Raw genomic sequence first — 45,734 nt, 5'->3', positions numbered from 1 at the left:
GTTCTCCGGAGGTTCTGAGGAGGGGGCGCTTCTCTGGCCGAGGGCCTCGGGCCTCGGGCCTCGGGTCGGCGCCTTGGTGGCGCCCTGGTTCAGTGCTGAGGGGGGTGCGGCTGACCGTAGGGGTTGTTCGGTTGGGCATACGGCTGGGGCTGGGCGTAGGGACCTGGGCCCGGCTGACTGCCGTACGGTCCGGGGGCGGGGGCCTGCGGCTGCGGCTGCGGCTGCGGCTGCGGCTGCGGGGCCGTGTACGTCTGCTGAGGTGCCTGCGGCTGCTGAGGCGCGTACGGGCCGGGGGCCGGCCCACCGCCCTGCGAGCCGCCGTACGGATTGCCGTGGCCGTGCGGATTGCCATGACCGAACTGCTGACCCGGCTGACCCGGCTGACCCGGCTGCTGGCCGGCGAACGGGTTCCCCTGCCCTGCAAACGGATTCCCCTGCCCCGGAAGCTGCGCAACCGGAAGCTGCCCGCCGGGCATCTGCCAGCCCGGAGGCAGATACCGCACCCTCCCCGTCTCATCAGCAACGGCCGCGAACCCGGCGGCCTGCAACCGCGCCGCGAACTTGGCGTTCCGCTTCCGCGTGACGACGAACCCGACACCCAGGATCGCGATGAGAAGCACCCACGTCCCGATGACGAAGAGCACCCCGTCCCCACTGGCCCGCGCGACCCCGATGGCCATACCGACCGTGAGCCCGACGGCCCCGATCCCCATCCGCTTCTCGGCACTCTTGCCGGTGAGATCGAAGTTGATCCGGGCCTTCAGCAACTCCAGCGCATCGGGCACGAAGGGCGGCAGAGACTTCCCGTCCCCGGCTTGCGGATACTGGGCCCAGTTCTGCGCGGCCCGAGTCTGAGCCTGCGGACTGGGATCCGGCACGATGAGCATCTTCAGCGCGTTGTTCTGCCCGCCCGACTGCCGCACATCCGCGTACTGATACCCGAACTGCTCCGCAACGAAGGCCAGCCGAGCAAGCTTCTTCACGGACGCCATGGCACTGGTGAGCTCAACGGGCTCCCCACTCGCCATGAGCCGAAACATCTTCTGCACCTGCCGCTGACTCACGCCACTCCGTCCCCGTAAGCATCTGTGGCCACTCATTTGCACTCGCACCCTATCGGCCACGGGAGTTGGGGCACAGGGGCTGCCGGGGCCTGCGCGGAAGGCTCACGCACGACGGTTCCGCTAGCCGGAATCCAGTTAGCCTAAATTCATTACGGCTAGCGGAGCGGCTGTCATCACACGGCCACTGAGTGCTACAGCCCGTCCCCTCCCACCTCAAACCAGAGCAGCTTCCCGGCACCGCGTCCGAGCAACTCGTCACCGAGTGGCCAGCCACCCCACGAACTCGCGTACTCCCGTACGAGGAGGAGCCCGCGCCCGCCTTCCGCGTCTGCCGGGGCGGGTGGGACGCGATCGCCAGGTGGCTTACCGAAGGGCGCGGGGACGTGCGGGCTGCTGTCCCACACACCGACCCGCAACCGCCCGTCCCCCAACGCGGTCAACCGCAGGGAGGCGGGCCCTTTGGTGTGCCGGTAGGCGTTGGTGACCAATTCGGACGTCAACAGCTCGACTGGGTCGAGGACTTCGGTCATGCCGTGCCCGTTGAGCGCGGCCCTCACGGTCATACGTGCGACGCGTGCGGCACGCGGGTCATGGGGCAGGCGAAGGGCGTACGACCAGGTGGCGGGCGGGGCTACGGTGACCATGGAGGGCTCCGGGAGGAAAGGGGACTTGAGCTCGCTCAACGCTGGCGCCACGCGGTGGCAATGCCTGGGAGGTGCGCTTCCGGCTTATAGGCGGGGGCAGTTGGGCGACGTGAGACTCACCATAGAGGACCCGATGTGATACTTAACATCGAACAAGGGCGACACCTCACAATTCCCTCCTGTGAGTGACCCACCCGACCTACGATGACGAGAGAGGGCTCAGTGCCACCCAGCACCACCCCGAGCCTGCGCCAGCAGCGCTTGGGTGCCGAACTACGCAAGCTCCGGGAGCACTCGGGCCTGACGTCCACCGCCGCCGCGCAGCTGCTAGGTCTCAAGCAGGCGCAGATCAGCAGCATCGAATCAGGCCGCTACGCCGTAGGTGCCGACCGTGTACGCACCTTCGCTCGTGCCTACAGCTGCGCTGACTCGGCACTGGTCGAAGCCTTGGCCGAGATGACCGGGGGCCGCACACGCGGTTGGTGGGACGAATACCGGGAGTACCTGCCCGCCGGGCTGGCCGACCTCGCCGAGCTGGAGCACCACGCGACCGGACTGAGGGTGGCCCTGTCTCTGCACATCCCCGCCCTACTGCAGACCACGGACCACGCACGAGCCATGCTCCAGCAGGCGGTCCCGCCCTTTCAGCCGTACGAGCTCGAGCACCGTCTCTCGTACCGCATCAAGAGGCAGGCAGTCCTCCACCGCACACCCCCTCTCCCGTACACGGCGCTCCTGCACGAGGCGGCGCTGCGCATGCAGTACGGCGGACCAGACATCGCCCGCGCCCAGTTGGCCCGACTGCTTGAGCTCAGCGAGCAGGACAACATCGCCGTGTGCGTCATCCCCTTCACGTCGGCAGGCTTCCCCGGCAACGGCCAGTCCTTCGACTACGCCGTCGGCCCGGTCCCCCAACTGGACACGGTTCAGCTGGACACGCACCACGGGGGCTGCGAATTCCTCGACGCTGAAGCACAGTTGGCGAAGTACCGCACCGTGCTTGATCGCATGGAGTCCTGCGCTCTCGACCCCAACGAGTCACGCAAGTTCATCGAGCACATCATGCAGAGCCTTTGAGAGGTACTGACGTGCACGCACTCACCTGGCAGAAGTCCACCTACAGCCCCGACGGGTCGAACTGCGTCTACGTGGCAGCCACCCCGACGGGCCAGGTCCACCTCCGCGAAAGCGACGAACCCGACGTCACCCTCATAACAACCCGCCCTCGCCTACGCGAGCTGATACGAACCCTGAAGGCACGCCCCTCTCCACGCGCCACCTGAGCGGCGGTGCCCCCCCAGATGTGGCGCTGCGGAGGCGGGCGTGGCGGTCTGGCAGCGGGCGCTGGAGTCAGCCCTAGGTGTGCTGGTCCCACGGCGTGAGCACTTCTCCCTGTCGTGTTCACGCATCGCTCGTTTGAGCACCTAAAGGGCATCCTCCCCCTGCGTGTTCACTCTCTGCGCGACAGGGGCCCATGAGCCCGTGATGTGTGTACGTCCTCGGAATTTGCGCGTCCGCGAGGGCTGTCCCGACAATCGCCCGCTGGGCGGTTCACCACTACCGCGGACGCGGCCACCTGAGGAATTGGCAACTTTGGGACACTCGGCCATGCCCCAGAAGCTGCTCCCGGTGTCCGAAAGCTTCCAATCACCGACGACGCCCTCGGCCCACGTCCGTTTCTCTCCCCGGTATAGGCCACTTGTAGCGCACGAGCCTGAACGGGTGCGCGCCTGCCGGCTCGGAGGCCACGGCATCCTGGTGCGGATGTCCGGCGCACCACAATTGAGTAAGCCGAGTGCTCACATATCGACGGTACGGCGCCGCCGTCAGTACCAGGTCATTGATCTGGAAGACAGCAGGCACCCGCACCTCCCGGCCGTCCCCATGGTCCACGATCTCCCTGAGCCGACCTCCATGCTTGGTGAGGGGAACTACCTCGCACTCCACGAGCCGCCATGAGTGCGTGCTGAGCACTCGATGCATGCGGAAGGCGGTGACTGCGAACCAGATGTTCAGCGGCAGCAGGACGGGCGCGAGGGCGCACATGACGATGCCGAGGAGGGGGATGAAGCGCTTGTCGCCGGAGGCCGCTCCCAGGAGCGGAATCAGGATGAGCGCGGGCCACACCGCCAGGAGGAGTACCCCCTGACGTAGGAGCCGTCGCCGGATCACACGGCGGGTGGGCGGATGCTTGATCGCTGGTTGTGAGGCCCATGGCAGGGGCGTGGGGATCACGGTCGGTGTCCTTGGGACTCAGCCTCGGCGAGCGGGTTGTCGAAGCTGACTGTTTCGGCGATCTGTTGGAGGATCGTTCGGTACTGCTCGCGGCGGGCAATGGCTGTGGTGCTCAGCGTGAGGACGACCAGCCGCTTGCAGTCCGGGTGCGGCAAGTGGGCATGGATCTGGAGGAGGGCCTGCGGTGAAAGACCACTGTCGGCTGAGGGCGTGCGTACGGACTCGCTGAACGTGGCGGGGCCACAGGGGAGTTCGAGGTACTCGATGTTCGCGAGCCCCTCGGCAGAAGTCACGGCACGGGCCGCGGTGGCCGCGCGTGACGCCGCGGCCGTGTCTCGCCAGGAGAGGGTCAGAACAGAGAACAGGGGCTGACCATTGCCGCTGACTGTGTCGTCGACGTCGTCGCGGTGCAAACCGATGGAGCAGTGGACGGTACCGACCTCACGCAGCGCCGCCAGCAACCGCTGCCCTTCCGCGACTTGAGCGACGAACCGCTGACGGGTCACTTCGTCAGGTGCCGCGTCGAGAAATGGGGCGAAGGCGGTACGCAGCTCGTGGGCGGCTGGGGAGTCAGGCGAGGCGAGCAGGATGTCGAGCGGGAGCGGGGTGAAGCCTGCGGGCTCGGCGAACCAGATGTCGGCGTCGGGGTCCTTGGCGGACTCGTCGAGGATGAAGTGGGGGGTGGTGGTCATTTGGGGTGGTGGTCCTGTCCCGTACGAGTTGCTCAGCGCCGGCGCTACTGCGGAGGCGCCGGGCTGGGCACATGAGCTCCGGCGCGGCGGGCGCGTTCGAGGGCGGCGGGGCTGGCGTTCCAATCGGTCGGGGCGATACCCCGGCGGCCTGTGGCCGTGCGCTGGTAGAGGAGGTGCAGCCGCTTGGGTGCCTTGCCTCCGCGGCCGGTGGCAGCGACAACGGCGATGAAGCGGGGATCGCCGGCGAACCAGAGGGGCTCGATCTGGGCTTTCAGCTCAGGCTTGGTACGGGAGGTACCGAAGCGTCGCATCCACCAGAAGGTGCGGATGTTCGAGAGGAACAGCAGGGGAATCTGTTCCTCGGGCTTCTCGGGGTTGGGGATCTCGAACCACATCTCGTCCTCTTGGGCCTGGGGGTGCTTGTTTCGGCCGCGTGGGACGTCGTTGAGGAACTGCCAGGGGTACTGCTGGAGGACACCCTTGATGTGGAGGGACGGACGGAAGTAGGCGATCTGGAGAACGGCGCGGTAGGTCGCATAGACGAGGAAAGGAAGGAAAATCCAAGCGATCCCGGGTGGTGTCGCCACAATGAGAAAGAGGGCGCCGAACCAGACGGCGATCCAACCGACCAGCCTCCCGGCGATCATGATCATGTGCTGGTTCCACGCCCGTCGGGTTGGTGAATGGTCCCAAGCTGTCGGGGAGTCGGTCGGGTGCATGGGGTGGGCTCTCTCTGTGTTCGGGACTCAGAAAACATGCCGGGCGAGGTCGACCAGCGCACCACCGTCAATGCCGAGCCGTGCTCCGTCGATGCCTGCCACGGAGCCATCCTTGATCCCGTCGTCGTCGGCATCGACGGCCTTCATGACCAGGCCGAAGCCTGCGGTGGCCACGCCGATTGAGGCTGAGGTGACCTCGACCGACCTAATGGTCCGTTCGGCCCGGGCACCCTGGATCGTGGCACTGAGTAGGGAGTTGTCCAGGGCTGAGATGGACTTCGCCTGTTCCATGGTGACGGTACCGAAACGGGCCACTCGCTGGCCGAGCGTAATGGCTGCCCCAGCCTCGCCAGTGGCTCGCACGCCAGCCATTACGCCTTTGCCCACCGCGCCGACTCCCGGAAGCGCGCCGAGGGCGTCGCCACCGACCGTGACGAGGTTGCTCCAGAAGTCCGAGTCCAATTCGCCCTTAGTGAATCCGTCCCAAAGCGAAGCACGCAGCTCTGGGTCGTCGAGCAGCCGCATCCCCAGGGCCGTGACACTCAACGCCCCCGCAACAAGGAGCAGCACCGCAGCTGCCGTCCCGCCCGACAGGACGAACAGCGCTGCCAATCCGACCACTGCAGCCACGCCGCTGAGAATGTCCGGCAGGTTCTCTCCCAGCCAGTCCATCGCCGACTCGAACGCCCCCGGCTCATGCGGCGCCAGCTTCTTCGTCGCGTCTTGGATCTTGCCCGCCCGGAACTGCGCCTGCTTCTCATGCTCCTCGGCAAGCCTCCGAGCCCTGCCCAGGATCTTCTCCAGGTCGGCTTCCGCCTCGTCCACAGCCGCGTTCGCGCGGGTCAGAGCCTTCTCCGCGTCGTCGTGCGCGGCGCCCTTCTTCTTGTCCAGAGCCGGATCGTCGCCCGCCGTGGCCGCTTTGCCCTTGGCGGTGTCGATCGCGTCACGCGCGTCCTTCGCCTCGTCGTCCAGCCGCTTGGCCCGCCGCTGAAAGTCGTCGAGTTCGCCCTCCCAGAGCTTCAACTGCTTGGCGGCCTTGCGAAGGGAGCGCGCGGCGTTCTTCAGGTTCAGCGGCAGCGGGCCACCGTCGATCTGCTCTCGGAAGGCGACGGCGGCGTCGCCCTTCCAGTAACTGCCGTCCATCAACTTGGTGACGAGGTCAAGCGTGTCTTCGAGGACCTTCGCACAGCCGGCGAGCTTCCTGTGCAGTCCACTTACGGTATCGGTGCTGCCCGGCACAGGGTTGAAACCCAAGTGGGGATACTCAGGGTTCGGAATGTGCGGGGCGGACTTGAGTCCTTGGGGCTTGCCGCGGTCAGCCACGTACTGGGGGTCGAGGGGCGCACCCGGCTGCGGTTCGAGACCGGGGGTGTTCGTCACTTCTTGCCCCCGCTCTTACCGTCCTTGGCCTTCTTCAGCGCCTCTTCAAGCGCCTTGTCGACCTCGCGGTAACTGTCCCGACTCTTGCCGATGATCTTCGCGAGGTCCTCGGTCTGTTTACCGATCTCCTCCGAGCCGTACTTCCAGTCCTCCTGGAACACTTCACACGCGGAGTCGAGGTTGTCCGTGCCCAGCCCGGTGATGGTCGCATCGGACAACGCCTTGCGAACGCCCTTGAGCGAATCGGTCGACTTGTTCAGCATCTTCATGAAACGCCCGAGCTCATCGCCGTCAACAGCTAACCGCTCCGCCACGCGCCCCGTCTCCCGCTCGCCTGCCGTTCCCGAACCGGAATGAGGCTATCCGCTCATTGCCCCGCCCGGCCAACCGTCCCCTCGGAGAGGACAGTTGGCCACGGCATGGACCCGTCACCGCGGTCAGCGATTGACGGCCTGGATCTCCTGCACGATCACGTCCTGCTCAGCACCGAACTCGCCGTTCGGGAGAGGCTGTTCCGCATCGACACCCGTGCCGACCCAGGAGATCTCCCACGTGACCGTGGCCGTGAGCGGGTACGAGCCATCGCCCGAAGAGCGCAGATACTTCACGCCGCAGGGAGGCGTCTCGTCGGACTTGCCCTTGGCGTACGGTTCGCCAATCTTGCCGTTGTTGATCTCGCACACGCCGGAGGCCGGGTAGGTCTCCGCATCCTCGGTACCCGGGTCGATCTTCAGGGAGACCGGCTCGGCGGTCGTGGTGGCCTGGATATCAAGCACCGGAACGGACGCGGTGACCGAGACCGGCTTGAAGTCGGCACCATCCAGCCAGGCCCAAGTCGGCAGATTGACCTTGGTCGTCCCCTCGGGCGCCAGTGTCACCTCAGTGCCGGGCACCTGGATTTCCTTGTACGCGAGTTGGGCGAGGATCTCGGGAGTGACGGCGTTCTCGATGTTGGCCGGCGGAGGGTCGCCCTCGTCCACCCAGAAGGGCGGTTCCTGGCACTTGTCCCAGCCGGGCGGGTAGTCGTCGTCGACGTACGAGTCCCAGAAATAGCCCTTGCCGGTCTTGTCTTTGTTGAAGTCCTTGTACGGCTCGCCGTTGACGTACCGGTTGCGCTGTTCGGCATCCCACTGGCCGCCGGTCGAACTGGCTTCCCAGATCGGCTCCATTTCCTTCTGGAGCTGCTCCGGTGTGTACTTCGGGGCGTACCAGCAGGGTGGCGGGGTCCAGGACGTGGTGGAGGTGACAGGTCCGACCGAACTGCCGCTGCCGTTCTTGGACCGGTCGAAGACGATCCCGCCAGCGGTCGCGGAGATGGTTCCATCACCGTCGGCGTCGCCCCGCTGTTCCGTCTCACCCTGGTTTCCGTTGCTGTCACGCCCACCCGCAAAGGCCGGGTGGGATGCGAACATCGGCGTACCAACGAGCGCCAGAATTACTGCAGTCCTCGCCAACTTCTTTATGGCTGGCATGCCTTGTGCCCCCGAGTCGATACTACGTCCGTCGTCTGCCAGACACCTTCGGCGTTCTTGGCGAGTTTTGTGTTGTAGAGGACGTAGCTGTCTTTTGTCGTCGGTGTTTTCTGAATCTTCCCAGTTTTCTTGTTCTTGATGAAGGATTTACTCTCATCAGAGCAGTAGGTCACGTATGCCTCATCGTTTCCGGAGAGGGTGACCTTGCGGTCGAAGTACCGGGTTTCACCGGTCCAGGTTTCGTTGTCGTTGATGTAACGGTTCGCGTACGTGATCGCCGAGCTCAAGGCCTTCCCGGCGTTGTAGAAACCGAGTGCCTTCGTGTCTACACTGCTCTGGAAGATCGCATCGTCCACGGAGTTGACGCTAAGCGCACTGTCCGCGAGAACGGCGTCCTTCGTTGCGTCGCCCGTCTTCTGGTCCTCGAAGACGTTCTCGGCTCCGGACGGGAACGTGATCTTGGGGCGGGCGGCATCAGCGGACGGACTCGCGCTCGGCGAGGGCGACTTCTCCGCATCGCCCACGTCCGCGCCCGCGATCTTGTCATTGTCCTTGGAACTGTCGCTGTCGCCGCCACCACAGGCGGACAGCGTCAAGGCCGCTGCGGCGGTCAGCGTGATCGCTGCGAGCAGGGTGGGGCGGCGGTTCACTGACGACTCCCGGTGGGGCGAGGGTTGACATGAGCGGAGTAACGCTATCGATGCGACGGTGGTGACACCAGAGCGAATTACGTCGAAGACGGCTCCGCACTGACCTCAAAAGCGGCCATAAGCCCATCAACCGCCAGCCAGGAACCTTCTATTGAGTGATCCCCGGGACGCGGCACCGCGCCGCCTTGGCCGACGCAAACCGTCGGATGGCGTCGTCCGTACCTGGCTCGGTCTTCAACCAAGCGGACACGTGGTGTACGGCGGCTTCCTACACCCAAGGCAGATCTGCGGGTGTTACAGATTGCCCAGCAGGTGTGGGAACCGTGCGAGCATCTGCTGAGGAGCCTTCGCAACGTGCGGGAGTCCAGCTGCTCTCAGGGCTGGCATTTGTCACTCCCCCGCTGAGAGACCAGCTTCTGAATCACCCAGACACCCTTGTCATTCTTCTTGAGTGACGTGTGGTAGATGACGTAGCTCTGTGCAGTGACCTTGGTCTTCTCAACCTTGTTCGTCTTGAGGTCCTTGCCGTACGCCTTGCCCTGGTCCTCGCAGTAGCTGAAGGCGGCGGTCCCGTCGTCGTCGACGTTCAGGACTGGTTCATAGAAGCGGTAGACACCGGTGGTCCGGACCTTGCTATCCACAAAGTCCTGGATGTACTTCTGTGTCCCGAAAGCCGCCTCCTCCTCGTAATAGAAGAGATACGCCTTGTCGAGAGCGTCCTGTTTGGCAATGGCCATGTCCACAGCCTTGATGGACTGCTCGGCATCGGACAGGATCGCATCCTTGTCCTTGTCGCCGGTCTTCGGCCAGTCAAAGGTGTAGGAGAGGTCCGACGGCAGTTCGATCTTCGGGCGGCCCGCCTCAGAAGCCGACGCACTCGGCGAAGCCGACTCCTTGTCGGCCCCTACATCGGCACCCGCGACCTTGTCGTTGTCCTTGGAACTGTCGCTGTCGGCACCGCCACAGGCGGACAGCGTCAAAGCCGCTGCGGCGGTCAGCGTGATCGCTGCGAGCAGGGTGGGGCGGCGGTTCACTGACAACTCCCGGTGTGGCGAGGGTTTATAAGAGCGCGGCAACGCTACCGATGAGGCGGTGCCGACACCACTGGCTCCATCAAATGACCACCTGGGCCCGTCGATTGAGCAACCTCAAGGAAGCGGCATCGCCGCCGCTTCGGGCCGCTGCAAAGCCTTCCGCCCAAGCCTGCGGCGCCAATCCAGGTCAGCCGATCGAGTATCCGCGCCGTGTGAGCGTGAGAAGCGTCAGGCGTCCAGCAGTTCTTCCAGCGCCCGGGCGTAGGCCCGGAAACCCGCCCTGCCGCTCTCCGGCGCGCTCGATTCGGGGCGGAGGATGCCCGGCAGGTGGGCGACGCGCCAGGTCCTGAAGACTCCTGCCGGCGTGCTGTACCCGGTTCCGTCCGCCAAGGCGACCGCGATCCCGAGGACTTCGGCGACCGTCTCCGCTCCCTGTTGCGCCTCCGTTCCCGCGGCGATGGCCCCGGTGACCAACGCTTGTAGGAAGTACGTCAGTTGCAGGTCAGCACCCATGCGGCACATACGTCGTACGGTCAGGGGTTCTTCGAGTTCTTCGCGGCGCTCCGGAACGCCCTCCACTGCACCCGACCACATCAGGAGGAAAGGGGCGGCCACTTCGTGGTCGCGGAACCAGCCCACCTCTTCGAAGGTCGCCATTGAGGCGTCACTGAAACCGCAGACAGTGCGGACACCGTTCAGTAGACGCTGCACTTCGTCCTGTCGACGGGCCAGAAAAGCTCCCACCGATACGTCCGGAAGCGCCCAGGATCCGGTGGCGCGCACAGCCCCGATCTCGACGACGCCGCCGAGCGGTCCGAAGATCTCGCGCGCGAGCATCGACTCCGGAACGGGGGTGACCTGTCCTGACGTGTTCACACGCCTCGCATTTCCTTACCGTCGACGCACTCAATGCCATTCCTCGAGATTGAGGGCGGCCGCGACAAACCCCTCCCCTGTGGTGACGGTCAGGTCAGGTTGCCCAACCCTGAGTGCGATCTTCTCACGATCGAATTCACGGAACTCAAGAACGAAATGTTCGGCAATGGCGGGTCGATCCAGGGGGAATCCATCCAGGTCTACCGCAGAATTCGCACGGTCCGCCCCTTGACAGAGGACTGATACGAACAAGAGGAAGTGTTCCACTTCCAGTAGTCGATCCGCATCATGGATGATGCCCACGATCCCGACTCCACCCGTGACCGCACCGCACAAGTCGTCCAGGCAGTCCACCAAGGCGTCCCAGTTCCTTCCGAAGTAGTCGGGGAATTGCAGGACTTCCGCGAGGTAAGCACAGCGAAGCTCCTGGTGGACAACGGGTGATCTTGGCCGTCAATCCGTCTCCCAGGAGCTTCGCTACCACGGACTCGCCGTTCATGCGGTCCGGGTGCCGCGGTCAGGCAGCCGCCAGCAGTTCCTCCAACGCCTCGTCGTATGCCCGGAAACCTGCTTTGCCGGTCTCCGGTGCGTCGGACTCGGGGCGAAGGATGCCTGGCAGATGGGCGACTCGCCACATCCTGAAGACGCTCTCTGGGGCGCTTCTGCCTGTCGTGTCCGCCAAGTCGGCCGCGATCCCGAGAACTGCGGCAACCTGGCCCGCACCATGCCGCGCTTCCGTTCCGGCCTCAAGAGCAGCAGTGATCAAAGCCTGCAGGAATTCCGTCAGTTGCAGGTCCGCGGCCATGCGGCACATGCGCCGCACCACGGGCGGCTCTTCAAGCCTTTCAATCGGCTGCGGAACGCCCGTGATACCCCCGGACCACAGCAGCAAGAACGCCGCGGGCACCTCGTGGTGACGGAACCTGCCCAACTCGTCGACGATCGCCATCGCCGCGGTGCTGAACCGACAAACCGATCGAATGCCGTCCAGCAGGCGTTCGACGTCACCTTGTCTGTGCGCCAGAAAATCACCCACCGAGACATCGGCGATCTCCCAAGTGCCGGTGAAGTTCACCGCTCCGATTTCCACCACGCCGCCGAGCGGCCCGAACACCGCGCGGGCGAGCCTTGCTTCGGGAACGGGAGTTGCATGGTCGGACATATTGTGCAGCCTCAAATCTTCGAACTAGAACTGGCCCATCATGTGCTGGATGATCGCATCCCGCTGGGGCAGGACACGTGGTGACCCTGCATTCAGAGTGTCCACGCCCGCTTGAGTGTCCACCAAGTATTCCGGTTCATTGCCGCCGACTCCGCCATGCCTCCGGTAGATGGATTCCGCGAACGACCTCGGAACTTCGACTCGAACCACGGCCCCATCGGGAGTTGCATACTGCGTCGCGGCCCGGCTGAAGTCATCCGTCAGGTAAACCCCGGTATCAGGCGTATAGTCTCGCTGCAAATCACTGGACTGTCCCAGCGAGAATTCATTTCCGGTCCAATTGCGTGAGCCGTGATAGAGGACCACGGTGTCCTCGTCGCAGGACATCAGACCAAAGGGGTCGATCTGTCGCAGAGGATTGTTGACGTAGCCGTATGGATTGGGGGCCGGGGCCAGGCCGAGTGGGTCGAGCGACGTGTAGCGGGCGGTTTCCGGGTCGTAGTAGCGCTGGTAGTTGTAGTGCAGACCGGTTTCCGGGTCGTGGTACTGGCCGGGGAACCGCAGGGGTGTGTAGGCCTGGCTCTGCTTCGGCCAGGCGGTCAGTCCCCAGGCCGTCCGCCGCGCACGCCATGCCACGGTGCCCTGCTCGTCGATCAGTTCGGTGGGCGTGCCGACCATGTCGGTGACGACCGCGAAGAAGCGGGAGTCGATCTCCTCCTGCGTGGCCGCGTTCGTGAGCCGCTCCGTCTGAGCGATGGGGCGATGGCCCTCATGATCCCAGGTGAGAGTGACCGGATGGGGCAGGCCGGGTGCGGTGGAGGTCTGCTCGGCGAGAGTGGGCCCGTCCCACGTGAAGTCGGTCCGCTCCACCACGGTTCGTCCGTCGTCAGCGAGACGCTCTTTGGCGATGCGGCGGCCCAAAGGGTCGTACAGGTAGCGCCAGAGGGTTCCGTCCGGTGTGATGACGGACGTCAACCGGTCTTCGGCGTCCCACGTGTACTGCCAGGCATCTGGCTTCCGTGACAGTCGCTTCTTACGCCGGACGATGACACGGCCCGCAGCGTCGTACTCGTAGTGCACGGAGCCGGCCCGGTCGAGCCGGGTCCCGGAGTACGCCCGGTCCCCTTCGGCCTCGCTGGAGTCCTGCCGACCGGACCACACGGCCGACTTGATATGCCCGGCCTCGTCGTAGACGTAGCGCTCCGACGAGTTGGGACTTTGGACGGCGGAGATGCGCCCCACCGTGTCGAGTTCGAAGTTCGTCGAACCGTCGAGGGTGTCATCGACGTGCACGAGGTGGTGATCCGCGCGGTAACCGTACGTGCGTCGTTGCACCTGCTCCCCCGCCGCTGTCACCCGCTGCTCCAGGGGGCGGCCGACCGCGTCCCACGTCTGGACGAGCGCCAGGGACTCGTCGATCAGGCGGCTGATCTCCTGCCCGGCGGCGTCATGGGTGAAGTCGAGTGTGTGACCCGAGGTGCTCAAGGACGTGGGTCGCCCGACCAGGTCGTACTGATAGCTCGCCCGGGCACCGGATGGTGTGGTTCGTTCAACGCGGCGGCCTATCGCGTCATACGACGAGGCCAGCGTGCGTCCGTTGATCCGTTCCGCCACGATCCGTCCGGCGCGGTCTCGCTCCCACTCGATATCGCAGCCGGGATTCGCGGCATGGATCAGCCTGCCCACCGGGTCGTACTCGTACGAGGAGATCTGGCCGTCCACGGACTTGGCTACGGGGCGTCCCATGGCGTCGTAGGTGTAACGGATGCTCTGCCCGGCTGGGTTGACGCACCGCTCCACACGGCCGACCGCATCACGCTCGTACGTGATCCGCTGTTCGTCGAAGTCGGTCTCGGCTACGAGGTGACCCGCGGAGTCGTAGGTGTACTGCCAGGTGAGGCCAAGGGGGTTGGTCACCTGGATGAGTCGAAGCGAGGGGTCGTAGGTGAACTCGTGGCGGCCACCGTCGGGCCCGGTCTCAGCCGCCAGGAGGTCGAAGTGGGTGTACTCGAAGGTCGTCCGCGCGCCGGTCGAGTTCGTGTGTGCCGTGCAGTTGCCCTCGCCGTCGTAGGACCACGTCTCCTCTGAGCCGTCGGGACTGAGCACACGCGCGATCTTGCCCTCGACCGTCCACCACAAGTGCGTCTCGCGTCCCAGTGGATCCGTGCTCCTGCTGAGGCGGCCGAAAGAGTCGTACGCACGCGTCGACCGGTCGCCCAAGGCACTCATGGTCTCGACCCGGAGCCCTGCGGCATTACATCGCACGTGTGTTGTGGCGCCCAGGGGGTCGGTGACCGACTTGAGGTTGCCCTGCGCGTCGTACGCGAACCGCGTGAGCGCACCGTCCGGGTGGGACAGGGAAACACGGTTTCCGCGGTCGTCGTATGTGTGCTCCCAGAAGGCGCCGTCCGGCTCGGTGATGCGGACCGGCAGACCAATCGCATCGTATTCGACCGTGATCACGCCGCCATCCGGCCGACGGATCATGGTCGGGCGGCCCAGCGCGTTGTTCTCGATCGACGTCGTTTTCCCGAGAGCGTCGGTTCGCGACAAGAGGTGGTGATGTTCGTCGTACTCGGTGCGGGTGACGGCGCCGAGAGGGCCGATTTCGGCGATGACCTGGCTGTTGTCATTGATGACGAATCGCGACCGAGCGCCCTCGGCCGTGGTCACGGTGGTGATGCGGCAGTTGGGCCACTCGGGGGCGGCACCGTCGTAAGTGAAGGTGTTGGCGAGGTGTCCGGCATCGCCACTCTGGGCGGTGCACCGGTCCTGATCGTCGTAGGTGTAGACGTAGCGGCTGTTGTTGGTGTCGGTCCAGGAGGTGACACGCAGGCGCTCGTCGTACGTGAAACGTATGGGCAGGCCGGAAGAGTTGGTGACCTCCGTCAGGTTGCCGTCGGTGTAGCCGTACCGCTTGATGAGGACGTCCGAACCGTCCTCCGCCGCTTCTGCCAGGCTCAGTGCGGTGACGCGGCCTTCAGCGGTGGTCAGTCTCAGGTGATAGCCCGCGGAGTGGCGGATAGCGAGTGGGGCGCCCCGTTCGTCGTAGTCGAAGTCGATCGCATTGCCGTTGCGGTCGGTGATGCGAATGAGCGGGGCAAGCCCGTCGATGGGCTGGGCGAAATGTCGGGTGTGGCCGCTGAGGGGGTCATCTAGGCGGTACCGGCCGTCGTCCAGGCGGACAAGAGCTACTCGAGGACCCGCGTCCGGCAGCACCGGTGCCTGCGCAGCTGTGGGATGCGGGTAGGCGAGTAGCAGGCCGTCCTCGGTGACGAAGACGATTCCATCCTTGTCGACCTCAAGGCGCTGGTCGATGGTGGAAGCCCAGGTGGGCCCGAACCACCAGCCGGTTCGGTAGTCGGAGGCGACTCGGCGGCTGAACGACAGGGGCAGGGCTCCGGGCAGAGTGACATCGGTTGTGGCCAGGAACATCTGTCCCGTGGCGACATCGACCGGGTCGCCACAGCCCTTGACCTTGGTCTTGAGGCGGTTGTAGGCACCCTTGGCACCGTCAGCGATGGCTGTCTTGGCGTTCTTCGCCAGGCCGCCCACGCTCTTGGCCATGCCCTTGAGGCCCATCGCACCTACGGACTTCATGCCTTTGGCGAGGCCGCCGAGGGTGGTCAGGCCCTTCATGCCCGGGATACAGTCCAGCGCCGCAAACGCCACATCCCATAGCGAGGCTTGGCCTTTGGCGTATTTGTTGAGCGTGTCCGCAAGGACCACCAGCGCGGCGACCAGAACGATCGCGCCCAGGATCGGCCCACCGATGATCATCGCGACGATGCCGAGGACCGCGACGACGACCTTGCAGACCGTGACGATGGTGTCCCAGTTGTCGGAGACCCAGTCGCCGACCTCCTCATACCATTTGCGGTTCTGGATACCCGCGTCGGAGGCCTCCTCCAGCTTGTTCTTGGCCTCCCGCGCGGCGTCCTCGCGCATCTGCCGCGCGTCCGCGGCCATCTTCTTCGCCGCGTCCAGGGCGCTCTGCGCGGAGGTGACATCCGTCTGGGCGGACGTCTGGGCCGACTTGGCGTTGGTCGCATCCCGGGTGGCGGCGCGGACCTTGGACTCGTCCGGCTTCGGGACGTCCTTGCCCGCCGACCCGGGATCGTCCTTGTACTTGTCCGCTTCCTTGGTCGCCCGTGTCACCCACGAATCGGCCGTGGACAGCCGGGACTTGGCCGAGGCGAGATCCGCCTGTGCCTCCCGGCCCTTGACCAGGGCCTTGTCCGCCAGCGCCTGGGCGCGCTCCAGCTTCGGCCAGTACGCCGCCAAAGCGTCCCCGGCCAGGTCGTAGGACTTCTTGAGCTTCTTCAGGTTCTTCGGGACCCCGGAGAACTCGTCGCGGAAGACATCGGCCGTCTTGCCCACCATCGACAGGACGGCATCCTCCTCCGCCATCCCCTTCACCAGACGGAGCGCGTCCTGCACGTCGTCGGCGAAGTCATGCAGGCTCTTCGCCAGCGACCGCACCCGCTGCGGGTCCCCCGGCGTCGGGTCCTTGTCCAGGTCCAGGACGTGCCAGTCCGTCGGCCGATACCCCGCCACTCCGCAACCCCCGTCACGCCAGCCTCAGCAATTACCGTACGCGTTAGCGAAGTTATCGCACGACGGGGCGGCCAGGCGATGGCGAACAGAGGTGTAAGCGGGGCCAGCCTGTTCAGGTGCGTCGGCAGGGCCTGGACCTGTGTCCTGTCCTGGATGTCACTGGCTGCTCCGTGGGGTGTAGGGCGTAAGGAGCTGGTCTACGGGTGCGTAGTCGTCGGTGAGTTGTTGGGCGTCGGCGGTCCAGGAGGTGAGGTCGTTGCCGGTGGCGATCTTCCAGCCGGTTTGGCGGGCGTCCAGGGCTTGCTGGGTCGCGCGTAGGTCGACTGGTCGGTTGGAGGCGAGCACCACCAGGTTGCCGCCCTCGGGGGTGGCGGTCGGGTTGAGGCCGATGTCTGCGGGTTCGCCGATGACGGCGACGTGCTCGAAGGTCTCGCTGAGGGTGGCTACTTCGGCACGTGCGAAGGACATGGCGCCGTGATCGATGAGGTTGGCGACGTACAGGCCGTCCTTGTTGAGAACCCGCCGTACGTCACGCATCGCTTCCACCGTGGTGAGGTGCCACGGCACGCTGACTCCCCCGAAGGCGTCGCCGACGACGAGGTCACGACTGCCCGTGCCCAGTCGCCGCAGGCCGAGTCTGCCGTCTTCGGCGCGTACGTCGATACCGGCTGCTGAACTCAGACCGAGTTGCTCGCGGTTGATGCGTACGACCCCGCCGTCGATCTCGGATACCAGGCTGCGCGTCCCGGGCCGCGTGGCCGCGAGGTAACGGGGAAAGGTGAGCCCGCCGCCGCCCACGTGGTGGGCGGCGAGTGGCTCACCTTCGGGAAAGGCGGCATCGACCACCGACGCGATGGCGCGCACATACTCGAACTTCAGGTAGGTCGGGTCGTCGATGTCGACGTAGGAGTGCCGCAAGCCGTCCAGGATGAGGGTGCGGCCGCTGTCCCGGTCGGGGTCTGCGACGACCCGTGCGCAGTGGTACTTGGTCTCCGTGTCGCAGCCACCGGGCGCGACCGTGATGGCGAGGCCGCCGGCGACGACCACGAGTGTGAGGGCGGGGGTGCCGGTCCACCCGCGCGTTCGCCACTCGACCAGCGCCGCGCCGGCCACGAGCAGTGTTCCGAGGCCGATCAGTATGCCGCTGACCGGCAACCGCGATACGAGGACGAAGCCGGTGAGGACGGTGCCGACGATGGCGCCGACGGTGCCTACGCCGGACAGCCGGCCGACCACCGTTCCGGTCTCGGCGAGGGTGGTGAGACGCAACTTGGTCGCGATCGGCGTCACCGCGGAGAGCAGCGCGCCCGGCACGAGGATGGTCAGCGCCGCGATCAGCAAGAGCAGCGGTGCTGCCCACTCCGCGGTGGTGCGCAGCACGGCAGGGGTGAGCGCGATGACCGCTCCCGACACCCCGAGCGAGGGGCCTATGAGCCTGCGTGGATCGACCTGGTCGGCGAGGCGCCCGCCCAGCCAGGAACCGAGGGCGATCGCGGTGAGGGCGATGCCGATCACCATGGTGCTGGTCTCGAGGGTGAGGCCGAGGTAGGGAGCCAGCAGCCGCAGAGCGACGATCTCGACCACCAGGACTGCGGCCGAGGAGCCGAACACAAGCACGGCTGCGGCACGGGGACCCAGGCCCGAGTTGCGAGGCGTGCCCTCGGCGACAGGCGAGGAAGACGATCCGGTCACGGGCGACATCCTCGCATGCGGCTCATCGACCGAACCCGCGCCTTGGCCCGCCTCGCGACCGCCCCGGCTTCCCCCCCTTCTTCCCTTCTTCACCCCGTTCGGCCAAAGCCGAGGCCCCCGTCGCCCGTCGCCGGTCACCGGTCACCGGTCACGGGATCAACAGCAGTTTCCCAGTGGTCGTACGCGATTCGATGTCCGCGTGGGCCCTCGCCGCCTCCGCCAGCGGGTAGCGGCCGCCGATTCGGACGATCAGCTCGCCCTTCTCGACGAGCGCGAACAGTTCGGCTGTGCGCGCCGCGAGTTCCTCGGGGGTGCGGACATGGTCCTCGGTCACGGGGTAGGTGAGGCGGGTGCTGCGGGGGATGTCGTTCATCGCGATGGTCGGCACGTCACCGATCAGCGGCCCGTAGAACACCATCGTGCCGTGCGTGCGCAGTACTTGGAGCGATGCGGCGAACGTGGTCGCGCCCGCGCCGTCGAACACCACGTGCACTCCCTCGCCGTCGGTCAGCTCGCGCACCGGCTCGACGAATGCGTCACCGGTGGAGACCAGGACGTGGTCGGCACCCGCGTCGGTGGCATGCTCGGCCTTCTCCGGTCGCGACACCAGGCCGATCACGGTGCCGCCGCGGGCCTTGATGATCTGGGTGAGCATCATCCCGACCCCGCCGGCGGCGGCGTGCACGAGCGCGACGTCCCCCGCTCGCACCGGGTGGGACACGGTGGCGAAGTGGTGCGCGGTCAGCCCCTGCACGAGCAAGGCCGCGGCCGTCTCGTCGTCGACGGCGTCGGGTACCGGGACGACACCGCTCGCCGGGAGCACGATCTGCTCGGCGTAACTGCCGAGGTTGTTGATCGTCAACCACGCGACACGGTCACCCGGGGCGAACCCGTGCACACCCTCGCCCGTCTCCGCCACCACGCCGACGCCTTCCGCGCCCGGCACCTCGGCCAGGGCCTGTCTGCGGATGGCGGTGTCGAAGAAGTTCACACCCGCCACGCGGACGTCCACCAGGACTTCTCCCGGGCCCGGACGAGGTGCCGGCCGCTCGCGCAGCTGCAGCACCTCCGGTCCCCCTGCTTCGCTGACAACTATTGCTTTCATGCGGCCGAAGGTATGTATCAAAAAATGTACCTGCAAGTACACTCTGGGCGGTGACCACGAGGAAAGGCGCCGCGACCCGCCTGCGTATTGTCGAAGCCGCCGCAGCCGAGATCCGGGAACGCGGCACGAACGCCACCACGCTTGACGACGTGGGCCGGCGCAGCGGCACCGGCAAAGGGCAGATGTTCTATTACTTCCCGGAAGGCCGGGAACAGCTTCTGCTCGCGGTCGCCGAACTTGAAGCCGAGCGTGTTTTCGACGACCAGCAGCCGTACCTGAGCGAACTCACTTCACGCGCGGCCTGGGAGGCGTGGCGCGACCTCATTGTCGAGCGCTACCGCGACCAGGGGCTGCACTGCCCGCTCGGGGTGCTGATCGCCGACGTGGGCCGGTACAGCCCGGCCGCGCAGTCCGTCACGGCGCAACTGGTGCGGCGGTGGCAGGAGTGCGTCCGAGCCGGTATCGAGGCCACGCAGGCGACCGGCGAGGCCAACCCGGCCCTCGACGCCGACCGCACGGCCGCGGCCGTGATCGCCGCGGTCCAAGGCGGTGTCACCGTCCTGCTCTCCACCGGCTCCGCGGAACATCTGGAGGCCGGGCTGAACCTCTGCCTCGACCACCTGCTGTTGTGAACGCACGATCACCGGCAGTTCGTATGCGGCGCACCCGGCTCAGATGCCGATGAGCCGTACGCGGCACCTACCGCGCCCTGGCCCGCCCTCGTGACTTCGACCGTGACTGCGGCCGTGACTGCGGCCGCGACCGCCCCCGGCTTCCGCCCTTCTTCGACCCGTCCGGCCAAAGCCGGGGACGACGCTGTGCCGCCAGGTCCTCGAGCCACCCCACGCCCATGATCGCCAGGCCGATCAGGGGCCAGACGAGGACGAACATCCACAGCAGATACGTCGTGTCCAGGGCGCCGGTCAGGCGGTCGTCCATGAAGGGGAGTTCGTAGAGGCGGTCGAGGATGGGGACCGTGGCCATGATGAGGAGGTTGTGCCAGAGGTAGATCGTCACGGCACGGTTGTTGGAGAGGGTGATCAGTTTGTCCCAGCGGGCCAGGCGGCCGGGGAGTTCCTGCCAGGACGGGGAGTACTGGAGCAGGATGGCGACGAAACCGAAGGACCAGGTGGCCTGGGCCAGGGGGATGTCGTTCAGGTCCCAGCCGTCGGGGCCCAGATGGCCCGAGGCCCACCACAGGCCGAAGGCCATCACGAGGGCCGCGCAGGAGACCACCACATAGCGGGGGATCTCCTTCAGCACACCCTCGTGGTGGGCCATGCCAAGAATCCAGCAGCCGCCGTAGACCGCGAAGTCCGTGACGGCGTTGCCCGTTTCGCCGGGGATCGAGATCAGTCCCGTGCCGACCACGGCCGTCAGTGCCAGCGGAGCCAGCAGCGTTGCCCACGGGACGCGGCGGAACGCCCACAACAGCAGCGGCGAGGCGATCACGAACCAGAGGTACGCGCGCAGGTACCAGAGCGGGCCCGCCGCCTGGACCGCCCAAGTCTCTTCCAGCAGGCCCGACTTGGAGCCGATCTGCCAGGGGTAGGGCGGGGCGCCGATCGGGATGACGTAGTTGACCAGGCCCAGCCAGCCCAGGCCGTCCGCGTCCTTGGACGGGTTCCAGCCGCCGATGAACATCATCGCGAGCGCCACCGCGCTGAACGCCCAGAGCGGAGGCAGGAGCCGGCGGATACGACCGCGGATCACGCCCCATGCCGGGCGGCTCAGCGAGCGCGCCATCAGGGAGCCCGCCAGCGCGAACATCACGCCCATGGACGGGAAGAGAACCGTCAGCCAGGCCCAGCCGAAGAGGTGGTAGAAGACCACGCGGACCAGGGCCAGGGAGCGCAGGAGGTCGAGATAGCGGTCACGGCCCGGCCGTGACTGCGGCTTGGGGTCGGCCGCCGCCGAGGCCCGGGACCGGGCTGTGGCCGGGTCCGGGTCCGGGTCCGGGGTCCCGGGTGCGTGCGCAGGAGACGCCGTCTCGGGGTCGGGTACCGGCACCTCCGACAGAGGCTGGGTCTCATCGAACCGCTGCTGGGGAATGGCATGCGGGACCTGGGAGACCTGCGGGACCTGCGCATTCCCGTACGTCTGCCCGTACGTCTGCTCGTACGTCTGCTCGTACGACGTCCAGTACTCGTTCTCGGACGCGGACGCCGCCCCGTACGGCGACATCGACTCCGGCGGCACGGAACCCGGCACCGGCCCCGCCCCTGACGCCGCCGCGCCGGTCCCGGAGGGCACCGGCTCGTCCGTATACCCGTGATACCCGTGGGTCATCCCACCGGCCTCCGCTCATCCCCACTCGCCCGCTGTGCCGGGATCGCGCCGGGCGCCGACCCCACCACGCCCGTGCGCCGCAGCTTCTGCCAGCGCAGGCGGCCGCCGGTGAGGGCGGTGATCCAGGACTGGAGGAGGACGACGTACATGAGCTGGCGGTAGAGGAGCTGCTGCAACGGCAGGGAGATGAGGTGCGTCATGCGTTCGCGGTCGAGGCGGAAGGCGTACGCCGCGCAGACCGCCTGGATCGCGAGGACGCCCAGCCAGGCGACGACCGTCTTCCCGGTGGGGCCGAAGATGAGCCCGTACAAGAGGAACACGTCGATCAGGGGGGCCAGCAGCGGTGCCACCACCATGAACAGGGAGACCAGCGGCAGGCCCACGCGGCCGAAGCGGCCCGAGGGGCCCTTCTCGATGATCGCGCGGCGGTGCTTCCAGATCGCCTGCATCGTGCCGTACGACCAGCGGTAGCGCTGGGACCACAGTTGCTGGACCGACTCGGGGGCCTCGGTCCAGGCGCGGGCGTCCTCCGCGTACACGACGCGCCAGCCGTCCCGGTGCATCGCCATCGTGATGTCCGTGTCCTCGGCGAGCGTGTCGTCGCTCATGCCGCCGACGCGTTCCAGGGCCGAGCGCCGGAACGCCCCCACCGCGCCCGGAATCGTCGGCATGCAGCGCAGGATGTCGTACATGCGGCGGTCGAGGTTGAAGCCCATCACGTACTCGATGTGCTGCCAGGCGCCGATGAGGGAGTTCTTGTTGCCGACCTTCGCGTTGCCCGCGACGGCGCCCACGCTCGGGTCGGCGAAGGGCTGTACCAGCTCGCGGACCGTCGCCGGTTCGAAGACCGTGTCGCCGTCCATCATCACGATGAGGTCGTAACGGGCGTTCGCTATACCGCGGTTGAGCGCGGCCGGCTTGCCCGCGTTCATCTGGCGCACGACGCGTACGTTCGGCAGGCGCAGGCCCTCCACGATGCGGGCCGTGCCGTCGCTCGAACCGTCGTCGATGACGATGACCTCGATGGGATGCTCGCTGGCCATCAGCGAACGCACCGTGTTCTCGATGCACTTGGCTTCGTTGTACGCGGGAACCAGCACCGACACCGGTTCGGTGATGGGGCTGCGGCCCCAGCGGAAGTTGCGCCGGCGTACGCGGTGGGCGTGGACGGCGGAGAGCAGGAGCATCAGGCCGAAGCGGGCGAAGACGAGGACGCCGATGATCGCGAGGCCGACGACAAGGACGCTGGTCGTCTTCTCCGAGGCCTGGACCGCGTACACCCACGCCTTGCCCTTCCACAGCTCGAGGCCGGTGACCTTGGTGTGGGCGCTCTGCGCGCCGAGAGCCTCGGTGAGGTTCTCGAACTCGTAGTCCCTGTCCTTCATCTGCGGGATGAACTTGTCGAGCGCGGCCACGGTCTGCGAGCGGTCGCCACCGGAGTCGTGCATCAGGACGATCGCGCCCTTGTCGCCCTCGGGTGTGGCACGGCGGATGATCTCGTCGACGCCGGGCTTGCGCCAGTCCTCGCTGTCGGTGTTGTTGACGACGGTGATGTAGCCCTTGCTGCCGATGTACTCGGTGACCGGCCAGGACTTGTTGTCCATGGCGTCGGCGTGGGAGGAGTACGGCGGCCGGAAGAGCGAGGAACGGATACCCGCGGCACCCGCGAGCGCCAGCTGGTTCTGGGAGAGCTCCCAGTCGATGCGGCGCTGGGACTGGAGGGAGAGATCGGGGTGGTTGAAGGTGTGCAGGCCGATCTCGTGGCCCTCCTTGACCATCCGGTCGACGAGGTCCGGATAGCGCGAGGCCATGGTGCCGGTGATGAAGAAGACCGCGTTCGCGTCGTGCTTCTTCAGTACGTCGAGGACCTTGGGGGTCCACTCGGGGTGCGGGCCGTCGTCGAAGGTGAGGACGATACGGCGGTCCCGTACGTCCCGGCTGTCGGTGCTGCCGCGGCGCGTGTCGATGACCGGGCCGCCGTTCAGGACCTCCTCCGGGACCTTGTCGGAAGCCGCCGGCGAGTTGATGCGGTAGTCCGCGAGGATCTCGCTGTGGACGAAACCGCGCAGCATCAGCATCGCCATCAGCGCGACGAGGACGAGCGAGGGCAGCAGATAACGCAGGGGCAGGCGACGACGACGTACTGCGCCGGAGGCCGAACCGCGACGGCGGTTGCCAGATGCCATCAGAGGAAGTTCTCCGGAGTCGACGGGGCGGGGCTCTCATCAATGACGTCGACGACGCCGATCGGGTCGTCGATGACGCCGATCGGGTCGACGGGGATCGTGCCGCCCGTCGGCGCCGGGCCGGCGACGGGGTCGTCTCCGGCCGGGGGATCCGCGGGGTCGTCGGACAGGGTCGGGTCCGGATCCGGGTCCGGGTCCGTGCCCGGGTCTGGCGACGTCGTGGGATCCGCGGTGGGATCCTTCGTGGGGTCGGGCCCGGTCGGGCTCTTGGTCGGGGCCGGCTTCGAAGAGGTCGGCGAGGGATCGGCGTCGGTGGGCTTGCCCGAATCCGAGGGGCTGGCCGACGTGCTCGGCGAGGTGCCTGCGCCCGGCGCCCGCGACGTACCGGCGCCGGCCGACGGGACCAGCCCGGAGGAGGGGTTCGCCGAACCGGACGGACCCGCGGACTCGGGCGGCAGCGTCGGACTGTCGACCTTGCCGGCCGGCTTGTCCGCCTTGCCCGGCACCGGGAGCCAGGGCGCGCTGGAGTTACCCGACATGAGCGTGGCGACGATGATGACGGCGTAGACCGCGCAGGTGAGGCCGACGGCCATGCCGATACGGCGGTATCTGCGGCTGCGGCGTCCCGTCTCGTCGACGAACACCGGGCCGTCCGAACCCTCCTGGTCGCCCTGAGCACCCGGAGCACCCTTGGCCTGCTGGACCAGCCAGTCGTCCAGGTGACGCCCCACATTGTCGAGCTGGACCGTGACCTCGTGCGGGTCATGGGTGTGCTCGGGTTCCGCGCTCTCCGTGCTCTCCGCCCAGGAGGGCACGTCGGCGTCGGGGCGCGCGGGCTCCGGCCGGCCTATGTGATGTCCGTTGTTGTCACTGTCTCGCTGCTTTGGCATCGATATGTCGCCAGAACCACCATGGAACGACTCCCCCGCATCTCGGCGGGTCGACGGATATGCCCCGCCTCTGTCCGGCCGGTCGGTATGCTGCCGATCCGGTTGGGCGTCTTCCCGCCACTTCTCCACGCGCACGTTCATCCCCCCACGGGAACCGATCGGGCGCGTACGAGTCCGGGCACTTCGTACTTGATTGTCCGGACCGGGCCCCCACCCGATCCAGGCGCCCCCCTAATACCACAACGCACCCGGCCCATGAATGTAGCGCACGTAGGAGTTCCGTGTGTGCCACGTGTCAGGTGCGTTTCGCCATGATGAGCTCATCCGTGGCCGGAATCCATCCCTCCGCGGGGCGATGGAGCCATCCCTCCGCCGCCGCCAGCTCCGCGGCGGCGGCACGAAGTGCCTCCATTGCAGGGTGCATCCATCCCTTCCGCCACACCAGAGATACAGGTGATAACGGAACGGGGTCGACGAGGGGCCGCAGTAACGATTTCGGCATGGCCGGAAAATCCACCACGGCGAGGACGGGGTTTCGCTTCTTGGCCATGATCCGCTGGAACTCCTGGGCGCCGACGGCGAGCGGCGCGGGCGGGGCGACCTCGATGCCGCGTCCCTCGAAGAGCTGCCGGGCCAGGTCGGTCCACTCCGGCGTCCGGGGGTTGCCGGCACCGGCGTACACGTGCTCACCGGCCAGAGCGTCCAGCGGTACGGCGTCCAGGGCGGCCAGGCGGTGGTCCTCGGGCAGCACGATCGCCATCGGCTCGTACCGTACGGGCTGTTGCTCCAGGCGGTCGCGGATCGCCGGGTCCAGGCCCGCGAACCGGCCGAAGGACGCGTCGAGCCGCCCGGCGAGCAGTTCGGCCGCGGCGCCGGTGAGGCCGCTTTCGAAGCGGGCCATCAGTTCGCAGTCGGGAGCGAGTTCGCGGGCCCGGGCCAGGATGCGCTCGCCGATCAGGCCCGGGCTGTTCACATCCACGAGCAGGGGGCGCTGCTCGGCCTCCGTCCGCCCGAACGCGGCCAGCAGCGCGTCCTGCGCCTCCAGCACCCGGCGGGCGTACGGCAGCAGCCGCTCGCCGTCGGGCGTGAGCGCGACCCGCCGGGTATTGCGTACGAAGAGGTCCGCCTTCAACTCCCGTTCCAGGCGCCGGATGTCACGGCTCAGGGCCTGCTGGGCGACGTACAACCGGGCAGCCGCGCGCGTGAAGTGCAGCTCCTCGGCGACGGCGAGGAAGGCGCGCAGGAGGCGGGGGTCGACCGCACGGGGGACGGCTGCGGAGCCGGGACCAGGAGAGGACGGCATCCGGCGAACTTACAACTCGGGTGCGTGAATCGGTACGGAGTAGGTGTTGGACCGGTGGTCGGGCAGGGGGCAACGGTTGGTCCATGCCGCAACAGTCCCCTGATCGCCGTACGACCGTCCTCACCGTCACCGCCGACAGCCTGGTGGTCGCCGACTTCGGACCGCGGCGGAAGGTGCCAGGACCAGGACGGAAGTCCGACGCCCGCAACCCCTACCGCCGCCTCTTCACCATCCCCGGCACCCGTGCCTTCACCATCGGGAATCTGATCGCCCGTCTCCCCATGGGCATGTTCAGCGTCAGCGCCGTCATCATGATCGCGGGAGCGAGGGATTCGTACGCCCTCGCCGGTGCCGTCACCGCGACCGGCCTGGCGGCGACGGCGGTCGTCGCGCCCTGGACGGCGCGCCTGGTCGACCGCCACGGGCAGGCGCGGGTCGCCGTGCCCGCGACGGCGATCGCGGCGCTGGGCTCACTCGCGCTGCTGCTCTGTGTGCACCACGGGGCGCCCGACTGGACGCTCTTCGCCGCGTACGCCGCCACGGCCACGACGCCCAACACCGGGGGCATGTCCCGGGCTCGCTGGGCCCACCTGCTGAAGGACGACCCGGCGGGCCTGCACACCGCGAACTCCTTCGAACAGGCCGCCGACGAGCTGTGTTTCATGCTCGGTCCTGTGCTGGCCGCGTTCCTGTGCGGGGCGTTCTTCCCGGAGGCGGGGACGCTGGTCGGTGCGGTGCTGATGCTGACGGGCGTACTGGTCTTCGCGGCCCAGAGCGCCACGGAACCGCCCGTGCGGAGGCCGTCTCGTACGGCGGCGAAATCTCCTCTGCGCGCACCTGGCATGCCTTCTCTGCTGATCGGCTTCCTCGCGACCGGTACCGTCTTCGGCTCGATGGAGGTCGTCACGATCGCGTTCGCGGACGCACAGGGGCACAGGTCGGCGGCGGGTGTGATCCTCGCACTCCAGGCGGCCGGTTCGGGTGCGGCCGGTCTGCTGTACGGGGTGCTGAAGCCGGCCGGGCCTGCCGAGCGGCGCTACCCGTGGAGCGTCGCCGCGATGGCCCTCCTCATGTCGGGGCCCCTTCTGGCCGCCACGCTCACGGGTTCGCTGGTGGTCCTCGCCGGAGCGCTGCTGGTGGCCGGGACGGCCACGGCTCCGACGATGGTCACCGCCATGACGCTGGTCCAGCACCGCACGCCCGAGGGCCGGTTGAACGAGGGGATGACACTGGCGGTGACGGGATTGCTGGGCGGGATCGCATGCGGTTCCGCCGCCGGCGGGTGGGTCGTGGAGCAGGCGTCGGCCGCCGCGGGGTACGCCGTCCCGGTCACCGCGGCGGCGGTGGCCTTGCTGATCGCCCTCGCGACGGCGGAACCAGCAGCTCGGTGAAACGCGGGGGTCAACCCTTAGGGCGTGGGCGGCCAGCCCTGAGTGCTGCTCCGGTCGTTCCCGGGTTCCGTCCCTGATTCCGGCTCTGGACGATTGTGGCTGTGATCGGCTCGGTGCCAGGCTCGCCCGCAGTGACTGCACACGCGGCGCGGTGGACGACTGTCTCGCGGAGCTGAAGGTGTCCAGGTCGTCGGGGTGAGTTCCGCTCGGGCGCTACTCCGGCGACCGGGGCGTGATCCGGCAGTGCGCGGGCCCCAGTGCCATCAAGGTGACCCCCGCGCCGAGCGGAACGTCCTCCTCGTCGGCTGCCTCGAACTCGTAACGCTGGAGCAGCACGGCGAGCCCGAGCACCGATTCCAGCATCGACAGATGCTGCCCGATGCAGGCGCGCGGCCCTCCGCCGAACGGAAACCAGGCGTAGCGCGGGCGGCCCGCCTCCGCCTCTGGAGTGAAGCGCTCGGGGTCGAAGCGCTCCGGGTCGGGCCAGTAGTCGGGGTGGCGGTGGGTGACCCAGGGGCTGACGAGCAGGTCTGCGCCGGCCGGGATGCGTACGCCGTCGATCTCCGCGCCCGCCACCGCGCGACGACCGATGACGGGTGCGGAGGGATACAGCCGCATCGCTTCCTTCAGCACCATCGTCAGATAGGGCAGCGCCTCCATGTCCGCCGCTGTGGGCGCTCGTCCGCCGGGGCCGGGCCCGCCGAGCACGCGGTCCACCTCGTCCCGTACGCGCCGCTGCTGCTCGGGGTGGCGGGCGAGGAGGTGCAGGGCGAAGGCGAGCGCGGTGGCGGTGGTCTCGTGGCCGGCGAGCAGGAAGATCAGTACCTGCTCGCGGAGTTCGGCGGCGTCGAGACTGCCGTCCTCGGCGTTCTCGGCGTGGACCAGGAGGGTGACCAGGTCGTCGGTCCGGCCGGTGCCGTCCTGTGAGTCGTCGCCCCGCCGTCCGCGGCGGTTCTCGATGATGCCGTCGCAGAGCGCGAACAGCTCGGCCTGGTTGCGCTCGGCGCGGCGGTTGGCGGGCGTGGGCCACGAACGCGGCGTCCTGACCGGCGAGAAGCCCCGCTTCATCGAGTACTCCTGGAGCTGGGGCATCGTGCGCTCGATCACCTCGAACGCCTTCTCCCCGTCCGTACCGAAGAGAATCCGGCCGACCATGCGGAGCGCGAACTGGCGCATTTCGCCGATCAGTTCCACCGTTGCGTCTGTTGTTGCGCCTGTCGTCGCGCCTGTTCCCGCTGTTCGCCAGGTGTCGGCCAAGGCGGCCGCCTCTTGCGCGACCTGGTCCGCGTAGCCGTTCACCCGGCGCCGGGTGAACAGCGGCTGGACGAGGCGGCGCTGGCGGAGGTAGGTGGCGTCCTGGCTGGTGAGCAGCCCGTTGCCGACCGTCACCCGCAGTTCCTCGTAGAAGACGTTGTCCTTACGGAAGTTGGCGGCCTCCGTCGCCAGGACCTGCTGCGCGCCCTCGGCCGAGAAGACGGCGTAGAGGTTCGCACGCAGGCCGGGCGGACCGGCTCGGAAGCGCACCACGTCGCCGTACTCGCTCCGCGCCCACAGATACGCTCCCAGCGGATCGCTCAGGAGGTTGCTCATCGACCCGAGCAGTGGCGTCCCCGCCACGATCGGCGCCTGTACGCTCGCGGTCGCCGTCGCCATGGTCCGCCGCCTCCCGTGGATCGTACGGATGTCCGAGCCACAGTAGCCTTGTGAGCCAGGAGAGTTGAAGGGTCGAACCGACTGGTTCGACCCCGGCCGTTCTCGGGGAATGGCCGACGCGGGCTTCGTTGCCGCGGTGTTCTGCTGTCGGCCGACACGGTCGCGAGCGCCGGCGGCGTGAGGACAGAATGCCCGCATGCGGCCAGTCTTCGTTCTCGTGCACAGTCCGTCCGTGGGCCCCTCCACCTGGCAGCCGGTGGCCGAACAGCTGACCGCCGCGGGACACCAGGTGCGGGTGCCGTCCTTGCTGCACGTGGGCACCGGCGAGCCACCGTTCTGGCCCCGCGTCGTCGACGCCGTCCGTGACAGCATCGGGAAGATCCCGGCGGACCAACCGCTCGTTCTTGTCGCGCACAGCAACGCGGGGCTGTTCCTCCCGGTGATCCGCTCGGGCCTCGACCATCCGGTGACCGGCTCGGTCTTCGTCGACGCCGCGCTGCCGGCCCGTACGGCATCGACGCCTGTCGTCCCACCCGAGCTGCTGAAGGTCCTCCGCTCCATGGCGGTGAACGGCATGCTGCCCCGCTGGACCGACTGGTGGGACGAGGCCGACATCGCGCCCATGTTCCCCGATCCCACGATGCGCCAGAGGGTCGTCGCCGAGCAGCCCGCGCTGCCCCTGTCCTACTACGAGCAGCACATCCCGGTCCCCGACGGCTGGGACGACCACCCCTGCTCCTACCTGCTGTTCGGCCCTCCGTACGATGCCGTGGCCGCCGACGCACGCGAACGCGGCTGGCGTGTCGCCCACCTGCCCGGCACGCACCTGCACCAGATCGTCGATCCCGCCGGCACAGCCCGGAAGATCGTCGAACTCGCCATCGGTCAAGCGCGCCCTGCCGTTGTCAGACCTCCGTCCTAGTGTGGCCGCCATGGACTCGACCATGGACACCACGGACGCGCGGCAGGTGAAGCTGGAGCCCTGGGCCGAAGGCGACTTCTGGCTGCTCCAGAGGGTCAACAGCCCTGAGATGACGGCCCACTTGGGTGGTCCGGAGACCGAAGAGAAGCTGGTGTCACGGCATCAGCGCTACGTCGGCCTCGAGCGCGGTCGGATGTACCGGGTCACGCTGGCGGACACCGGCGACACCGTCGGCTCGATCGGCTACTGGGAGCGGGTGTGGCGTGACAGGGAGGTGTGGGAGACGGGCTGGGGCGTGTTGCCCGAGTTCCAGGGACGGGGCCTCGCCGCGAAGGCCGCCCGTGCGGTCATCGAAGCAGCGCGGGCTGCCGGAGAGCATCAGTACCTTCATGCGTTTCCGAGCGTGGACCATTCCGCGTCGAACGCCGTCTGTCGCAAGGCCGGGTTCGAGCTGCTCGGTGCGGTCGAATTCGAGTACCCGAAGGGCCACTGGATCATGTCGAACGACTGGCGAGTGGATCTCGGCAGAGGCTGACGTGGGGACCACCCACGGAACGGCCCGGGGAACGGCCCAGGGAACCGCGCGGCCGACCCGGCAGCTCCCTGGGCAGCAAGAACCGTGAGTCCTGCTGGACGATGACCGTGAGTCCTGCTGGACGAGGACCGTCAGTCCTGCTCGACGGTCACCGTCAGTCCTGCACGACGATGTTCCTGCCGGCGCCGCCGGAGAGCGTGTCCGTGTCGGGACCGCCGTACAGCTCGTCGTCGCCGGTGTTGCCCCAGATCTGGTCGAAACCGCTGTCGCCGTAAAGGATGTCGTTGCCCCTGCCGCCGTACAGCAAGTCGTCGCCGTCCCCGCCGCGGAGCGTGTCGTTGCCGTCGTCGCCGTACAGGAACTGGGTGTCCGGGCCACCCTGGATCAGGTCGTTGCCCGCGCCGCCTTGCGTGATGTCGCCGTTGGTGGTGATCGTGTCGTTGCCGTCGTCGCCGAAGACCATCGCGGCCACGCCCGCCGTGATGATGTCGTCACCCGCCCCGCCCCGGACGGCATTGCCGTCGACAGGGCCGGTGTGGGTCAGCCGGTCGTTGCCGGGGCCCAGGTCGATCGCGTTGGTGTGGAAGGCCTGGTCGGTGGAGTTGGTGATGGCAACGCTGTCCCAGACGTCGCCGAGGTCCATGCGCATGGTGGCGTACGGGGACTGGCTGTCCAGGGCGGCGACCGTACAGGAGACCTTGGCCCGGTCCGCGGGGTCGGGGTGGACGCAGCCGTTCCCCGCGCTGATCGGGACGACGTCCTCGATCACGTAGGTGATGGTTTCCTTGGAGCCGTCGGTGAACGACTCGTCGACGAGCACGTTGTTCATCTGGCCGGCGGCGGCCGTGTAGGAAAGCTCCCAGCCGCTGGAGTTGACCTCGGCGGTGGCCGACGACTCCGCGGCGCCGGCTGTCGTGGCCAGGGCTGTCGGCAGGGCAAGGCCCGCGCCGAGAGCCAGCGTCAGCGTCGAAGCGGTGCGTAACATGCGGCGGCTGACGAGGTGAGAACGCATTACATGACCTCCATGAGGCAGTTGTGGTCTGTGCAGCAGGTGTGACTTGTGAGGCCAGGTAGTTAGTTGCCTCTGGCACCGAACAGTTCAGCGGCTGTTGCGGCACCGTTCACCTGGGAAGAGCCGCCCACCCCGGCCGGCCCCCACCACAGACCCGCTCCCCAATTCACCCAATCCGCGCGCACCCCATTGACTCGTTCACAGCCGCCACATACCTTCCCCCGTCGAAGCGCTTCGACATCACGTATCGAATCGATTCGATGGACGCTGCGTGACGTCCCCCCACTACGAGCGTGACCTGCACGACGCACAACGTGATGAGCGACGACTCACCGGGACAGTGAGCCATCCGACTCCCCTGGAGGCACTGGATGTTGACGGCACGAAGGCGTGTGGTGGCGGTAGCCGCGGCGGCTCTGAGCGGAGCCCTGCTGCTGGCCTCCTGCGGCGACTCGGACAGTGGGTCTTCCGATGGGAAGACGCTGAAGCTGTGGCACTACGAAGCACCGAACAGCGCGATGGGCGTGGCCTGGGCCGAGGCCATCAAGGAGTTCGAGAAGACGCATCCGGGCGTCAAGGTGAAGTTCGAGGAGAAGGGCTTCGAACAGATCCAGAAGACGGCCCCGATGGTCCTCAACTCGGACGACGCCCCCGATGTCATGGAGTACAACAAGGGCAACGCGACGGCCGGACTCCTCTCCAAGCAGGGGCTCCTCACCGATCTCACCGGCGAAGCCACCAAGCGCGGCTGGGACAAGAAGATCAGCGCCGGTGTGCGCACCACCAGCCAGTACAGCGCCGACGGCGTGATGGGTTCCGGCAACTGGTACGGGATTCCCAACTACGCCGAGTACGCGACGGTGTTCTACAACAAGGACCTCTTCAAGAAGCACGGCATCGCGGAGCCCACGTCCTTCGAAGAACTCACGGCCGCCATGGACAAGTTCGCCGACGAGGGCGTCACCCCGCTCGCCAACTCCGGCGCCGAGTACATAGCCCACCAGTACCTCTACCAGCTGGCGCTCTCCAAGGCGGACCGCGCCTGGGTCGACAGTCTGCAGCTCTACAAGGGCAAGACGGACTTCCACGACGCGGCCTGGACGTACGGCGCGGAGACCTTCGCGGACTGGGTGAAGAAGGGATACATCAGCAAGGACTCCACCAGCGCGAAGGCCGAGGACGCGGGCACCGCCTTCATCGGCGGCAAGAACCCGATCCTCTTCTCCGGCAGTTGGTGGTACGGCCGCTTCGCCGAGGAGAACAAGTTCGACTGGGGCACCTTCCTGTGGCCGGGCTCGGACCTGACCCTCGGCTCCGGCGGCAACCTCTGGGTCGTGCCCAAGGGCGCCAAGAACAAGGAACTCGCGTACGACTTCATCGACATCACCATGTCGAAGAAGATCCAGAACCTGCTCGGCAACAAGGGCGGTGTACCGGTCGCCGCCGACGCGTCCGCCATCACGGACCCGAAGGCCAAGCCGCTCATCGCGAACTTCGACACCCTGACGGGCAGGGAGGGTCTGGCCTTCTATCCCGACTGGCCCGTCCCCGGCTTCTACGACGTCCTCGTCTCCGAGACGCAGAAGCTGATCACGGGAAGCGCTTCACCGGACGACTACCTCACGGCGCTCCAGGAGGCGTACGACAAGGACGTACCGAAGCAATGACGGTGACCGTCGAACGGGGCGGGCGGGTCGTCGAAAAGCACTCCGGAACCCGGCGCCCGCGCCGCCCCCGTGACTCGTACGCCCTGTTCCTGCTCCCCGGAGTGCTCGCCTTCCTCGTGGTCGTCGTCGTGCCGTTCCTGATGAACACGGGGGTGAGCTTCACCGACTGGCAGGGCGTGGGTACCCCGGAGTGGTCCGGCCTCGCCAACTACCGCGAGCTGATGGACGACAGCGAGTTCTGGGCCTCGTTCCGGCACAGCCTCTTCATGGTCGTCGCCATGGCCGCCGTACCGACCGCCGTCGGACTCGTCCTCGCCGCCGCGCTGTTCGACTTCGTCGGCAAGCACTTCGGGACGAGGACGGCGGCCGTCCTGCGCGCCTGTTTCTACCTTCCGCAGGTGCTGCCCATCGCGGTCGCGGGCATCGTGTGGAGCTGGATCCTGGCGCCGGAGAACGGCTCGCTGAACGAGCTCCTGAAGGCCGTCGGTCTCGAAGGCTTCCAGCAGGACTGGCTCGGCGACCCCGACTTCGCGCTCTACAGCGTCATGGGCGTCATGGTCTGGGTGCAGATCGGCTTCCCGCTGGTCGTCTTCATGTCCGGACTCCAGCGCGTGGACCCGCAGTTGTACGAGGCCGCCGAGCTGGACGGCGCCGGATGGTGGCGGCGGTTCTGGCACATCACGCTGCCGCAGATCCGCCCCGAGATCTACGTCGTCCTCCTGTGGTGCACGATCGCCGCGCTCAAGGTGTTCGGCGCGGTGTACGTGCTCACCAAGGGCGGTCCCGGCGGGGAGACCAATGTGCCGTCGTACTTCTCCTTCACCACGTTCTTCGAGAAGACGCAGGTCGGCTACGGCGCGGCGATCTCCACCGTGCTGACCGTGATCATTCTGGCGCTGGCCCTGGTCGGCCTGAAGCTCCAGACCCGCGCGGAGGACGCCGAGGAAGGGCTTCGAGTATGACCGCCGTACGCCGTTATCCCATCCTCGTCGCCCTGGTCATCGGCGCCCTGTTCATGGTCCTGCCCTTTCTGATCGTCGCGGTCAACGCGGTGAAGTCGCCCGCCGAGTACTCGGCGAACGGCCCGCTCAGCCTGCCCGAAGGGCTCTACCTCGACGGCCTGAAGGACTTCTGGGAACGCGTCGACTTCGGGCAGAAGCTCATCAACTCGGTCCTCATCAGCGGGTCCGTCGCGCTCGGCGCCGTCGTCCTGTCCGTCCTCAACGCGTACGCGATCGGCATCGGCCGGATCAAGGGCCGCACCTGGGTCCTCGCGTTCTTCGTGCTGGCGAACATGCTGCCGCAGGAGGCGCTGGTCTACCCGATCTACTACCTGAGCAAGGAAGCCGGCATCTACGACACCCGGCTGAGCGTGATCATCGTGTTCACGGTGATCCAGGCGGCCTTCGGTACGTATCTGCTGTCGTCCATTCTCGGGCAGTTCCCGCGCGAGATCATCGAGGCCGCCCGGATCGACGGGGCGAACAAGTGGCAGGTGCTGTGGCGGATCGTCGTCCCCGTCAGCCGCCCGACCATCGGGGTGCTGCTGGTCCTCTTCTTCATCTGGACCTGGAACGAGTTCCTGCTGCCGCTGGTCATGTTGATCTCCAACGACAACCAGACCGTGTCGGTGGCACTCGGTGTGCTCCAGGGCCAGCGCCTGATGGACGCGACGATGACCAACGCGGCCGCCCTGCTCGGTGTGCTCCCGGCGATCGTCTTCTTCCTCCTCTTCCAGCGGACGCTCACCCGCGGCATCGCCGTGGGTGCCGTCAAGTGACCGCCAAGTGACCGTCAAACAAGGGGTGTGCCAGTGAAGTTCAGCGACGGCTACTGGCTGCTGCGCGAGGGTGTGACCGCGGCCCATCCGGTCGAGGTCCTCGATGTCGCCGCCGAGCAGGGCACGTTGGAGATCCACGCGCCGACCCAGCCCATCCGCCACCGCGGCGACCTGCTGAAGGGACCGGTCGTGACGATCAGCGCGCACGCGCCGATGCCCGATGTCATCGGCGTGACGTTCACACACTTCGAGGGCGAGGAGCCGCGCGGGCCCCGATTCGAGGTCAGCAAGGAGGAGTTCGCGGCCGTGGCGTCGTACGACGACGAGTACGCGACCCTCACCGCGGGCGCCCTCTCCGTCAAGGTCTCGCGCGGCGGCCCCTGGCACATCGACTTCCTCGCCGACGGCCGCAGCCTCACCAGCAGCGGCCGTAAGGGCATGGGCATCATGCGGGACGCCGAGGGCGGCCACTATCTGCGGGAGCAGCTGAACCTGGGCGTGGGCACGAACGTCTTCGGTCTCGGCGAACGCTTCGGGCCGCTGGTCAAGAACGGCCAGGTCGTCGACATGTGGAACGCCGACGGCGGCACGGCCACGGAACAGGCGTACAAGAACGTGCCGTTCTATCTGACGGACGCGGGCTACGGCGTCTTCGTCGACCATCCGGGGCGGGTGTCGTTCGAGGTCGGCTCGGAGACGGTCTCGCGGGTGCAGTTCAGCGCCGAGACACAGCAGTTGACGTACTACGTCATCTACGGCCCGACCCCGAAGGACATCCTCCGCAAGTACACGGCGCTCACCGGCCGTCCGGCCCTCCCGCCCGCCTGGTCGTTCGGGCTGTGGCTGTCGACGTCCTTCACCACCTCGTACGACGAGGCCACCGTCACGTCCTTCATCGAGGGCATGAAGGAGCGCGAACTCCCCCTCTCCGTCTTCCACTTCGACTGCTTCTGGATGCGCGAGTTCAACTGGTGCGACTTCGAGTGGGACCCGCGGGTCTTCCCCGACCCGGAGGGCATGCTCAAGCGGCTCAAGGAACGCGGACTGCACATCTCCGTGTGGATCAACCCGTACATCGCGCAGCGCTCGCCGCTGTTCGCGGAGGGACGGGCCCTCGGCCATCTGCTCAAGAGGCCGGACGGCAGTGTCTGGCAGTGGGACCTGTGGCAGCCGGGGATGGCACTGGTCGACTTCACGAGCCCGGCCGCCCGCGACTGGTACGCCTCGAAACTGGAGGCACTGCTCGCGCAGGGCGTCGACTGCTTCAAGACCGACTTCGGCGAGCGGGTCCCGGTCGACGTGGCGTACGCGGACGGCGGCGACCCGGAGCGGATGCACAACTACTACACGTACCTCTACAACCGCACCGTCTTCGACGTGCTGCGCAAGCACCGGGGAGAGTCCGAAGCCGTCGTCTTCGCGCGGTCGGCGACCGCCGGCAGCCAGAAGTTCCCCGTGCACTGGGGCGGCGACTGCGAGGCGACGTACGAGTCGATGGCCGAGTCGCTGCGCGGCGGGCTGTCCCTCGGCCTTTCCGGCTTCGGCTACTGGAGCCATGACATCGGCGGCTTCGAGGGCACGCCGACACCCGCCCTCTTCAAACGGTGGCTCGCCTTCGGACTGCTGTCCTCGCACAGCCGCCTGCACGGGTCGTCGTCGTACCGCGTGCCGTGGCTCTTCGACGAGGAGGCCGTCGACGTCCTGCGGCTGTTCACCCGGCTGAAGCTCCGCCTCATGCCCTATCTGTACGAGGCTGCCCGCGCCGCCCACGCGGAGGGGGTGCCGATGATGCGGGCGATGGTCCTGGAGTTCCCGGACGACCCCGGGTGTGCGCATCTGGAGCGGCAGTACATGCTCGGGCCCGATCTGCTGGTCGCGCCCGTGTTCTCCGACGACGGGGATGTGTCGTACTACGTCCCCGAGGGCACCTGGACCCACTTCCTCAGCGGGCAGACGGTGACCGGGCCGCGCTGGGTGCGCGAGAAGCACGGGTTCTCCAGCGTGCCGCTGCTGGTCAGACCCGGTGCGGTGATTCCGGTCGGCGCCGTCGAGGACCGGCCCGACTATCCGTACGCGGACGGGGTCACCCTGCACGCTTACGGTCTGGAACGCGGCGCCCAGGTCACGGTGCCGGTGGACGGCGTGACCTTCACCGTCGTCCGCGAAGGGGACACCCTGCGGGCCTCGTCGAGTGATCCTTCGGCGCCCTGGGGACTGGCCGCCGGCGGACGGACGGTGCGGGCGAAGGCCGGGACCGGCTTCCTCTCCCTCGAGCTGGCAGCCGAGCAGGAGCGGGGCTGATCATGGTGAAGATCACCGACGTGGCCCGGCACGCGGGCGTGTCCCCCAGCACCGTCTCGTACGCCCTGAGCGGCAAGCGCCCGATCTCCGAGGAGACCCGGCAGCGGATCGAGGCCAGCATCCGCGAGCTGGGCTACCGGCCGCACGCGGGCGCGCGGGCACTGGCCAGCAGCCGGTCCAATGTGCTCGCGCTGGTCGTGCCGTTACGGGCGGGCATCCATGTGCCGGTCGTGATGCAGTTCGCGGTGTCCGTGGTGACGACCGCACGCCGCCACGACCACGACGTGCTGCTGCTCACCCAGGAGGAGGGCGAGGACGGCTTGCGCCGGGTCGCGGACACCGCGCTCGTGGACGCGCTGATCGTGATGGACGTCCAGCTCCACGACCGGCGGCTGCCGTTGCTGCGCGCCCTCGACCGGCCCTCGGTGCTGATCGGTTTCCCGTCCGAGCCCAAGGGCCTCACCTGCATCGACCTGGACTTCCAGGCGGCGGGCGAGGTCTGCGTCGAGCACCTGGCGGCCCTCGGCCACCGGGTGATCGCACTCGTGGGCTCGCCGCCGGAGGTGTACGTACGGGAGACCGGCTTCGCCCAGCGCGTCGTACGGGGCTTCACCGCGGCGGCCGACCGGCACGGGCTGTCCTCCTCGGTGCACCCGTGCGAGGCGGTGCCCGCGGCGGCCCGGCAGGTCGCCGAGCAGCTCCTGCGTGAGCAGCCGGCGCTGACCGGCGTCGTCGTCCACAACGAGCCGATCGTCGAACCCCTCATCGACGCCTTCGAGCAGCTCGGCCTGCGCGTGCCCGGCGATCTGTCCGTCACCGCGATCTGCCCGGACGAGCTGGCCGGTGGTCTCCGGGTCCCCGTCACCTCGGTGGCCATACCGTCCGCCGAGGTGGGCACCGGGGCGGTCGAGCTGCTGATGAAGAAGCTGGGCGGCGCGACCGTACCGGAGGCCACGCTGCTGCCGCCGCGGCTGACGGTACGGGAGAGCACGGCCCGGCGGCCCTGAAGAGGCCCACGACAGCCGCGCCCCTTAGGGGCGCGGGGAACTGCGCGACCAGCCACAGACGGCCCGCAGCTTCCGAACCCCCTTCCAGCGAATGCTTAGTTGAAGGAGCGGTTTCATGAAACGCAAGAGAAGCCACAGAACCACCGTCAGCCGGGCCGTCCCCGTCCTGGCACTGACACTGATCGCAGGACTCGGCGTCACCGCCACCGGAACGGCCGCGGCGGACGACCCCGCATACGCCTTCCGCAATCCGAAGCTCCCCGTGGACCGACGCGTGGACGACCTCCTCGGCCGGCTCACGCTCGACGAGAAGATCTCCCTGCTCCACCAGTACCAGCCCGCGATCCCGCGCCTCGGCATCAAGTCGTTCAAGACCGGCACCGAGGCCCTGCACGGGGTCGCCTGGCTCGGCGAGGCCACCGTCTTCCCGCAGGCCGTGGGGCTCGCGTCGACCTGGGACCCGTCGCTGATCAAGCGCGTGGGCTCGGCGGTCGGCGACGAGACGCGCGGCTTCCAGCAGGAGCGGCCGGCCGGCTGGGGCCTCAACCTCTGGGCGCCCGTGGTGAACCCGCTGCGCGACCCGCGCTGGGGGCGCAACGAGGAGGGCTACTCCGAGGACCCGCATCTGACGAGTTCGTTGGCCACCGCGTACGGCACGGGCCTGACCGGCGGCGACCCCGACCACCTCAAGACGGCTCCGACGCTGAAGCACTTCCTCGGCAACAACAACGAGGTCGACCGCACGACCACGTCGTCCGACCTGCGCCCGCGCGTGTTGAAGGAGTACGAGGAGCAGGCGTACAGGCCGGCGATCGAGGCGGACGCGGCCACGGGCGTGATGTCCTCGTACAACCTGGTCAACGGCCGCCCGACGACGGTCAATCCGGCCCTCGACGACGACGTGCGGACCTGGTCCTCGTACGACCTGCTGAACGTCACCGACGCCTACGCGCCCAACAACCTGACCGGCACGGGCAGCCAGAAGTACTACGACACCCTGGCCGAGGGGAACGCGGCCGCGCTGAAGGCGGGCATCGACAGCTTCACGACGGACGACGCGAACTCCGTACCGACGACTTCGGCGATCAAGTCTGCTGTTTCTGCAGGCCAGTTGAAGGAGTCGGACGTCGATACGGCGGCCGGGCACATCCTGAGCATCCGCGTCCGGCTCGGCGAGTTCGACCCGGGCGGCGGCAAGTACGGCTCCATCGACAAGTCGGTCGTGAACAGCCCGGCGCATCAGAAGCTCGCGCGGAAGACGGCGGCCGATGCCACTGTGCTGCTGAAGAACTCGGGCGGCGCCCTGCCCCTGAAGACATCGGCGAAGAACGTGGCCGTGGTCGGCCCGCTCGCCGACACTCTCTACACCGACTGGTACTCCGGCACGCTGCCGTACGCGGTCACCCCCAAGGAGGGCATCGCCGCGAAGCTCGGTGCCCCGGTGGCCGGCAGCGAGGGCGTGGACCGGATCGCGCTGAAGAACGCGGAGAACGGCAAGTACGTGACGGCGGGATCGGACGCCGACGGCGAGCCCTTGAAGGAGACCGCGTCCGGTGGGGCCGAGACCCAGGCTCAGTTCGACGTCTTCGACTGGGGTGCCGGCATCGTGACGCTGAGGTCGGCGGCGAACGGCAAGTACGTCGGCGCCAAGGGGTCGGGATTCGTCAACGACCAGGTGCAGCCAGGTGGTTGGTTCGTGCAGCAGCAGTTCGCGCTGGAGGAGCAGGCCGACGGCACGTACCTGCTCCGCTACGCGGGCTACGAGACCAGGGAACCCTGGTGGTCGAACCCGGTCTACCTCGGCCCGGCCGGCGCTGACGGCACCCTCGGTCTCGTGTCCAAGGAGGAGGCCGCCCGCTACACCAAGGACGTCGTCCGCAGCGGTACGGAGGAGGCCGTGGCGGCGGTGAAGGGCAAGGACACGGCGGTCGTGGTGGTCGGGTCCATGCCGGCGATCAACGGCCGCGAGAACGACGACCGCGAGGACATGAGCCTGGCGCCGGCCCAGGAAGCCCTGGTCAAGGCGGTCCGCGCGGCCAACCCGAACACGGTCGTGGTCGTCGAGAACAGCTACCCGACCACCATCGGCGACCTCCAGAAGGAGGTCCCGGCTCTGCTGTGGACCACCCACGCGGGCCAGGAGACCGGCAACGCCCTCGCCGACGTCCTCTTCGGCGACGTGAACCCGGCGGGCCGTCTCACCCAGACCTGGTACCGGTCGGAGTCCGACCTCCCCTCCATCCTTGAGTACGACAACATCAAGCACGACCGCACGTACCAGTACTTCAAGGGCGATCCGCTGTACGAGTTCGGCTATGGGCTCTCGTACACCTCTTTCCGCTACGGGGAGTTGAAGCGAGTCTCCGACGGCTACGAGGTCGCCGTCACGAACACCGGGCGGCGGACCGGGGACGAGGTCGTGCAGCTCTACACCCATCAGCGTGCCTCGCGCGACAAGCAGCCGCTGAAGCAGCTGGAGGCCTTCCAGCGGCTCTCGCTGAAGCCCGGCCAGACGAAGACGGTCAAGCTGAAGCTCGCTGCGGACGACCTCGCGCACTGGGATGTCACGCGGTCCAAGTGGGTGGTGGAAAGCGGGACTTACGACGTTCTCGTCGGCGCATCCTCCGAGGACATCCGCTCTCGTACGTCGCTGAAGGTGCGGGGCGAGACGATTCCGGCGCGGGATCTTTCGCGGGTCACCCGAGCGGAGAACTTCGACGACTATGAGGGCGTGCGGCTCGTGGACGAGTCGAAGGTCCGCGGGACCGCTGTGGGCGCGACGTCGGGTGGGGCCTGGCTGAAGTTCAAGGACAGCCAACTCGGTTCGGGGGCCGCCAAGTTCAGCGCGCGGGTGGCGGGCGCGGCCGGGAAGGTCGAGGTCCGGCTGGGGTCGCCGACGGGCACCCTGGTGGGTACAGCCCAGGCCGGCGGCACCGGATCTCCGTACACCTACGAGACCGTGACCGCCGACCTCACGAGCGCGGCCAAGGGACGCCAGGACGTGTACCTGGTACTCGGCGACGGCATCCGTCTGTCCACCTTCTCAGTGCGCTGACCGGGGTGAGAAGCGACTGAGCCGCGGCCCGGGGCATCCGGAAGGCTGCCCCGGGCAGGCACCCGGGCCGCAGCTTTCCCAGGAGTTGACACCTCTCCCGGGACACTCGGCGTGTCTTCTCCTGGCCCCTTTTGTACAGCGCTGGACCCTTCTGTACGGAGCTCAGGCTGGCCATACTGCGAGCGAAGGCAGACCGGCACGGTCCGGGGGGTGCGGCATGGCGCTGCGAACGGCGCGGGAACTGCTCGGCCGCGAGACCGAGTTGGATGCCGTGCGCGCGCTGCTCGCCCGGAGCCCGGTGGTCACCGTCACGGGGGTCGGCGGCGTCGGCAAGACGCGGCTCGCGCAGGCGGTGGCCGCCTCCGAACAGACGCGACCGGTCGTGATGTGCGACCTCGGAGCCGTCGACGACCCGGCGGCCGTGGAGTTCGCCTTGGCCGACACGCTGGGGTTCCCTTCGCTGGACACGGCGCTCATCGGCATCGGTGAGGCGGTCCGCGTGCTCCTCGTCGACAACTGCGAGCACCTGCTCGACGCGGCGGCCGACGCCGTCTCCCGGTTGGTGGACCGCTGCCACGGGATCTGCGTACTGGCCACGAGCCGGGAGGCACTGGGCATCCCCGGCGAGCACGTACTGCCCCTGGGCCCGCTGGCACTCCCGGCGTCCGGCGCCACCGCCGACGACGCGGCACGATCGCCCGCCGTACGCCTGCTCCTTGAGCGGGCGGCGGCCGCCGGTGCGGACGTGGATCTCACGGCCGACCCGGACGCGATCGTCACCCTGTGCCGCCATCTCGACGGGCTGCCCCTGGCCATCGAGCTGGCCGCGGCCCGACTACGCAGCCTGACGCCGCGTGAGGTGCTCGGCCACCTCGACGACCGGCTCGACCTGCTCAGCCGCGGCCGGGACCGGGGCCCGGAGCGCCACCGCAGCCTGGAGGCGGCCATCGAGTGGTCGTACGGCCGCCTGCCGGATCCCGCCAAGCGGGTGTTCGAGCGTCTCTCGGTGTTCTCCGGGCGGTTCACCGCCGAGCACGCGCACGCGGTCGCGGGCGAGCCGGGTGACGACCTCCTCGCCACGGTCGAGCAGCTCGACCAGCTGGTCGCCCAGTCGCTTGTGACGGTACGTCAGCAGAGCGGCCGGAGCTGGTACAGGATGCTGCGGACGCTGCGCGGCTTCGCCCGGGAGCGGCTGGCCGAGCGCGGTGAACTGCACCGGGTCCGGGGCCGCTGGGTGGACTCGTTCGTCGGGACAGCCGTCGAGATACGCGAGCGCATGCTCCGGGGGTGGCCGGTCGACCTGATGATCACGCTCCAGAACACCCATAGCGACGTGGCCGACGCGCTGCGCTGGTGCGTGGCGAACGACAACGCGCCCGACCGGGCGCGCCCGCTGTTCATCCCGCTGTGCTCGCTGCTCAAGAGCCGCAGGGCGATGCCGATCGCGGAGCTCGGCGACCTCGTCCTTGACCGGTGGCCCGAACCCCGGCACGACACCTGGGCGGAGGTCGCGGCCGCCGCGTCGGTCGCGCATGTCCTGCGCGGTTCGTCGGAGCGGGGCGTCGCGCTGGCCCGGCAGGCCATCGACGGCACCTCGTCGGGACTCGCCGCCGTGAACGCCCGGCGCGCGCTGTACTTCCACGAGCGCAGGGCCGGACGGTACGAGGCGGCGCTGCGCTGGATCGAGGAGGCCATCGACATCGCTGCCGCGCACGACATGGCGCCGTGGCACAACGAGCTGCTCACGTTCCGGGCGATCGCGCTGGCCTCGCTCGGCCGGGTCCAGGAGGCGATCAAACAGGCCGGCGCCGCCCACCGGGCCGCCTCCGGCATCGGCAGTCCGGCCCTGGAAGCCTGGGCGGGCGCGATCCAGGGCAGCCTCATCGCGCTGCTTGACCCGGTCGCCGGGCGGGCGATGTGCGCGCACGCGGCGCAGTACTGCGAGGAGGTCGACTACCCGATCGGCGCCGGGATCAGCCTGCGCACGCTCGGCGCGCTCGCCGCGCCGGCGGGCGAGTTCCCGCAGTCCGCCGAGTATCTGGGTCGGGCCCTGGACGCCTTCCTCGGCTTCGGGTACGTGACCGAGACCGCGCTCACCCTGCGCTGGATCGCCCGGCTCACCCACCTGACCGGCCGGGAACGGGCCGCGGCCACACTGTGGCACTCGGCCGGCTCGGACCACGGCGACATCGTCGACGACGTACTCGGCCCACCCGAGGTGGACACCCGTCTCACGGCGACCGACGCACCCGCGCTACCACTGTCGGACGCGGTGACACTGGCGCGACGCGAGCTGACCGCGATCACCGCATCCGCTGCGGACCGGGGGCAGGGGAGCCCGGTGGCGATGAGCCTGGAGTCGGCGGGCCCGGGATCGATGGGCTCGGGATCGATGGGCCCGGGATCGATGGGCCCGGGATCGATGGGCCCGGAATCGGCAAGCCCGGAATCGGCGGGCCCGGTGGCGACGAGCCCGGTGGCGATGAACCCGGAATCAGCTAGCCCGGGATCGATGGGCCCGGGGCCGACAAGCCCGGTGGCGACGAGCCCGGAATCGGCAAGCCCGGGACCGACGAGCCCCGAGCCGACGAGCCCGGGACCGACGAGCCCGGGATCGGCAGACCCGGAATCGGCGAGCCCAGACTCCGCCGAGAACGTCTTCCGGTTGGAAGGCGCCGTGTGGACCGTCGCCTTCGACGGCGTCACCGTTCGCCTGCCCGGTGCGAAGGGGCTGCGCGATCTCGCCGTACTGCTCTCCCGCCCGGGCCGCGAGGTGCACTGCACAGAGCTGATGGGGGCGGCCGTCGAGCAGTCCGACACGGGTCCGGTGATCGACGCGCAGGCGCGGCGCATGTACGAGGCCAGGGCCGTCGAGCTCCAGGAGGACCTGAAGGAGGCCGAGGACTTCGGGGACACCGGCCGCGCCGAAGCGGCCCGCACCGAGATGGAGTTCCTGCTCGCGGAGATCACCGCCGCCACCGGCCTCGGCGGCCGCACCCGCCGCGCGGGCGGCAGTGCCGACCGCTCGCGCTCCGCGGTCACCCAGCGCATCCGTTCGGTCCTGCGCCGGCTCGACGAACTGCACCCCGCGCTGGCCCGGCATCTCCGCGCCGCCGTCAGCACGGGCACCTGGTGCGCCTACCGGCCGGACGCTCCGGTCCGCTGGGGCACGTAAGACGCGTAAGGCCACCTTCACCGAGCCCGTAACGGCCGATCTTCCGGCGTACGGCGGCATCTCACGCCTCATCGGGTGACAGAGCAAGCGCCCGACGGGGAGACCACCATGACCACCACGACAGACACGACCACCACGACAGACACAGGCACAGGTACAGGTACAGCCACCGCCGTCGACCCCGCCCGCCTCGAGCAGTTGCTGGCCGCCGCCATCACCGACTACGGCGCGACGATGGCCGCAGGGCTCGTCGTGATCGGCGGCCGGCTCGGCCTCTACGAGGCGCTCGTCGACGGCCCGCTCACCTCGGCCGAACTCGCCGCCCGCACCGGCACCCACGAGCGGTACGTACGGGAGTGGGCCCGCTCGCAGGCCGCGGGCGGCTACCTGACCCACCACGCGGGAGCCACGGCCGCCGAGGACCGCTTCGGCCTCGGGCCGGAGCAGGCGCTCGCCTTCGACACCGACGGCCCGGTCAACGCGGGCGCGTTGTTCGGTCTGGCCGTCAGCGCGCTGCGCGGCCTCGACCGCCTCGAGTCGGTCATGCGTTCCGGACACGGCATCGGCTACGGCGAGCAGGACGAGGGCGTGATCCACGGGATCGCGGACGTCTTCCGCGCCGCCTACGGCACCTACCTGCTCGACGACTGGATCCCCGCACTGGACGGCGTGCCCGAGCGCCTCTCCGCGGGCGCCCGCGTCGCCGACGTCGGTTGCGGGCACGGGGTCAGCACGATCCTCATGGCTCAGCGCTTCCCCGCCTCCACCTTCCACGGATTCGACTACGACACCGGGTCGATCGAGCGGGCCCGGGCGGCGGCCGTCGAGGCGGGCGTCGCGGACCGTGTCCATTTCGATGTGTGCGACGCCACGGAGTTCCCGGCACTCGGCTACGACCTGATCTGCACGTTCGACGCCCTGCACGACTACGGCAACCCGGGGGCCGCCGCCCGCCGGGTCCGCGAGTGCCTGGTACCCGGCGGCAGCTGGATGATCGTCGAACCGCAGGCCGGCGACACCGTGACGGAGAACCTGAACCCCGTCGGCCGGATGTACTACAGCGCGTCCACCTACATGTGCGTGCCCAACGCGGTCTCCCAGGGCGGCGAAGCCCTCGGCGCCCAGGCCGGCGCACGAACCCTGCGGGCCCTGCTGTCCGAAGCGGGCTTCAGCGACATCCGCACCGCCGCCGGAACCCCGCTCAACACGGTCCTGCACGCCCGGGTCTGACCGGACACGACGGGGGAACGGGTGGGGGCCGGTGGTCGCGACCACCGGCCCCCACC

General features: G+C 68.2%; 35 protein-coding genes and 1 pseudogene. 14 read left to right on the top strand and 22 right to left on the bottom strand.

Annotated elements, in window-relative coordinates:
* Window positions 1-89: 89 nt before the first annotated feature.
* Window positions 90-1,064, bottom strand: a complete 975-nt coding sequence (locus tag G5C60_RS22965) for a hypothetical protein (protein WP_165262278.1) — start codon at window positions 1,062-1,064, stop codon at window positions 90-92.
* A 191-nt stretch (window positions 1,065-1,255) separates the two neighbouring features.
* Entirely contained in the window at window positions 1,256-1,708 is a 453-nt protein-coding gene (locus G5C60_RS22960) for an ATP-binding protein (RefSeq protein ID WP_165262276.1), read from the bottom strand.
* Window positions 1,709-1,930: 222 nt separating this feature from the next.
* Between G5C60_RS22960 and G5C60_RS22955 the strand changes: the two genes are divergently transcribed.
* Both G5C60_RS22955 and G5C60_RS22950 read left to right on the top strand, forming a co-directional pair.
* The gene (locus G5C60_RS22955) at window positions 1,931-2,785 is read left to right on the top strand and encodes a Scr1 family TA system antitoxin-like transcriptional regulator (RefSeq protein ID WP_165262274.1); all 855 of its coding nucleotides are present in this window, start codon (window positions 1,931-1,933) and stop codon (window positions 2,783-2,785) included.
* A gap of 11 nt (window positions 2,786-2,796) precedes the next feature.
* A complete protein-coding gene (locus G5C60_RS22950) occupies window positions 2,797-2,991 on the top strand; it encodes a DUF397 domain-containing protein (RefSeq protein ID WP_165262272.1) in 195 nt (64 codons plus the stop codon).
* 364 nt (window positions 2,992-3,355) lie between these two features.
* Here the strand turns inward: G5C60_RS22950 and G5C60_RS22945 are convergent, their stop codons facing one another.
* From G5C60_RS22945 to G5C60_RS22880, 14 genes and pseudogenes are all read right to left on the bottom strand, one after another.
* Window positions 3,356-3,943 (bottom strand): hypothetical protein, encoded by a 588-nt coding sequence (locus tag G5C60_RS22945; protein ID WP_165262270.1) that lies wholly within the window; start codon window positions 3,941-3,943, stop codon window positions 3,356-3,358.
* Complete coding sequence (locus G5C60_RS22940; RefSeq protein ID WP_165262268.1) at window positions 3,940-4,635, bottom strand: hypothetical protein; 696 nt, start codon at window positions 4,633-4,635, stop codon at window positions 3,940-3,942. The genes G5C60_RS22945 and G5C60_RS22940 overlap by 4 nt, the downstream gene beginning before the upstream one ends.
* A gap of 44 nt (window positions 4,636-4,679) precedes the next feature.
* Window positions 4,680-5,288 (bottom strand): hypothetical protein, encoded by a 609-nt coding sequence (locus G5C60_RS22935; RefSeq protein WP_165262266.1) that lies wholly within the window; start codon window positions 5,286-5,288, stop codon window positions 4,680-4,682.
* 93 nt (window positions 5,289-5,381) lie between these two features.
* Window positions 5,382-6,734 (bottom strand): hypothetical protein, encoded by a 1,353-nt coding sequence (locus G5C60_RS22930; protein WP_165262264.1) that lies wholly within the window; start codon window positions 6,732-6,734, stop codon window positions 5,382-5,384.
* Window positions 6,731-7,048: a hypothetical protein gene (locus tag G5C60_RS22925; protein ID WP_165262262.1), complete on the bottom strand. Its 318-nt coding sequence runs from the start codon at window positions 7,046-7,048 to the stop codon at window positions 6,731-6,733. The genes G5C60_RS22930 and G5C60_RS22925 overlap by 4 nt, the downstream gene beginning before the upstream one ends.
* 123 nt (window positions 7,049-7,171) lie before the next feature.
* Window positions 7,172-8,206, bottom strand: coding sequence for a hypothetical protein (locus tag G5C60_RS22920; RefSeq protein WP_165262260.1), 1,035 nt, complete (start codon window positions 8,204-8,206; stop codon window positions 7,172-7,174).
* Window positions 8,194-8,856: a hypothetical protein gene (locus G5C60_RS22915; protein ID WP_165262258.1), complete on the bottom strand. Its 663-nt coding sequence runs from the start codon at window positions 8,854-8,856 to the stop codon at window positions 8,194-8,196. The genes G5C60_RS22920 and G5C60_RS22915 overlap by 13 nt, the downstream gene beginning before the upstream one ends.
* Before the next feature lie 374 nt (window positions 8,857-9,230).
* A complete protein-coding gene (locus G5C60_RS22910) occupies window positions 9,231-9,890 on the bottom strand; it encodes a hypothetical protein (protein ID WP_165262256.1) in 660 nt (219 codons plus the stop codon).
* A gap of 228 nt (window positions 9,891-10,118) precedes the next feature.
* Window positions 10,119-10,766, bottom strand: coding sequence for a hypothetical protein (locus tag G5C60_RS22905; RefSeq protein ID WP_165262254.1), 648 nt, complete (start codon window positions 10,764-10,766; stop codon window positions 10,119-10,121).
* A gap of 30 nt (window positions 10,767-10,796) precedes the next feature.
* Window positions 10,797-11,165: pseudogene (locus tag G5C60_RS22900) on the bottom strand (barstar family protein); the annotation flags it as partial.
* A gap of 118 nt (window positions 11,166-11,283) precedes the next feature.
* Entirely contained in the window at window positions 11,284-11,928 is a 645-nt protein-coding gene (locus G5C60_RS22895) for a hypothetical protein (RefSeq protein ID WP_165262252.1), read from the bottom strand.
* Between the two features lie 24 nt (window positions 11,929-11,952).
* Window positions 11,953-16,485: an RHS repeat-associated core domain-containing protein gene (locus tag G5C60_RS22890; protein ID WP_165262250.1), complete on the bottom strand. Its 4,533-nt coding sequence runs from the start codon at window positions 16,483-16,485 to the stop codon at window positions 11,953-11,955.
* Between the two features lie 156 nt (window positions 16,486-16,641).
* Window positions 16,642-18,186: a fused MFS/spermidine synthase gene (locus G5C60_RS22885; RefSeq protein WP_206439881.1), complete on the bottom strand. Its 1,545-nt coding sequence runs from the start codon at window positions 18,184-18,186 to the stop codon at window positions 16,642-16,644.
* Between the two features lie 139 nt (window positions 18,187-18,325).
* Window positions 18,326-19,282, bottom strand: coding sequence for a quinone oxidoreductase family protein (locus G5C60_RS22880; protein ID WP_165262246.1), 957 nt, complete (start codon window positions 19,280-19,282; stop codon window positions 18,326-18,328).
* Between the two features lie 50 nt (window positions 19,283-19,332).
* Here G5C60_RS22880 and G5C60_RS22875 point away from each other — a divergent pair, with 50 nt between their 5' ends.
* Window positions 19,333-19,914, top strand: coding sequence for a TetR family transcriptional regulator (locus G5C60_RS22875; protein ID WP_165262244.1), 582 nt, complete (start codon window positions 19,333-19,335; stop codon window positions 19,912-19,914).
* A 67-nt stretch (window positions 19,915-19,981) separates the two neighbouring features.
* On the opposite strand, the gene G5C60_RS22870 is transcribed toward G5C60_RS22875, so the two are convergent.
* The 4 genes from G5C60_RS22870 to G5C60_RS22855 all read right to left on the bottom strand — a co-directional run bounded on the left by G5C60_RS22870 (window position 19,982) and on the right by G5C60_RS22855 (window position 25,950).
* Complete coding sequence (locus G5C60_RS22870; RefSeq protein WP_165262282.1) at window positions 19,982-21,301, bottom strand: acyltransferase family protein; 1,320 nt, start codon at window positions 21,299-21,301, stop codon at window positions 19,982-19,984.
* 266 nt (window positions 21,302-21,567) lie between these two features.
* Window positions 21,568-23,757 (bottom strand): bifunctional polysaccharide deacetylase/glycosyltransferase family 2 protein, encoded by a 2,190-nt coding sequence (locus G5C60_RS22865; RefSeq protein ID WP_165262242.1) that lies wholly within the window; start codon window positions 23,755-23,757, stop codon window positions 21,568-21,570.
* Complete coding sequence (locus G5C60_RS51205; RefSeq protein WP_206439879.1) at window positions 23,757-24,647, bottom strand: hypothetical protein; 891 nt, start codon at window positions 24,645-24,647, stop codon at window positions 23,757-23,759. Before G5C60_RS51205 ends, G5C60_RS22865 begins: the two co-directional genes overlap by 1 nt.
* Before the next feature lie 295 nt (window positions 24,648-24,942).
* Complete coding sequence (locus tag G5C60_RS22855; protein WP_165262240.1) at window positions 24,943-25,950, bottom strand: LysR family transcriptional regulator; 1,008 nt, start codon at window positions 25,948-25,950, stop codon at window positions 24,943-24,945.
* A gap of 83 nt (window positions 25,951-26,033) precedes the next feature.
* Between G5C60_RS22855 and G5C60_RS22850 the strand changes: the two genes are divergently transcribed.
* Window positions 26,034-27,341, top strand: a complete 1,308-nt coding sequence (locus G5C60_RS22850) for an MFS transporter (RefSeq protein WP_165262238.1) — start codon at window positions 26,034-26,036, stop codon at window positions 27,339-27,341.
* A gap of 213 nt (window positions 27,342-27,554) precedes the next feature.
* Here the strand turns inward: G5C60_RS22850 and G5C60_RS22845 are convergent, their stop codons facing one another.
* Window positions 27,555-28,994: a cytochrome P450 gene (locus G5C60_RS22845; protein ID WP_165262236.1), complete on the bottom strand. Its 1,440-nt coding sequence runs from the start codon at window positions 28,992-28,994 to the stop codon at window positions 27,555-27,557.
* 196 nt (window positions 28,995-29,190) lie between these two features.
* On the opposite strand from G5C60_RS22845, the gene G5C60_RS22840 reads away from it, so the two are divergent.
* Window positions 29,191-29,916, top strand: coding sequence for an alpha/beta fold hydrolase (locus G5C60_RS22840; protein ID WP_165262234.1), 726 nt, complete (start codon window positions 29,191-29,193; stop codon window positions 29,914-29,916).
* A gap of 10 nt (window positions 29,917-29,926) precedes the next feature.
* Window positions 29,927-30,451 carry a GNAT family N-acetyltransferase gene (locus G5C60_RS22835; protein ID WP_420907400.1) on the top strand — a complete coding sequence of 175 codons (525 nt, stop codon included), beginning with the start codon at window positions 29,927-29,929 and terminating at the stop codon, window positions 30,449-30,451.
* 154 nt (window positions 30,452-30,605) lie between these two features.
* On the opposite strand, the gene G5C60_RS22830 is transcribed toward G5C60_RS22835, so the two are convergent.
* Window positions 30,606-31,463 carry a calcium-binding protein gene (locus tag G5C60_RS22830; protein WP_165262232.1) on the bottom strand — a complete coding sequence of 286 codons (858 nt, stop codon included), beginning with the start codon at window positions 31,461-31,463 and terminating at the stop codon, window positions 30,606-30,608.
* Window positions 31,464-31,834: 371 nt separating this feature from the next.
* Here G5C60_RS22830 and G5C60_RS22825 point away from each other — a divergent pair, with 371 nt between their 5' ends.
* From G5C60_RS22825 to G5C60_RS22790, 8 genes are all read left to right on the top strand, one after another.
* A complete protein-coding gene (locus G5C60_RS22825) occupies window positions 31,835-33,130 on the top strand; it encodes an ABC transporter substrate-binding protein (protein ID WP_165262230.1) in 1,296 nt (431 codons plus the stop codon).
* Window positions 33,127-34,092, top strand: coding sequence for a carbohydrate ABC transporter permease (locus tag G5C60_RS22820; protein ID WP_165262228.1), 966 nt, complete (start codon window positions 33,127-33,129; stop codon window positions 34,090-34,092). Before G5C60_RS22825 ends, G5C60_RS22820 begins: the two co-directional genes overlap by 4 nt.
* On the top strand, window positions 34,089-34,910 hold the full coding sequence (locus tag G5C60_RS22815; RefSeq protein WP_165262226.1) for a carbohydrate ABC transporter permease: 822 nt from the start codon (window positions 34,089-34,091) through the stop codon (window positions 34,908-34,910). The genes G5C60_RS22820 and G5C60_RS22815 overlap by 4 nt, the downstream gene beginning before the upstream one ends.
* Window positions 34,911-34,943: 33 nt before the next feature.
* Complete coding sequence (gene yicI / locus G5C60_RS22810) at window positions 34,944-37,211, top strand: alpha-xylosidase (protein ID WP_165262224.1); 2,268 nt, start codon at window positions 34,944-34,946, stop codon at window positions 37,209-37,211.
* A 2-nt stretch (window positions 37,212-37,213) separates the two neighbouring features.
* A complete protein-coding gene (locus G5C60_RS22805) occupies window positions 37,214-38,218 on the top strand; it encodes a LacI family DNA-binding transcriptional regulator (RefSeq protein ID WP_165262222.1) in 1,005 nt (334 codons plus the stop codon).
* Window positions 38,219-38,333: 115 nt separating this feature from the next.
* Window positions 38,334-41,273 (top strand): glycoside hydrolase family 3 C-terminal domain-containing protein, encoded by a 2,940-nt coding sequence (locus G5C60_RS22800; RefSeq protein ID WP_165262220.1) that lies wholly within the window; start codon window positions 38,334-38,336, stop codon window positions 41,271-41,273.
* Window positions 41,274-41,490: 217 nt separating this feature from the next.
* The gene (locus G5C60_RS22795) at window positions 41,491-44,448 is read left to right on the top strand and encodes a winged helix-turn-helix domain-containing protein (RefSeq protein ID WP_165262218.1); all 2,958 of its coding nucleotides are present in this window, start codon (window positions 41,491-41,493) and stop codon (window positions 44,446-44,448) included.
* Between the two features lie 108 nt (window positions 44,449-44,556).
* The gene (locus G5C60_RS22790) at window positions 44,557-45,678 is read left to right on the top strand and encodes a class I SAM-dependent methyltransferase (protein WP_165262216.1); all 1,122 of its coding nucleotides are present in this window, start codon (window positions 44,557-44,559) and stop codon (window positions 45,676-45,678) included.
* Window positions 45,679-45,734: the final 56 nt, after the last annotated feature.

It is taken from the genome of Streptomyces scabichelini (assembly GCF_011045015.1).
GTDB classification, from domain to species: domain Bacteria; phylum Actinomycetota; class Actinomycetes; order Streptomycetales; family Streptomycetaceae; genus Streptomyces; species Streptomyces scabichelini.
Note: the sequence above shows the minus strand (reverse complement) of the source record. Positions and strands in the feature narration are given on the sequence as shown.

Coding starts and splice junctions, on each gene's coding strand:
- G5C60_RS22790 (WP_165262216.1), top strand. CDS start 44,557: ATGACCACCACGACAGACACGACCACCACGACAGACACAGGCACAGGT.
- G5C60_RS22820 (WP_165262228.1), top strand. CDS start 33,127: ATGACGGTGACCGTCGAACGGGGCGGGCGGGTCGTCGAAAAGCACTCC.
- G5C60_RS22940 (WP_165262268.1), bottom strand. CDS start 4,635: ATGACCACCACCCCCCACTTCATCCTCGACGAGTCCGCCAAGGACCCC.
- G5C60_RS22840 (WP_165262234.1), top strand. CDS start 29,191: ATGCGGCCAGTCTTCGTTCTCGTGCACAGTCCGTCCGTGGGCCCCTCC.
- G5C60_RS22805 (WP_165262222.1), top strand. CDS start 37,214: ATGGTGAAGATCACCGACGTGGCCCGGCACGCGGGCGTGTCCCCCAGC.
- G5C60_RS22880 (WP_165262246.1), bottom strand. CDS start 19,282: ATGAAAGCAATAGTTGTCAGCGAAGCAGGGGGACCGGAGGTGCTGCAG.
- G5C60_RS22865 (WP_165262242.1), bottom strand. CDS start 23,757: ATGGCATCTGGCAACCGCCGTCGCGGTTCGGCCTCCGGCGCAGTACGT.
- G5C60_RS22895 (WP_165262252.1), bottom strand. CDS start 11,928: ATGTCCGACCATGCAACTCCCGTTCCCGAAGCAAGGCTCGCCCGCGCG.
- G5C60_RS22800 (WP_165262220.1), top strand. CDS start 38,334: ATGAAACGCAAGAGAAGCCACAGAACCACCGTCAGCCGGGCCGTCCCC.
- G5C60_RS22795 (WP_165262218.1), top strand. CDS start 41,491: ATGGCGCTGCGAACGGCGCGGGAACTGCTCGGCCGCGAGACCGAGTTG.
- G5C60_RS22885 (WP_206439881.1), bottom strand. CDS start 18,186: ATGTCGCCCGTGACCGGATCGTCTTCCTCGCCTGTCGCCGAGGGCACG.
- G5C60_RS22835 (WP_420907400.1), top strand. CDS start 29,927: ATGGACTCGACCATGGACACCACGGACGCGCGGCAGGTGAAGCTGGAG.
- G5C60_RS22845 (WP_165262236.1), bottom strand. CDS start 28,994: ATGGCGACGGCGACCGCGAGCGTACAGGCGCCGATCGTGGCGGGGACG.
- G5C60_RS22935 (WP_165262266.1), bottom strand. CDS start 5,288: ATGATCATGATCGCCGGGAGGCTGGTCGGTTGGATCGCCGTCTGGTTC.
- G5C60_RS22855 (WP_165262240.1), bottom strand. CDS start 25,950: ATGCCGTCCTCTCCTGGTCCCGGCTCCGCAGCCGTCCCCCGTGCGGTC.
- G5C60_RS22815 (WP_165262226.1), top strand. CDS start 34,089: ATGACCGCCGTACGCCGTTATCCCATCCTCGTCGCCCTGGTCATCGGC.
- G5C60_RS22960 (WP_165262276.1), bottom strand. CDS start 1,708: ATGGTCACCGTAGCCCCGCCCGCCACCTGGTCGTACGCCCTTCGCCTG.
- G5C60_RS22825 (WP_165262230.1), top strand. CDS start 31,835: ATGTTGACGGCACGAAGGCGTGTGGTGGCGGTAGCCGCGGCGGCTCTG.
- G5C60_RS22830 (WP_165262232.1), bottom strand. CDS start 31,463: ATGCGTTCTCACCTCGTCAGCCGCCGCATGTTACGCACCGCTTCGACG.
- G5C60_RS51205 (WP_206439879.1), bottom strand. CDS start 24,647: ATGCCAAAGCAGCGAGACAGTGACAACAACGGACATCACATAGGCCGG.
- G5C60_RS22920 (WP_165262260.1), bottom strand. CDS start 8,206: ATGCCAGCCATAAAGAAGTTGGCGAGGACTGCAGTAATTCTGGCGCTC.
- G5C60_RS22850 (WP_165262238.1), top strand. CDS start 26,034: ATGCCGCAACAGTCCCCTGATCGCCGTACGACCGTCCTCACCGTCACC.